This is a genomic window from Aeromonas sp. 61P, assembly GCF_051919545.1.
GTDB lineage: Bacteria > Pseudomonadota > Gammaproteobacteria > Enterobacterales > Aeromonadaceae > Aeromonas > Aeromonas veronii.
This window is the reverse complement of sequence record NZ_JBQBEL010000001.1, coordinates 387,665-440,000: the sequence shown is the minus strand read 5'-3', so window position 1 is coordinate 440,000 and position 52,336 is coordinate 387,665. Positions and strand designations below refer to the sequence as shown.

Here is a 52,336-nt window from a genome sequence, read left to right as displayed (position 1 = left end):
CAAACTCGGAGATAGCTGGTTCTCCCCGAAAGCTATTTAGGTAGCGCCTCGGACGAATACTACTGGGGGTAGAGCACTGTTTGGGCTAGGGGGTCATCCCGACTTACCAACCCCATGCAAACTCCGAATACCAGTAAGTAATATCCGGGAGACACACGGCGGGTGCTAACGTCCGTCGTGAAGAGGGAAACAACCCAGACCGCCGGCTAAGGTCCCAAAGTTCTGGTTAAGTGGGAAACGATGTGGGAAGGCTCAGACAGCTAGGATGTTGGCTTAGAAGCAGCCATCATTTAAAGAAAGCGTAATAGCTCACTAGTCGAGTCGGCCTGCGCGGAAGATGTAACGGGGCTCAAACCAGGCACCGAAGCCGCGGATTCACACTTATGTGTGAGTGGTAGGGGAGCGTTCTGTAAGTCTGCAAAGGTGTATCGAGAGGTATGCTGGAGATATCAGAAGTGCGAATGCTGACGTAAGTAACGATAAAGGGGGTGAAAAGCCTCCTCGCCGGAAGACCAAGGGTTCCTGTCCAACGTTAATCGGGGCAGGGTGAGTCGACCCCTAAGGCGAGGCCGAAAGGCGTAGTCGATGGGAAGCAGGTTAATATTCCTGCACGACTTGTAATTGCGATGGGGGGACGGAGAAGGCTAGGTGGGCCAGGCGACGGTTGTCCTGGTGAAAGTGCGTAGGTGGTGTTTCCAGGCAAATCCGGAGACACAACACTGAGACACGAGACGAACACACTACGGTGTGGAAGCCATTGATGCCCTGCTTCCAGGAAAAGCCTCTAAGCTTCAGATTACAAGTCATCGTACCCCAAACCGACACAGGTGGTCGGGTAGAGAATACCAAGGCGCTTGAGAGAACTCGGGTGAAGGAACTAGGCAAAATAGAACCGTAACTTCGGGAGAAGGTTCGCTCTTGATGGTGAAGTCCCTTGCGGATGGAGCTGTCGGGAGTCGCAGTGACCAGATGGCTGGGACTGTTTATCAAAAACACAGCACTCTGCAAACACGAAAGTGGACGTATAGGGTGTGACACCTGCCCGGTGCCGGAAGGTTAATTGATGGGGTTAGCGCAAGCGAAGCTCTTGATCGAAGCCCCGGTAAACGGCGGCCGTAACTATAACGGTCCTAAGGTAGCGAAATTCCTTGTCGGGTAAGTTCCGACCTGCACGAATGGTGTAACCATGGCCATGCTGTCTCCACCCGAGACTCAGTGAAATCGAATTCGCCGTGAAGATGCGGTGTACCCGCGGCTAGACGGAAAGACCCCGTGAACCTTTACTACAGCTTGGCACTGAACATTGAACCTACATGTGTAGGATAGGTGGGAGGCTTTGAAGGCGTGACGCCAGTTGCGCTGGAGCCGTCCTTGAAATACCACCCTTGTATGTTTGATGTTCTAACGCAGGGCCCTGAATCGGGCTCGCGGACAGTGCCTGGTGGGTAGTTTGACTGGGGCGGTCTCCTCCCAAAGAGTAACGGAGGAGCACGAAGGTTGGCTAATCCTGGTCGGACATCAGGAGGTTAGTGCAATGGCATAAGCCAGCTTAACTGCGAGACGGACAGGTCGAGCAGGTACGAAAGTAGGTCATAGTGATCCGGTGGTTCTGAATGGAAGGGCCATCGCTCAACGGATAAAAGGTACTCCGGGGATAACAGGCTGATACCGCCCAAGAGTTCATATCGACGGCGGTGTTTGGCACCTCGATGTCGGCTCATCACATCCTGGGGCTGAAGTCGGTCCCAAGGGTATGGCTGTTCGCCATTTAAAGTGGTACGCGAGCTGGGTTCAGAACGTCGTGAGACAGTTCGGTCCCTATCTGCCGTGGGCGTTGGATGATTGAAGGGAGTTGCTCCTAGTACGAGAGGACCGGAGTGAACGAACCTCTGGTGTTCGGGTTGTCACGCCAGTGGCACTGCCCGGTAGCTAAGTTCGGAATCGATAACCGCTGAAAGCATCTAAGCGGGAAGCGAGCCCTGAGATGAGTCATCCCTGACCCCTTGAGGGTCCTAAAGGGCCGTTGGAGACCACAACGTTGATAGGTGGGGTGTGTAAGCGCGGCGACGTGTTGAGCTAACCCATACTAATTACCCGTGAGGCTTAACCATACAACACCCAAGAAGTGTTCTAAGGCTTGTAGCAAATACCAAGCGAACTACTTACGTCAGCTTTCTCAGATTGAAGATTTTTGCCTGGCGGCCATAGCGCCGTGGAACCACCTGATCCCATGCCGAACTCAGAAGTGAAACGCGGTAGCGCCGATGGTAGTGTGGCATTCGCCATGCGAGAGTAGGACACTGCCAAGCACCCAATTAAACGGTGATGTGAAGAATCACGTCACTGGCTGCGAGGATGACACCTCATAAGAAGCGGCAAATGATTTAGCGCAAGCTAACCGAATGCGGAGCGGTAGTTCAGTCGGTTAGAATACCGGCCTGTCACGCCGGGGGTCGCGGGTTCGAGTCCCGTCCGCTCCGCCACTAATTTGAAGGCCTTCCCAGATGGGAAGGCCTTTTTGCTATGGGCTGTCCCGTCCTGAATATGGTTTACACCTTTCCCCCCAATAAATGGAGAGCCCGATGGGACAAGGTGTGAAACGGACACAGCGCGATTACTCGCTGACTTTTAAACTGGCGCTGGTCGAGCAGATTGAAAAAGGCGAGCTCACCTACAAACAGGCTCAGGTGCGTTATGGCATTCAGGGCCGCTCCACCGTTCTGGTATGGTTGCGTAAACATGGTCGGCAAGATTGGAGCCAGGGGGCTTCTGTGCGTGCCGGCAGGAGCATCACCATGCCTGACCACGACAATCAGACGCCCGAACAGCGCATCAAGGAACTTGAGCAACAGCTGGCGTTGATGAGTCAGAAGGCCCAGTTCTTTGAGGCCGTCGTCGATGTACTGAAGAATGACTACGGCGTCTCCATCGTAAAAAAGCGACCCGGCAAGTCCTCTCGCAGCGGCAAGTCGAGAGGCTGACCATTGTCAGGGCTTGCCTGTTTCTGGGGATAAGCCGGCAGGCTTACTACAAGCGCAATCGGGTCGCCGACGAGCGCCATGCACAGGGATTGCAAGTGGTGCGTTTTGTGCGTCAGGTTCGACTGCGACAACCGCGGGTGGGCACTCGCAAGCTGCATTATCTGCTGCAGGGTCAGGATGATGGCGGGCTCAAGGTCGGGCGGGACAGGCTGTTTCAGATATTGGCCGAGCACCGCCTGCTGGTGCAGCCCAGGCGGGCGTATCACAAGACCACCCACAGTTTTCACCGTTTCTACCGTCATCCCAACTTGCTCAAGGCGGGGCCAGAGCAGGTCACACCGGTGGCCCCGGAGCAGGTCTGGGTCGCTGATATCACCTATCTGCCAGCCAGAAGCGGGCCGCTGTACCTGAGCCTGGTGACGGATGCCTACTCACGCAAGATAGTGGGCCATCACGTGCACGAAGGGATGCACGCCGAATCGGTGGCGATGGCGTTCAAGAAAGCACTGAAGCAACGACGTGGCGGCGGTGAACTCATCCATCACTCTGACCGCGGCGTGCAGTATTGCTCTGGGCTGTATCAGTCATTACATGAACGGTACGGGGTGAAATGCTCGATGACGGATGGGTATGACTGCTACCAGAATGCGTTGGCGGAGCGGGTGAACGGGATTTTGAAAGGAGAGTTATTGTTGCAAAGCCCGCAGGATTTGACGCAAGCGCGGGAAATGGTGCGTGAAGCAGTGGATATTTACAACGCGGAGCGGCCGCATCATGCGTTGAAATACAGAACCCCCGATGCGGTACATAGGGGGTTCTGAGTGGAGCAAAGCTAGCCGAAAATGTGTAAACCTATTTCAGGACTAGACAGGGCGTTTTTATCAAGTGACCCACAGGTTTGCATACCAGCACAAATACCAAAGCCCGGCTTAATGACCGGGCTTTGGTATTTTTAGCGTGTTAAACAGCCAACGTTTGGTTTTTACCTGCCAAGAGAGGGCCAGATAGCCGGTTATTTCCACCATTTTCTGGCTATATTCGAGCCTTGCTGGCTTCATTTGAAGTCACTTGGACAAGTCTAGAGGCGGCCAAATCAGGCTTCTGCCGCCTGCTGACTACAGGGCAGTTCCATATTGACCACCCTCTCTTCCATTTGCACATCGATCTTGAAGCCCAGCAGCTTGGCTAGGTTGGGAATACCGAGATTGCCGGATTAATCAGGTACCGTTCAAGCAAAGAGGCCTTCCCGACGGGAAGGCCTCTTTGCTTTATCTATCAACTGATTACCATCACTCGGTCGATTTATCAGCGCTTCTCTTTGCTGCCAATGCTCAGGCCGAGCTTGATGGAGAGGGCCGCCAGTAACAGCAGCATCATGATCAGGGAGAAGAAGTTGCTGCCAAGCTCCGGGTATTGCACCTTGAGCAGCGCGGAGTGGCCGAAGACACCGATAAAGAAGCAGAGCAGGGTGCAGATGGGGGTGTTACCCACCATGGGTTCATGACGATAGTGCTGGAACAGCTGATAGGCCGCCAGCCAGAGGGCAATCAGCGGAAAGAAGGAGAAAGGCACGACCGAGTTGGTCAGCACGGCCAGAGAGGCATCGCCACAGATACCAATCAGCATGGCCATGGCGAGCGGTTTTTTCGGGATCATAAGCTGTTCAGGCATGTCGTTCTCCATCCTGTGGTCATGGGTGAGGTTCACGGCGCTTCTGGTTTTGTACCTCGGCGCCCATGGCGATCATCCGCAGTTGGCGAATTGTTCGGTCGGAGAGTGCCCGGCACTCTTCGCTGGTCATGTCGAGCGCATCGGCACCGGCACTGAAGACGATGGTAACCATGGCTTCTGCCTGGATGTAGGCATCTTCCCGTGGTGCTTCGGTGGTGGCTTCCAGATAATCGGTTAGCTCGGCAATGAAGTGCTGGATTTCGCGAGCCACCGCCTGACGAAAGGCGGCCGAGGTGCCGGAGCGTTCCCGTAGCAGCAGCCGAAAGATGTTGGGGTTGTTCTCGACGAACTCCATAAAGGTCTGCACCGAGGTGCTGATGACACTGCCACCACCGGCAATGCGCTGGCGTGCCTGGCGCATCAGTTGGCGCAGGGTGAGACCTCCTTCGTCAACCAGGGTCAGGCCCAGTTCCTCCATATCGCGAAAGTGGCGATAGAAAGAGGTGGGCGCGATACCCGCTTCGCGAGCGACTTCCCGCAGGCTGAGATTGGAGAAACTCCGATTGGCGCACAGTTGGCTGAATGCAGCATCGATCAATGTACGCCGAGTTTTTTCTTTTTGTTGAGCGCGAATACCCACGAAATCAGTCACCTTCAGCTTATTGAGGCCAAATGATAACCCGAAGGCGCCTCAGGATCAGGTTTGTATCCTACTTTTTTACCATTGACCGTGAGGAAATCACCATAGAAAATGGCTAACAGCTGTTCGCTGAAAGGATGCAATGAGATGGCCAGACCCCCCATTATTTTGACTAATACCCTGCTGTTCTCCCTCTCCGGGATAGTGGCGTTGATTGTCGTACCCTGGTACGGCATGAGTCACGGTTACGATCTCTGGCAGTGGGCCAGTTTCCTGTTGTTGTTCTGCCTGAGTGGTCTCTCCATCACCGCAGGTTATCACCGGCTCTGGTCGCACAAGGCCTACAAGGCGCACCCCGCTTTGCAGTGGTTGTTTGCCATCGGCGGTGCGTTGGCGCTGCAGAATTCGGCCCTGCACTGGTCGGCCGATCACCGCCGTCACCATCGTCATGTGGATGACAACGATAAAGACCCCTACAGCGCGGGGCGCGGTTTCTGGTATTCGCACATCGGCTGGATGTTGCGGGAGCATCAGGGAGATCGCTATGGTGATTACAGCAATGTGCGTGATCTGCAGAACAACCGAGTGGTCGCGTTTCAGCACCGTCACTATCTGACGCTGGCACTGGCGGCTAATCTGGGGTTGCCGCTGCTGCTCGGCCTGTGGCATGGGGACTTGCTCGGCATGTTGCTGTTGGCGGGCGTGCTGAGGATGGTGATGACTCACCACACCACCTTCTTCATCAACTCGCTGGCCCACATCTGGGGCAGTCAGCCCTATACCGATCGCAATACCGCTCGCGATAACGGCATCCTGGCTTTTTTCACCTTTGGCGAGGGGTACCACAACTTTCACCACCTGTTCGAGAATGACTACCGCAACGGCATTCACTGGTGGCAGTTCGATCCGACCAAGTGGTTGATCCGGCTCGCCTCCTGGTGCGGTCTGGCGGGAGATCTCAGATCTTCGCCGGAGGAGCGTATCGAGCAGGCCCGGCTGCAGATGCAGCTGAAACGGGCACAAGCCAAGTTGCGCAAGCAGGAAGATCGCGAGCTGTGGCAGGCGCTGCTGCAGGAGGAGTACGACAAGCTGAGTCAGCAGCTACAACACTATTACGCCAGTCGCAAGCGGCTGCTGGAGCTGCGCAAGCGCAAGGCGCTGGCGCGCTATGACCGTCTCAAGCTGCAACTGGAGTACCGGGCCCTGCGGGATGGCTTTATCGCAGGTAAACGCAACTGGAGTCGCCTGCTGGCAGGCATTGCATGATGCCGTCTGGTTATCACAGAGACTAAAAGAGAAGACCGCCTGCTGGCGGTCTTCTCTTTGGTATGCATGTTAGAACGGACTAGTTGGCTTGGCTCTGCTGTTGCTGCAATTGATCCAGTGCCTGTTGCTCCTGCTGGCTAAGACCCAGCTGTTCGCAGGCCTGCTCAAAGCTGATTCCCGGATGACGCATCATGATATCCAATAACGGGAGGGCTTAGTTGGCTTGGCTCTGCTGTTGCTGCAGCTGATCCAATGCCTGTTGCTCCTGCTGGCTGAGACCTAGTTCTTCACAGGCCTGCTCAAAGCTGATCCCCAGATGGCACATCATGATATCGATGGCGGGCAGATAGTTCTTCATAGCTTCTTCCATGGTGATCCTCCAGACCCGTCACTTATGCCCTGAACCACTCGGTGCGGCAATTAGACTTTAGGCTTAGCCTGCCCATTTGATAAGCACCCCTGCCACTGGGGGAGGGAATTTGTTACCCTGCACCATGATAAAAACGGTTGCCGTATGACTGCGAGCAACAGGTGAGGAGCAGGGCATGTTATTGAGTTTCTTGATCATCGCTTCAGGTTGGTGGCACATCCGTGCGGCCTACGGTTCAGACAGCCGCCAGTTCTATATCAGCAAGCCGCTGACCATGCTGCTTATCATTGCGTTGGCGTTCGGCTACCAGAGTTATGACCACGATGGCTCACACGCCTGGATCCTGCTCGGTCTTTGTCTCTCGCTGGCGGGCGATGTGCTGCTGATGTTGCCAAGCGATCGCTTCATTCAGGGGTTGGCGGCATTTCTTGTCGCGCATCTCTGCTATATCGTCGGTTTTGCCCAAGGGCCGTTGTTGCTCAATCTGGTGGATGGTTTGCTGCTGTTGCTGATCGCCGGCATGGTATTTGGCCTGCTGTGGGGCAAGCTGGGGGAGATGCGGATCCCGGTCTTTTGCTACATGCTGGTGATCATCGGCATGGCCTGGGTGGCCGCCGGAGCCTGGCACGCCTCTCTCACTGCCGGTTCTGCCGCCGCTCTGGTGGGGGCGCTGATGTTCCTCTTCTCCGACAGCATGCTGGCGCTCGATCGCTTCCGCCGCCCCTTTCCCCACGCCCGCGCCTGGGTGATGAGTAGCTACTTCGCAGCGCAATTCCTGATTGCAGGGTCGCTGGCGGGATAACGTCTTCTGGTTGAGTGCAGGTAACAGATAACGAAAAACGGGCATTGGCCCGTTTTTCGTTTTATGCCCGGCGTTTTTCACGCTTCTAGCGGTTCGGCATCCGCTGCCCGTGGGGCGGGGGATTTGAGCAACAGCATCAGGCCGCTGGCGATCAGCAAGAAGATCCCCATGATGTAGAACACCTGGTTGTAGGCCATGATGGCCGCCTCCCGGTTGATGGTATTGGCCAGCATGGCCCGTGCTTGCTGCTGGGCAATCTCGGGGCCTGAACCCTGCGCCATCATGCTCTGGGCCAGTTGCAGCAGATAGTTTTGCCCCTCGATACTGCTGGCGGCCAGAGTGCTGCCAATTTGCAGCACATGGGTGCGGGTATCGTTATCGAGCATGGTCGCGATGATGGCGATACCGAACGCACCACCGAGGTTGCGCAGCACGTTGAGCAGGGTCGAGGAGGAGGGGATCTCGTCGTGGCTCAGGCTGGCGGTGGCGACCAGGGAGAGCGGCACCATGATGAAGGGCTGCCCCAGCGCCCGCACGATAAGCGACTGGATCAGCTGCGGCCCGGCGTAGTCTGCACTCATGTTGACGTTCATAAAGCAGCTGACGGCGAAGATAAGGAAGCCGAAGCTCACCAGATAGCGCGGGTCTATCTTGTGGGTCAGCCTGGGTACCAGCGGTAGCACCAGCAGTTGCGGCAGCCCCATCCACATCAGTACCTCGCCGATTTCCAGCGCGTTGTAGTTGTGGATCTGGGTCATGTAGAGCGGCAGCACATAGATGGAGCCCATCAACGCCATGCCGAGGATCAGATAGGCGAAGCAGGCCAGCGCGAAGCGCGGGTTGTGCAGCAGCCGCAGATTGACCAGCGGGTGACGGCGGATCAGCTGGCTGATGACGAAGAACACCAGCGCTACCGCCGAGATGACCGCCAGTCGCACGATGAAGCTTGAGCCGAACCAGTCTTCCCGGTTGCCCTCCTCCAGAACCACCTCCAGCAGGCCGAGGCCAAGTGCCATGGTGACGATGCCGATGAGGTCTACCCGCTTGATCACGGCCCAGTCCACCGGTTTTTTATCCAGCCCGTGGGCCAGCATGGCCATCACCAGCAGTCCTGGCGGCACGTTGAGATAGAAGATGTAGTGCCACGACATCTGCTCGGTGAGCCAGCCGCCGAGGGTCGGACCGATGGCGGGGGCGAAAGTGGCGCAGAGGCCAAACAGCGCCATGCCGGTGGCCCGCTTCTGTAATGGCAACAGGGTGACGATGAGGGAGAAGGCCATCGGGATCAGCGCCCCGCCGGTGAAGCCTTGCAGCGCCCGGAAGACGATCATGCTGGTGAGGTTCCAGCTGAACGAGCAGAGCACGGAGGCGGCGATAAACGCACCGGTGGTCCAGAGCAGGTAGCGGCGCACGCTCAGCCCCCGGCTCAGCCAGCCGCTCAGGGGGATGGCGATCATCTCCGCCACCAGATAGGAGGTGGAGATCCAGGAGCTTTCGCTCAGGGTGGCCGACAGGGCCCCCTGAATATCCTTCAGAGAGGCATTGGTGATCTGGATATCGAGGATGGCCATAAAGGCGCCGATAAGGCCCCCCATGACCGCGATCCAGTTGCGACGTGGAATGGGTTCCATCAGTTGGCAGCCACCACGGGATCAGGAGTGCGGGTATCCACAATCACTTCGGTCGAGAGACCCGGCAGCAGCTTGCCTGCCAGCGGGCCTGGCTCGGGGATGCGGATCTTCACCGGTACCCGCTGCACGATTTTGGTGAAGTTGCCAGTGGCATTCTCCGGTGGCAGCAGGGCGAATTTGGCACCGGTGGCCGGGGCCAGGCTGTCGATGATCCCCTCGACCGGTTGATCCGGGTAGGCATCGAGCACCACTTCGACCTTCTGGCCCGGCTGCATATGGGCGAGCTGGGTCTCCTTGAAGTTGGCCTCGACCCACACCTGCTGTAGCGGCACCAGGCTGGCGACCTGCATACCGGACTGGACGTAGAGCCCTTCCCGCAGACTGCGCTTGCCAATGATGCCGTCAGCAGGCGCCCGCAGTTCGGTGTAGCCGAGCTCCAGCTTGGCCTGCTCCAGTTGCGCTTCGCTCAATGCCAGCTTGGCCAGATTCTGTTTACGTTCGGCATCCAGTACCAGCAGTCGCTCACGGGCCGCCTGCAGGGCGGCTTGGGCCTCCCGGGCTTGCGCCTGATTGACCTGCAGGCCGGCACGCACCTCGTCCAGACTGTCTTGCGAGCTGTAGTGGCGCTGGTTGAGCTGGCTGATCCGGTTGACCTGCTGGCTGGCACGCAGCTGTTCGGCATTGGCGGAGGCGACCTTGGCCTCGGCCTGCTGGATCAGGCTCAGTTGTTGGGTGCGGGTGGCGGCCAGATTTTCGGCCGTCGCCTGATTGAGGCGCAGGTCGGCTTCGGCCTCCGCGACCCTGGTTTTGTATTCGCGATCATCGAGCCGGGCGATCAGTTGGCCCGCTTTGACCGGCTGGTTGTCGGTGACCAGCACTTCGCGGATATAGCCGGGCAGCTTGGAGCTGATCCCGGTCACTTCACTTTGCAGATAGGCGTTGTCGGTGCTTTCAAAATAGCGGCCGTGAAGATACCAGTAACCGGCGAACAGCAGACCGAGCAGCGCCAATATCATGGCTGCCAGCAGGGGAATTTTTTTGTGTTGACTCATTTTTGTGATTCCTGAACTTAAGGGGCGCAGGCTAACACTGGTCAACTGTTTCGATTAGTATTGGTTCACGAGATATACAGTTTCACGTGCAACAATGGATCTCAATGCCGCGTTAATTCTGGTGCGTATCGTCGACAAGGGCTCGTTTACGGGGGCTGCCCGCGAGCTGGGGATGACCAAGGCGATGGTCAGCCGCCGCATCGCCGAACTGGAACAGCGGCTCGGAGTGCGTCTGCTCTATCGCTCCACCCGTCAGCTCACGTTGACCGAGGAGGGGGAGAAGTACTACCTGCACTGCAGCAAGGCGGTCGATGCTCTGACCGAAGCCGAGCTGATGCTGAGCGCCAGCCAGCAGGAGGTAACCGGCACCCTCAAACTGGCGGTGCCTATCGAGACAGGGCAACTGGTGGTTGGGCGCTTGGTCGCCAAGTTTTTGCAGGCCTATCCCGCCCTGCAGGTGGAGCTGGAACTGACCAACCGGGTGGTGGATCCCATCAGTGAAGGGTTGGATGCGGTGGTGCGGATTGGCGACATGAGCGACTCCAATCTGGCTGCACGCCGACTCTGGAGCACCGGGCGGCTGCTCTGTGCCAGCCCGGACTATCTGGCCCGCAGCCCGGTCATCGAGCGGCCGGAGGATCTGGCCAACCACGAGCGGGTGACGGTGAGCAGCGGGTTTCTCGCCTCTCACTGGTGCTTCGAGCTGGATGGCAGAGAGGTGCTGGTTGACCCCCCATCCCGTTTTCGGGTCAATAATATTACCTGTGCCCGGGAGGCGGCAAAGGCGGGGCTGGGGTTGGCCTCGTTACCCGCTATGCTCTGTCAGGATGAGCTGGCCAGCGGCGAGCTGGTGATCCTGCTGCCAGAGTGGCAGCAACCCAGGGTGCCGATTTATTTGCTGTTTCCGGAGCGGCAACTGATGCCGCGCAAGTTGCGGGCATTCATCGATTTCATGATTGAGAACGGCGCCGAGTTTGGCATCGACAAGTTGTTGTAAGGGGGAGCTATGGATAACTGGATCAATCTCTATCGCGCCTCACACACCCTGGAGGCGCACGCGTTGAAAGGGGCGCTGGAGGCGGAAGGGGTGCTGGTGCGCCTCAATGGCGAGGGGCTGTCGGGCGCCCTTGGCGAACTGCCGGTCGACATGTTGCAGGTGACCCTGATGGTGCGGGCCGAGGATCGCAGCAAGGCGGGACGGGTCATCGAGCGTTACCAGCAGCGTCAGGGTAACGGCTGGCTGTGCGGCCAGTGCGGGGAGGAGAACGGCGCCAACTTCGACGTCTGCTGGCGCTGTCATCACGATCCCCACGACAGCTGATCTCTCTTCCGCTAGCGCGGCGGGAACTCGATATCTTCTCCTGCGCTGGCATCGTGATAGGTCGCCAGATCCAGCTCGTTTTCGCTGCGGGCGATCAGCACCGACACCAGAATATCCCCCGATACGTTGACCGTGGTGCGCGCCATGTCGAGGATCCGGTCAATGCCTGCAATCAGTGCCACCCCTTCCAGCGGCAAGCCCACCGCCGTCAGGGTCAGGGTCAGCAGCATCAACCCGGTGCCTGGGGTGCCAGCGGTGCCGATACTGGCCAAGGTAGCGATGCTGATGATGGTCAGGTAATCGACCATGTGCAGATCCACCCCGAATGCCTGAGCCACGAACAGCGCAGTCACTCCCTGATAGAGGGCGGTGCCATCCATGTTGATGGTGGCGCCGATGGGCAGCACCTTGGCGGTGATGGCGGGGGAGACTCCCAGCCGCTTCTCGGCGCAGGCCAGACTGATGGGCAGGGTGGAGTTGCTGGAGCTGCTGGTGAAGGCCACCGCCTGTGCATCAACGATGCTCTTGAAGTAGTGCAGCGGATTGAGCCGTGCCAGCAGAAGCAGCAGGGTGCTGTAGACCCCGAGCACGTGCAGCAGGCAGCCGAGGTAGACGGCGCCGATCACCTTGAGCAGCGGTAGCAGCAGGTCGAGGCCGTACTTGCCGGTCATCCAGGCCATCAGGGCGCAGACACCGTAGGGGGCGAGCGCCATCACCATCTGGGTCAGCTTGAACATCCCCTCGGCCAGCGAGGTGAAGAAGAGGATGGCGGGGCGGCCACGGCGACCGCTGGCATTGAGGGCGACCGCCAGCGCCACCGCAAAGACAATTACTTGCAGGATCTTGCCATCCACCATCGCCTGTACCGGATTGCTCGGTACCAGATGGCTCAGCACGCTGGCCAGGGTGGGTGGCTCCGACATGCCGATCCGCTCATAGGGGCCCATGTCGGCGCCCATGCCGGGCTCCAGCAGCCAGCCCATCATCAGGCCGATGCAGATGGCGATGGCGGTGGAGCAGAAGTAGAGACAAATCGCCTTGCTGCCGATGCGATCGAGGGCCTTGCCCTTGAGCAGCGAGGTGAGACCGGCGATGACCGAGCAGAAAATGAGGGGCACCATCAGCATCTGGATGGTGTTGACGAACAGGACGCCAAGGGGCTTGAGCAGCAGGGCTTGCTCTTCAAAGCCGACGCCCAGACCCACCCCTGTCAGCATGCCGATCAGGGTCTTGAGCCAGAGTGGTCGGCGGGTCCAGATCTGCCAGGGCTTGAGAGCCTCTCCATGGAACAGCATGACGCCAATATCCTTATACATTGTCTGCGATGGCCAAAAAGGGGCGCCAGTGTAGCGATCCCTGACGCGGGTTGCCACATTATCGACAAAGCGGTGGCGGTGACCACTCCCCTGACCAGGAAATGCGCAATTTATTGGCCTATATCAAGATCCCTCCGGGCGTGGAGATATTTAATTGGCATTAAATATGTTCATTATTGAGGTGAGAGATGTCGCAATCGGTTCATGGTCACGAAGTGATGGAGATGATGCTGGCACAAGGGGGGCAATTTACCCGTGCCAGCCTGAAACAGGCGATAGCCGAGCGGTTCGGTGCCGAGGCACGTTTTCATACCTGCAGCGCCAGCGAGATGGATGCGGAAGCGCTGATCGACTTTCTGGCCGCCCGCGGCAAATTCATCGACTCGGCTGAGGGTTTCCAGACCCGCGCCGACAAGATCTGCAACCACGGTTAATCCCGCTGCGAGCGCATCATGGCGCTCGCTCAATTCTTCGCCCTTTGCTATATTTCGCCCCCTCTCTTTTCCCTATTCAGGGCGTAGCCCGGGCGTTGTATGGATACTTTCTCTGCCGCAGTCATGCTGTTTTTGATCATGGACCCGCTGGGCAACCTGCCGGTCTTCCTCTCTATCCTGCGTCATATCGATCCCAAGCGACGTCGCAAGGTGATGGTGCGCGAGCTGCTCTTCTCGCTGGCCATCATGATGCTGTTCCTGTTCGTCGGTCAGCAGATCCTCGGCTTCCTCAACCTGCGGCAGGAGGCGGTCAGCATTGCGGGGGGTATCATCCTGTTCCTGATCGCCATCAAGATGATCTTCCCGAGTGAAGGGGGCGTGACCGGGCTGGCGGCGGGCGAGGAGCCCTTCCTGGTGCCGATGGCGATCCCGATGATCGCCGGTCCCTCGATCCTCGCCTCCTTGATGCTGCTGGCCAATCAGGAGCCCAGCCGGATGGTGGACTGGTCGCTGGCGCTCTTTATGGCCTGGGCCGCCAGCGCGGTGATTCTGATGTTCTACGAGGTATTCAACAAGCTGCTGGGTGAGCGGGGACTCACTGCGGTGGAGCGGCTGATGGGCATGCTGCTGGTGATGATCTCGGTCCAGATGTTGCTGGACGGGGTTCATCACTATCTGGCGGTGACCGGTCAGGGCTGAGCGGTTTACATCTTGAAGTGAATGAAACGGGGCTACGCAGAGCCCCGTTTTTTGTGCCGCCGAGAAGGGGGGCGGTCACCCGTGAGTGGTCGCAGCAGGTTCCAGTTTGCTCATGATGAGGGAGAGCAGCAATTCCCGCAGCCAGCGGTGGCCCGGGTCCTCGCTGTGACGCTGATGCCAGATGAGCAGATGGGAGATGCTGTCCAACCCGATGGGCAGCGGCAGCTGTAACAGCGGATAGACCTGGGTGGCGTGGCGGGCGTAGAGCCGGGATAGCGTCACTATCATGTCGGAGTGCATCCCCATCCGCAGCGCCGCCTCGAAGGAGGGCACGGTTGCCTCGATACGTCGGTAGAGATCCTGCTCTGCCAGCTTGTGATCCAGCATCCAGCGGTCCCGCCCCTCGCAGTAAGTCTGCACATGGGGATAGCTGAGGTAGTGCTCCAGATTCCAGTTGGGCTCCCGCAGCGCGGGGTGGTGCTGCTGCACCAGACAGGTGAGATCATCGACCGCCAGCACTCGCTGACAGATGCTGTCGGGCAGGGTATCGAGCCGATAATCGGAGCTGATGCAGTTCTCTCGCACCGCGAAGGCGATGTCCACCTGTCCCTGACTCATCTCGGTCAGGCTGTTCTCGGTCCACTCCTCGTAGCGCAAGCGGATCCGTGGTGCCTGCCGCTTCAGCTCGCTCAGGTAGAGCGGGGCAAACAGGGTGAAGGCGCTGTCCATGCTGGCGATGACGAACTCTCGCTCCGAGTTGGCGGGGTCGAACTCGGGCGGCTGGATCAGGTTGTCCAGCGACAGCAGGATGGGTTGCACTGTTGTTGCAGCGCAAGGGCGCGGCCGGTGGGTTCCAGCCCGTAGGCAGAGCGGATGAAGAGGGGATCATTGAAGGTATCGCGCAGACGGCCGAGGGCTTTACTGACCGCGGACTGGCTCAGATGAAGGCGGCGTGCCGCCTTGCTGCCGTTGCGCTCTTCCAGCAGTACCTGCAGGATAATCAGCAAATTGAGGTCGATGCGACCCAGTTGTTCCAGCAGCATGATATGAATCCTCTTCAATTCTAAGATGAATTTATACCATTTGTTTTCATATCTTGGCGATCTTATCCTCGAATGGTCTCAGGTTCGCATGAACCACTGGTACAGGATGTAGCGGTTGAGGGGACATGTAGCACAATCAATATGGCGACCTCAGGGTCGCCCTATTTTTTGGCTATGATTTATTTGCTCACTTGCACCTGCCTTGATTTTGCCCAACAATCCCTGCGCTCTATTTTGATACAAGTAACAGATATCTCTTTGTGAGGGAGTATCCCTATGGGACTCGGTGGAATTCATATCTGGCATATGCTGATCCTCTTGCTGGTCGTTGTGCTGGTCTTCGGCAGCAAGCGTCTTGCCAGTGCAGGTGAGGATCTGGGTACCGCCATCAAAGATTTTCGCAAGGCGATGCGTGACGACGCAAATCATCCGAAATAAGCAGTAGGAGTAGAAAATGTCTGTAGACGAGAAAGTTGAACTGAACGAAACCTGTGACAGCTGTGGCTGTTTTGCCGAGATCGGCACCATCATCGGCGAAGGCGACGATGTGATGGATCTGGTGATTGAAGCCGCTGCCGAGGCGGATGCCCGCGCCAAGTTGGCTGCCTATGAAGCACTGGCCAAACAGGTCACTGCCGAAGCTCAAGTGAGCAGCGCACTGACCCAGGGCGCCAACGGCGTGATCCTGAAAGCCCGCCTGCAATTCACCTGCACCGCCGAAAAACTGATTTTCGAAATGCGGGCCCGCTCTATCTGAGTTGTCTGATAACGCGGCAGGTTTGCCTGCCGTGTTGACCCTTCTGCTGTGGGTCGGCGTTCTATAGTTATTCTATCCCACAGACGTTTTTGCCCGGCGCGAGTCGGCCAACAGAAGGCGCAAACATCATGACGCAGCGATGGATCTCTGCCCCCAATCCCACCCTCTATCGTGATCCGTGCTGCCAACAGGCAGCAGGTGTGACGTCAGCACAGGGGCAGCCATCGTGATGCGACGCTGGATCTGGGCTCTGCTGGCCCTCTGCTGTTTTCCCCTGCTCGCGGCTGAACTCAAGCCACAGCGTCTGCCCAAACCCGGGGACCTCGAAAGCATTCTGCAAAAGCGCGAACTCAGGGCACTGGTGGTCTATGAGCGCGGCTTCTACTTTCTCGATCGCGGCGCCCAGTACGGCATTCTGGTCAATCAGCTGCAAGGGTTCGAACGCTGGCTGAACAAGACCTATCTCGCCAAAGAGAAGGTCAAACTCAAGGTGGTCTACATCCCGGTGCGGCAGGAAAGCTGCTGGACTATCTGACCGAGGGGCGTGGCGATCTGGTGGCGGCGACCATGACGGTGACCCCGACCCGGCGTGAACAGGTGGCCTTCTCCCGGCCGCTCATTTCATCCATCGAGGAGTGGGTGGTGAGCCAGCAGAGCCTGCCTGCCTTCAGCCGCATTACCCAGCTCTCCGGCAGACGGGTCTGGGTGCGCGCCAGCTCCAGCTACTACGAGAGTTTGCGCCAGCTCAACTGGCTGTTTCGCGAGCTGGGGTTGCCCCCCGTCTATATCGAGACGGTGCCCGAATACCTGCAGGATGGCGATCTGCTGGAGATGGTGGCCGCTGGCATTATTCCCCTGACGGTGACCGACAGCTACAAGGGGCGGATCTGGCTGGGTGGCATGATCTCCGGCCTCAAGGCTCACAAGTTGATCCCCCTGCGCAGCAATGGCACCAGCGCCTGGGCGCTGCGCAAGAACAGCCCCGAGCTGCTCAAGGCGGTCAATGGCTATCTGGCGAGTGTCAGCCGCAACAGCCTTTACAGTGACATGACCCTGCGCCGGTTGCTGGTTCGCAGCGATCAGATGAGCAATATCCTGGCGCCGGATCCCATGGGGCGCCTCGCGACCATTCGCAAAGTGCTGGAGAAGTACGCCAATAAATACGATCTCGACTGGCTGATGCTGGCGGCGCTTGGCTACAAGGAGTCCGGCCTCAATCCCAAGGCGCGCTCGCCCAAGGGGGCCGTGGGCCTCATGCAGCTGCTGCCCAGTACGGGGCGGGAAGTCGGCATCAACGGCGCCAGACTCACCACGCTGGAGGGAAATGTGGAGGCCGCCTGCCGCTACATGCGGTTGATCCTCGATACCTACTTCAATGATCCCAAGCTGGATCGGCTCAACCGCCACCTGTTTGCCCTCGCCGCCTACAACGCCGGGCCGAACCGGGTGCAGGCGCTGCGAGGCAAGGCGGAGAAACTGGGGCTCGATCCCAACGTCTGGTTCGGCAACGTGGATCAGCTGGTGGCCAACGAAGTCGGACAGGGGCCGATCAACTATGTCGGCACCATCTACAAGTACTACGTGGCCTATCGTTTCAGCCTGCCCCAGATCGAGGGCAAGGCTGCCGCTATCGAAGCGGCTCAGCCCTGAGCCGGTTGACCGGCAGGGTGGCCTGTACGGTCGGCAATTGCCAGCCACCGTCCCTGTGTTGCAAAAACCAGTGGGCGGGGCCGGTGGCCGGGATGAGATCTGGCTGGCTGAGCTGGCCCAGATAGCGCAACATCGGGGTATCATGCAGTTCCATCAGCAACTCCTTTTGAGTATGTGAGAGGCTCGCCAGCGTTATGACACCCGGCCATGACAGCAGGATGACACCATGATCCCCGGATCCTTTGCCCTGATCGATGATCCCCTGCTGGCGCTCAAGGTGCGCTGCCACTGGATCCGCTATGCCCGCGAGCGGATCCAGGCGCAGTACTACAGTTGGGAGGAGGACAGCAGCGGCAAGCTGCTGCTGAGCGAGCTGCTTCACGCCGCTCGGCGCGGCGTCAAGGTACAACTGCTGGTGGATGATCTCTATGCCGGTGACAACCGCTTTCTGGAGATGGTGGCTCACTACCCCGGGATCGAGGTGCGGCTGTTCAACCCTTTCTGGCTGCGGGGCTGGCGCCCGCTGGCACTGCTGCTGGAGGGGCTGCTCAGCTTTCGCCGCATCAACCACCGGATGCACAACAAGCTGCTGCTGGTGGATGGCAAGCTGGCGCTGATCGGCGGGCGCAACATCGGCGATCGCTACTTCGGTCTGGATCCGCAGGCTCCCTTCGTGGATCTCGATCTCGCCTGTCAGGGGGGGCTGTGCCAGCAGATGGCGCAGGGGTTCGAGCAGTTCTGGCACAGCCGCTGGAGTCACCCCATCCGCCATCTGCTGCGCCGCGAGCTGCTGCCCGCTGAAATAGCTGTGGTCAACGACTTCCTGTTCACCATGACGGATCCGGCGGTAGCGACGGTCTACGATCTACCCGCAGCGCTGTTTGACGAGCGCGATTTGCCGCTGCAGTGGCATGAAGGGCGAGCCGAGGTGTGGTTCGACCATCCCGGCAAGGGGCTTATCTCCCGTCCCACCACTGCCCGTCAGCTCTGGCGCCAGCTGGCTGACAATCCTGGCTCGCTGGGGTTGGTGACCCCTTACCTCATCCTTACTCGCGGGTTTCGGCACCGTCTGGCGCGGCTGCGCCAGCAGGGGGTCGCCATCGACATTCTCACCAACTCGCTAGCCAGCACCGATGTGCCACTGGTCTATGGCGCCTATCAGCGTTATCTCGGCTGGTTGCTGCGGCGCGGCATCCGGGTCGCCGAGTTTGACCATGGCCACGGCAGCCTGCACGCCAAGCTGATCCTGCTGGGGGAGGAGCGAGCGCTGTTTGGCAGCCTCAACCTCGATCCCCGCTCGCTGTTTCTCAATACCGAGCTGATGCTGCATCTGCACTGCCCGCCGATCTGCGAGGCGCTGCGAATGTGGCTGGCTCGCTGGCAGGAGCAGGCGGGTGGATTGCCGCGCAAACCCGAAGGGTGGTCAAGGCGACTGATAGCCCGCCTGAGTGACTGGTTGCCCCTGCGCCGTTGGCTGTGAGGCGGCCATTTTTTGTGCGAGATCTCGCAAAGCCTTGTAAGCCATTGCTGATGTCCTTTGCGGGTGAATAACCATGCATGAATCTATCTTGCTGTTTTATAACAATTTAGCGGTGATGATAAGGCTGTTTTTTGTACTCTGATGTGAATGGAATTAGCATAAAAACGTTTTTTATTTTGTTTTTATGCGTAATATTTCAGTTGCAAGGACAAACACGGCGGCTTGTCTGCCGTGTGGACGAAGGTTGTAACGGGTAGCTGGCCAGTTGCATCGCTGCAATTGGCGCGCACTTCAGATGGGTCGCGAACTATCGGAAAGTGAAACAGAGACCTGGCGTGGCCGGACTCCAATATGGAACATGCTATTTGCGAGGGGGTGACATGGACATGTCACCCCACTTTTTTGGCCGCTCGCCACCGTTTACCTTTTCCATGACTGTTGCTCATCGCAAGAGCCGCAGAGGGCAAGGCAATAAAGAGAGGGCCGCAATAGCGGCCCTCGGTCTCATCTGCCTGGCGGATTAACCAGCCTTGACGCTGCGGCGACGCTGCAGCCAGACGATCGCCCCGAACAGCAGGAAGCCCGGGATCCACATCCACTCCTTGGTCCAGCGCTCGGTCGGCGCCTTGACGGTGAGGATCTCCTGATCGAACTCCAGCCCCATGGTGGCGGCCGGGCTGCCAAAGGCGACGTTGTCGATCAGCGTCTTGCCATCCTGCTCATAGAGGCTCAGCCCCAGATTGGCCAGCCGCTCTTCGCCATTTGCCCCATCCGGTACGGCGACCAGCAGGGTAAACTTGCGTGGCTTGCCTACGGCATCTTCACCGAGGATCCGCAGCCGCAGGGTGCTCTCCGCCTCCACTTCACCCATGGTTTGGGCCAGCTGGGCAGGCGGGGTCTCGCGATAGGGGTCGTGCACCATGTCCATCCAGAAACCCGGGCGGAACAGGGTAAAGGCGACCAGCAACAGCAGCACGCTCTCGTACCAGCGGCTCTTCACCAGGAACCAGCCCTGAGTGGCGGCGGCGAAGATCAGCATGGCGATGGTCGCCACGATGAAGATCAGCACACCGTGGGCGAAGTCCACGTCGATCAGCAGCAGATCGGTGTTGAAGATAAACAGGAACGGCAGCGCTGCGGTACGCAGGCTGTAGTAAAACGCCGTGATCCCGGTCTTGATGGGATCGCCCTTGGAGACGGCGGCTGCCGCGAAGGAAGCCAGTCCCACCGGCGGCGTCACATCCGCCATGATGCCGAAGTAGAAGACGAACAGGTGCACTGCGATCAGCGGCACGATCAGCCCGTTTTGCTGCCCCAGCGTCACTACCACTGGTGCCAGCAGGCTGGAGACGACGATGTAGTTGGCTGTGGTCGGCAGCCCCATGCCGAGGATCAGGCTCAGCAGGGCGGTCAGCAGCAGCATCAGCAGCAGGTTACCCATGGAGAGGAACTCCACCAGATCCGCCAGCACCAGACCGACCCCGGTCTGGGAGACCGCACCCACGATAATCCCCGCGGTGGCGGTGGCAATGCCGATACCGATCATGTTGCGGGCACCTGCGACCAGCCCTTCCCGCAGATCCACCACGCCGTCAGCGACGGTGCCGTAGTCGTGCTTGCCGTCCTTGCGCAGCCAGTTGAGCAGCGGGCGCTGGGTTAGCAGGATGATCACCAGCATCACGGTACCCCAGAAGGCCGACAGCCCCGGCGAGAGGCGTTCCACCATCAGGCACCATACCAGTACTACTACCGGCAGCAGGAAGTGCAGGCCGGAGAGCAGCACGGTGCGGGTGTTGGGCAACTCGGTGAGCGGCTTGTCGGGATCTTCGGCAGGCAGCGGTTCATTGCTGGCGGCGATCTTCAACAGAGCCACATAGGTGGCAGCCAGCAGTACCGAGATCCCCGGCAGTGCGTAGTCACCCAGCGCAGGTTTGAGCCAGCCGAGGCCATAGTAGACCGCCAGTGACAGGCCGCTGATGAGGGCCGCGCCAAAGGCAAAGCCGGTCAGGCGGCGCAGCCAGGGTTTGGGCTGATGGTTGCCGATGGGCTGCATGCCCAGTTTCAGCGCCTCCAGATGGACGATGTAGAGCAGCGCTATGTAGGAGATGGCGGCAGGCAGGAAGGCGTGCTTGATGATCTCCACATAGGGGATGCCCACGTATTCGACCATCAGGAAAGCCGCAGCCCCCATCACCGGCGGCATGATCTGGCCGTTGACCGAGGAGGCTACTTCCACCGCCCCCGCTTTCTCTGAACTGAAGCCCACCTTCTTCATCATCGGGATGGTGAAGGTGCCGGTGGTCACCACGTTGGCAATCGACGAGCCGGAAATCAGACCGGTCAGGCCGGAGGCGACCACTGCTGCCTTGGCCGGGCCGCCGCGCAGGTGACCGAGCAGGCTGAAGGCGAGCTGGATAAAGTAGTGACCGGCACCGGCCCGCTCCAGCAGGGCACCGAACAGCACGAACAGAAACACGAAGCTGGTGGAGACGCCAAGGGCGATGCCGAACACCCCTTCGGTGGTGATCCACTGGTGGTTGGCCAGCGCGGTAAAGCCTACCCCGCGATGTGCCAGCAGTCCCGGCATCCAGGGGCCCGCCAGGCTGTAGATCAGAAAGACGATGGCGATGACCGCCAGTGCCGGCCCCAGGGCGCGGCGCGCCGCTTCCAGCAGCAGCGGAATGCCGATGCAGGCGGTCACCAGATCGGCGGTGGTGAGGGTGCCGGGACGCAGCGCGAGTGCTTCATACATCACAAACAGGTAAGAGGCGGCGCCAGCAGCGATCAGACCGAGGGCGATATCGCCGAGGGGAACCCGATCCCGCGGCGAGGAGCGAAATGCCGGGAACACCAGAAAAGCGAGCAACAGGGCAAAGGTGAGGTGAATGGAGCGGGTTTCGGTGTCATTGAGTACGCCAAACCCCACCATGAAGGGGAGTGGCGAGGCGATCCAGAGCTGGAACAGGGACCAGGCCAGCGCCAGTGCTGTGATGAGCCAGCCCATGATGCCCAGCGGCAGGCGAGCGCCCACATCCTGGGCGATCAGTTCCTCGGTAGAGAGTTGTTTATCTTGCATAGGGTTAACTTGTGCCAACGAGTACAACAAGAGCGACACCCGCCCCCGCAATCAGGCGGCAGACGGGTGTCGAAGAGAGTGACAAAGGCCCCGGGGCCTTCAATCAGAGCCAGCCGCGCTCTTTGTAGTAGCGGGCAGCCCCTTCATGCAGCGGTGCAGAGAGACCCACCTTGATCATGTCGGCCTCTTTCAGGTCGGCAAAGGCAGGGTGCAGGCGCTTGAAGCGATCCAGGTTGTCGAACACCGACTTGACCAGCTGATAGACCACTTCCGGATCGGTTTTGGCGCTGGTGGAGAGCACCGCTTTGCCACCGATGGAGGGGGTCGGCTCGTCGCTGCCCTTGTAGATGCCGCCCGGGATCTCGGCCTTGCTGTAGTAGCTCTTCTCGGCCAGCAGTTTGTCGATGTCGGCGCCGGTCACAGGTACCAGTACTGCATCTGTGGTGGTGGAGGCTTCCTGAATGGCGCCGTTCGGGTGACCGACGAAGTAGCTCATGGCATCGATGTTGTTGTCACCGAGGGCGGAGGCCTGTTCGGCCGGTTTCAGCTCGGAGACCAGACCGAAGTCACCTTTCTTCCAGCCTTTGACCGCCATGATCTCTTCCATGGTGTCACGCTGGCCGGAGCCCGGGTTGCCGATGTTGACGCGCTTGCCTTTCAGGTCGTCGAAGCTGGCGATCTTGGCATCGCGGCGAGCCAGGATGGTGAACACCTCGCTTTGCAGGGAGAAGACGGCGCGCATGTCGTCCATAGCCCCTTCGGCCTGGAACGGCGGCAGCCCCTTCATCGCCTTGAACTGGTGGTCGGATTGCATGATGCCGAAGTTGAATTCACCGCTGCGGATGCCGTTGACGTTGGCAACACCACCGCCACTGGCCGGGGCGTTGCACTTGATCTGGTGATCGGCGGCGCCGCGATTGAGGAAGCGGCAGATGGACTGGCCAGCGACATAGTAGACGCCGGTCTGACCGCCGGTGCCTATGGTCACGAAGCGCTCCTGCGCTTGTACCGGACCACCGAATGAGACCCCGACCAGAGCCGCCGACAGGGCGCATGCCAAAGTTAATCCTTTCATTTTTTCTCCCTTTTCTTTGATTTTGTTTATCCGATCCCCGGATAAATTGATGGCAATCCCGTTCTGCGCCGGGCTTGCCCGCTCTTCTCGTTGCGCGAAAGCAGGGGAGTTGATCATCCCCCTTTCCGGCAGTCACCCTCATCCTGTGGTGAGGCTACCGACCTCCTGTCGGTCGAAGATAAATTGGCCCCTGAGGGGCCAAATAAAAAGTTGCAAGCACTCCGATTAAGCACATCACCCAACATAAATCAAACGAAATGGCAAAATAGCGGAGTTAAATCTTGAGAAACATGACCTCGATCATTCATTTTCTTGCCGAAGATTAATTTGATATGGAGGGAAATGGAAGAGGGAAAAACTACGAGAGGATTCTTATGCGGCCCTTGAATGACAAGGGCCGGAGTCATGAGAGATCAGTTGGCCGGGGTGGCCAGATCCAGGAGAAAGGCGTATTCCAGCGCGATATCCTCGTAGGCTTTGAAGCGGCCCGACTTGCCGCCGTGGCCGGCGTCCATGTCGGTGTTCAGTAACAACTTGTTATCATCCGTTTTCAGATCGCGCAGCTTGGCGACCCACTTGGCGGGCTCCCAATACTGCACTTGCGAGTCGTGCAGCCCGGTGGTGACCAGCAGGTTGGGGTAGGCTTGCGCCTTCACCTGATCGTAGGGGCTGTAGCTCTTCATGTAGTCGTAGTAGCGCTTCTGGTTCGGGTTGCCCCACTCGTCATACTCCCCGGTGGTGAGGGGGATCGACTCGTCCAGCATGGTGGTGACCACATCGACGAACGGCACCTGCGCCACCACGCCGCGATAGAGTTCGGGCGCCTGATTGATGACTGCCCCCATCAGCAGGCCGCCGGCGCTGCCGCCCATGGCGTAGACCTGATCCCTGGCACCGTAGCCTTGCTCCACCAACGCCTTGGTGACATCGATGAAGTCATTGAAGGTGTTCTGCTTTTTCAGCAGTTTGCCATCTTCGTACCAGTGACGGCCCAGCTCTTCACCACCCCGGATATGGGCGATGGCGTAGACGAAGCCGCGATCGAGCAGGCTCAGGCGCGAGCTGCTGAAGTCGGGATCCATGCTGGCGCCGTAGGAGCCGTAGCCATAGACCAGCAACGGATTCTTGGGCGCATCGGCCTGCTCTTTCTTGAACTTGTCCTTGCGATAGACCAGCGACACCGGCACCGATACGCCGTCGCGGGCGGTCACCCAGAGCCGCTCGCTGGCGTACTGGTCGGCCTTGAAGCCTGCCACCGGCTGCTGCTTGAGCAGGGTGCGCTTGCCGCTCGCCATATCCAGCTCATAGGTGGAGGCGGGGGTAGTCATGGAGGAGTAGCCATAGCGCAGGGCGCTGGTATCCGGCTCCGGGTTGTAGGCGAGCCAAGTGACATAGGCGGGATCGTCGAAGGCGATCTCCTTCTCGTCACCGCTCTGCCAGTTGATCTGGCGCAGTCGGGTCAGCCCCTTGTTGCGCTCCTCCAGTACCAGCCAATCCTTGAACAGGGCGTAGCTCTCCAGCAGCACGTCCGGATTGGGGGCGATCACCGCCTTCCAGCGATCGACCGGGCTCTCCTTGGTCTCGTAGAGGCCGAAGTTCTTGCCATCCTTGTTGGATCGCACATAGAAGCGGCCGCGGTAGTGATCCAGGCTGTATTCGTGATCCACCTGACGGGGCAGGAACAGGCGGGGGGCGTGCTCCGGCTGGTTGGCATCGATCAGCCGCGCTTCGCCGGTGGTGGTGCTGGAGAGGGCGATGACGATGAAATCTTCCGAGGTGGTGGCGTAGAGGCTGATGTAGAAGGAGTCATCCTTCTCTTCATAGACCAGCTTGTCCGTGGCCGGATCCGTCCCGAGCGTGTGGCGATAGACCTGATAGGGCAGTAGGGTCTGCGGGTGCTTGCGCACATAGAAGACGGTCTTGTTGTCGTTGGCCCACACCAGATTGCCGGAGGTATTTTCCAGTTTGTCGATGGCCCACTGGCCGCTCTCCAGGTCGAGGAACTGGATCTGGTACTGACGACGAGAGAGGAAATCTTCCGCCACCGCCAGCCAGCGGTTGTTGCGGCTCACTTCAAGGGCGCCGAGGGCATAGAACTCGTGCCCTTCAGCCCGCAGGTTGCTGTCGAGCAGCAGACTCGCCTGCTCTTCACCGAGCTTGGTGCGCGAATAGATCCCGTACTCCTTGCCCGGCTCATAGCGGGTCTGGTAGCGGTAGCCATTCTTCACATAGGGCACCGATTCATCCTGCTGGGGGATGCGGGCGACCATCTCTTTGTAAAGCTGTTCGCGCAGGGGTTGGGTCGGCTTGAGCATGGCCTCGGTATAGGCATTCTCGGCCTTGAGATAGTCCAACACCTCGGGCTTCTGCCGCTCGTCGTCACGCAGCCAGTAGTAGTTGTCGATGCGGGTATCCCCGTGTTTTTTCAGGGTGCGGGGATGTTTGGCGGCCACGGGCGGCTGGATTGGATGTTCGCTTGTCAGCATGGCGGGCTCTTCATTGGCATAAGTGGGGGGGAGAACTGTCAGAAAGGCTAGCAGCAGAACTCCTCGGGAAAAGGTAAACATGTCGCATCCTTGGCGCTGGAAAGGGTTGGTAGACCTGAGCATCGGCTCCATGAATTGGCGTTAAATCTGCCCCTTGTTGCCGGTGGTTGCAAGCAATCCCTTGTTATTGCAGGAAATGTAATCAAAAAAAGCCGCTATCTCGCGATAGCGGCCCTCTTTCTGGCCATGAGCGGCAAGAGTCCGCTCAGGTGTGCCTCACATGATATGGGAGTGCCCTCTCATGGCCAGTTTTCGTCAGCCTGGGTAGCTCGACCAGCGGTTGGTCGCGCCCTCGTTGCTGATACTCAGTACCTCATAGGGATGGCCCGGAATATCCATGCCCGGCGCACTCTGGGGCATGCCCGGAATAGTCAGGCCACGGATCGCCGGTTTTTCCCTGAGCAGCTTTTGTACATCGGCGGCCGGTATATGCCCCTCGATCACATAGCCATTTACGATACCGGTATGGCAAGAAGCCAGTTCCGGCGCGATACCGTATTGCTGCTTCACTGCGCCGAGCTGCTCGGTTTCGATAACTTCCAGTTCGAAGCCATTCTGCTCCATATGCTCGTTCCAGCTTTGGCAGCAGCCACAATATTTGGATTTGTAGACGGTCATCTTCTCGGCCGCGAGGGCCGAAAAGCTGACGGTACCGGCCAGCATGGCCAGTAACAGGGGTTTGTACATCACTCACCTCAGATTGAAAGAAAAGATGCCCGATACGGGATGCGTTTCAGGTCTGGGTGCGTGGGGGACGTTCGAGCCGCTCGCGCGGAGCGTCCGGCATAAAGAGAGAGGGGGAGGCGAAGTCGGGGGTATCCGGTTCCAGCACGGCGACCGTCAGGCAGTCGCTGCCTACCAGCGTCATCGAGAGGGCGGTGGTAAAGCTGCCGCAGGGCATCGCTTTTTCCAGGGTGCGCTCGCTCTGGCTGCAGTGGGTGGTCAGGGTACAGAGGTCGGTTGCGGCCCGGCTGCCAAACGACATCAACACCAGCACCAGACTCCACAAGGGGAGCCAGCGACGGGCGTGAGCGAGTTGGCGACGGGTGAGAACCATGGAATGACTCGAAAATAACAAGGGGCACATGGTAACCCTGTGCCCCGGGGGAGGGTCAAGCCCTCCCCATGGTGTCAGTCCGCCCGGATTAAGGTTGCTGACGGGTCGCCGCCAGCACGATCTCGCGCACGCAAACGTTGGCAGGCTGGTTCCAGGCGTAGAGCACGGCATCGGCGATCACTTCCGGCGCAATGACGCCACCCATCTGATCTTTCCAGTCGTGGTAACCGGCCTTGATGCTCTCGTCAGTGGTGTGGCTGAGCAGCTCGGTCTCGACCGCACCCGGGGCAATGGTCACCATCCGCACGCCCACATCGGCCATCTCTTCCCGGATGTTCTCGGTCAGGGCGTGCACGGCGAACTTGGTGGCGCAGTAGGCAGCATGGTTCGGGAAGGTCTTGCGACCGGCGATGGAGCTGATGTTGATGATGGTACCGCTGCGGCGCTCCTTCATGCCTGCCAGCACTGCGTGGACGCCGTTCAGCACCCCCATCACGTTGATGTTGAGCATCTGCTGCCACTCGGCGGGATCCTGCACATCGGCCTGACCCAGCAGCATGACACCGGCGTTGTTGACCATGCAGCCGACCGGGCCGAATTGGGCTTCTGCCTGCTGGACGGCGGCTTTCATGGCGGCGGTGTCGGTCACATCGACCCCGATGCAGAGGGTATCGGGCAGGTTCAGCGCCTGCATCGGCTCGACCCGGCGGGCCAGCAGTAGCAGCGGATGACCGGCGGCAGAGAAGGCACGGGCGATGGCGGCACCGATCCCGGCGGAGGCACCGGTGATCACGACGAGAGATTTGGACATGGGTCTTTCCTTCTGATTCAAGAGTCGGTTTGAGCAAACAGGTGGCTGGCCAGCACGGAACCCAATCACTATAGTCACTGCATCTATAAGTGATAAATATTGTTTTCCGCTGGTTATCATCTGAAAAAACTATGGTTGGTTTATGCTGGACTTGAGATTGCTGCGTTTCTTCATCGCCATCTATGAAGAGAAGAACATCACGGCGGCGGCCGAGCGCTGCCACGTCAGCCAGCCCTCCCTCTCGGCGGGACTGCGCCAGCTGGAAGAGGCGCTCGGTGACAGCCTGTTTGTCCGGGGCAAGAAGGGGGTGGTGGCGAAAGATCCGGCCCACTATCTCTATCCTCACGCGGTCAAGCTGGTGGAGGGGGCGCGCCGTCTGCCGGAGCTGTTTCGCCAGAAAGCGACGCGTGCGAGGCTCAATATCGCCATCATGCCGGACTTGAGTCGCCGTCGGGTGGCCGGGCTGTTGCAGCAAGTACAGCGCGTGTTGCCGCAGCTGGATCTCACCCTCTCCGACTACACTACGCCCGCCGACTGCCGCTTGACGCTGGATGCCTTGCGTCGGGAGGACGAGATCTTCCTGCCGCTGTGGGAGGAGGATTACGTGCTCTGCGTGCCGGTCGATCACCCCCTGGCCAGTCGCGAAAGGATCGAGCTGGCCGAGCTGCAACATTATGATTTTATTGAGTGCCCGCCCTGCGAAGCCCATCAGCAGACTATCGGCCTGCTGGCCTGTGACCGGCTTACCCTCAATCTGGTGGCCAAGGCCGAGAGCAAGGGGTTGGTGATGGCGCTGGTGCTGGCGGGGGTTGGCATCAGTTTTCTGCCGGACGGGCTGGTGGAGGATGAGGCGGGGCTCTGTACCCTTCCCGTGAGCGGGCCGCGGATGTTTCGCCGGATTGGGCTCTGCTATCCCGCCCACCAGACCCTCAATCCGGCGCTGCGGGAGCTGATCCCCGAGTTGGCAGGCTATGGCGCTTCCTGATAAGGTCGCTCTCCTGTGCACCTTTACGATGCAGCTCCCCAGACTCCCCTTTTCTGTTTACCTCGCCTTGCTCCGCAAGGCTTTGTTCGGGTGATGTGGTCATGAAACGCATTCTGGTTATTTTTTCCCATCCCGCGCTGCAGAGCTCGCGGGCCAACAAGCAGCTGTTGCAGGCGATTGAGGGGCTAGAGGGGGTCACGGTTCACGACCTCTATCAGCACTATCCCGACATGTTTATCGATGTGAAGCGGGAGCAGGCGCTGCTCTGTGAGCATGACATCATTGTCTTTCAGCACCCGTTTTACTGGTACTCCTGCCCGGCCATCATGAAGGAGTGGATGGATCTGGTGCTGGAGTATGGCTACGCCTACGGCCCCGAAGCCCACGCCCTCAAGGGCAAGCAGTGGCTGAGCGCCATCACCACCGGCGGGGCGCCGGAGTCCTACTGCAGCGAGGGTTACAACAGCCGACCGCTGCTCGATTTTCTGCTGCCATTTCAGCAGGCTGCCACCTTGTGCGGCATGAACTGGCTGCCGCCTTTTGTGCTGCACTCCTTTCACAAGATCAAGGATCCCGCCGCCCTGCGCCGCTGTGGGCAGGACTACCGTCAGCTGCTTTGCGCCTTGCGTGACGATCAGCTGACCCCGGAGCAGCTGGCCGGGCGTCCTTATCTGCGCGACTTGCTGGAGGTGCTCTGATGACACATGGGCAGTTTGTTGGCCGAGCTCATGAGCCGGACCTGATGTTCACACGGAGGGCTGACTGATGGGCCACGGGATCCTGTTTGATGCCTTTATCTACCTCTCCGCCGCCGTCATCGCGGTGCCGCTGGCCAAGCGCTGGGGGCTCGGTTCGGTGCTCGGCTATCTGCTGGCGGGGATCATCATAGGCCCCTTTCTGCTGGGGCTGGTGGGGGAGCAGAAGGATGTGATGCACTTCGCCGAGTTTGGCGTGGTGCTGATGCTGTTTCTGGTCGGTCTTGAATTGCGTCCGGCCCTCTTGTGGCAGCTGAAGGGGCCGATCCTCGGCACCGGCGGCCTGCAGGTGCTGCTCACCACGGCGGCACTGACCGGCGTGGCGCACCTGATCGGTCTGCCGCTGCAACAGGGGCTGGCCATCGGCCTGATTCTGGCGCTCTCCTCGACCGCCATCGTGTTGCAGAGCCTGCAGGAGCGCAAGCTGATGCAGAGCGAGAGCGGTCGCTCCGCCTTTGCGGTGCTGCTGTTTCAGGATATTGCGGTCATTCCGATCCTGGCGCTGTTGCCACTGCTGGCCATGGCGCCGGTCGCCAGCAATGGTGGCTCCGAGCTGGCGGGGTGGCAGCACGGCCTGCTGGTAGTCGCGGCCATCTCAGGCATCGTGCTGGGTGGCCACTACCTGATGCGGCCGGTGTTTCGTGCCATCGCCCAGTCCCACATGCGGGAGATCTTCGTCGCCGCCGCCCTGCTGCTGGTGATCGCTATCGCCGTGTTGATGGAGTCGGTGGGGCTTTCGCCCGCTCTCGGCTCTTTCCTCGCCGGTGTGGTGCTGGCCGACAGCGAATATCGCCATGAGCTGGAGGCCGACATAGAGCCGTTCAAGGGCTTGCTGCTCGGCCTGTTCTTTATGTCGGTGGGGGCGGGGATCGACTTCGGGCTGTTTGCCGAACACCCTTTCCTCATCCCGACGCTGGTGGTTGGCCTGATGGTGCTTAAATGGCTGGTACTGATGGCGCTCGGCTTCATCATCCGCATTTCGCCGAGCCAGCGCTGGACCTTCGCGCTGGCGTTGGCGCAGGGGGGCGAGTTTGCCTTCGTGCTCTTTTCGTTTGCCGCCCAGAACCGGGTGCTGCCCGGTGAGACCATCTCGCTGCTGACGCTGGTGGTGGCGCTCTCCATGGCGCTCACCCCGCTGCTGCTGATCCTCAATGATCGGGTGATCCAGCCCTGGTTCGATTACCGTAACCAGAGCGACGCGCCGCAGCATGAGCAGCCGGAGCTGGTGGAGCATCCGGTGATCATCGCGGGCTTCGGCCGCTTCGGTCAGATCGTGGGGCGTCTGCTGCATGGTCACGGCATCGGTACCACCATCCTCGAGCAGGATGCCAGCCAGATAGAGACCCTGCGCAAGTACGGCTATCAGGTCTTCTATGGCGATGCCAGCCGGATCGACCTGCTCCATGCCGCAGGGGCGCACAAGGCGAAGCTGCTGGTGCTCTCCATCAACGATCCGGCTACCTCGCTGGCGGTGATCGAGATGGTGCAGAAGCACTTCCCGCACCTGAAGATCCTGGCGCGAGCGCTGGATCGACCCCATGCCCACGAGATCCTGCGCCACGGGGTCGAGAGCGTACACCGGGAAACCCTGGGCTCTGCGGTCGATCTGGGGGTGGAAGCCCTGACCCAGCTTGGGTTTAGGGCCAACCAGGCCTGGCGGGCGGGGCAGACCTTCAAGCAGCACGATAACTGGCTGTTGCGCGAGCAGGTCAACTATCTGGATGACGAACACACTTATATCAACAAGAGCCTGCAATACCGGGAGATACTCTCCGATCTGTTGCAAGACGACGAGGAGGGGCAGGAGCGTATCCATGCCCACAACTGGAACAGCGGGCTACCCGACGACGACAAGGAAGCAAAATGATTGCCTATTACCCCATGTTCAAACACCTGCATATGACGCTGGCGCTGGTCAGTCTGCTGCTCTTTATCTATCGCTGGAGTCTGGCGCTGGTCGGCAGCGATCGGTTGCAGCAGAAGTGGCTGAAGATCCTGCCGCATATCAACGATACCTTCCTGCTGCTGTTTGGTGTGTTGCTGGCGGTGGCCTTGCAGTTGAGCCCGGGTCAACAACCCTGGCTGATGGCCAAGCTGATGGCACTGGTACTCTATATCGGTCTGGGTGTCATGGCGCTCAAGCGCCCGGCCCGCGGTCAGAAGCTGGTGGCCGGTGTGGCAGCGCTGGCGGTATTTGGCTACATGGTCGGTGCGGCCATCACCAAGTCAGCCTGGTCGTGGCTGATGTGAGCAAAAGGGGAGAGTCATGCTCTCCCCTGAAATCATATTCTGTGATGAATTAATTAATCGGAGTTTTATGCTAACAATAAATCGCAAGATAGAACTTTCATTTGAGGGATTTTTGGCTAATTTTAGCCTCTAGCGGCTCCTTTTTTGAGTGCATTGTCTTTATAAATCAATTGTTTAGTGTGTTTTGTATGAAAATGGCGACAGTTGTCGCAGCAAAACTTGCGACATAGACTGTCGCAAGTCACGACTAGCATACAGTCAACGCTAAACCAGTGAAGGCAAGCACCATGAGCAAGAAGCTGTTACGACAACTGACCTTGGCGCGTTGCATCCCGCACCGCCCTTACAAGCTGACCGCCAGCCAACTCCAGGTAAAACTGGAAGAGGAAGGTATCCACGTCAGTCTGCGTACCGTGCAACGGGACCTGGAGGAGATGTCCGGCATGGGACTGTTCGACCTCACCTCGGACGAGCGCAGCAAACCCCATGGCTGGTGCTTCGAGCGCCACGGCCTCAACGACTTTGCCAATATCATGCCGCTCTCGCTGGCGGTGGCCCTGAAAACCTGGAGTGATCAGGCGAGCCAACTGTTGCCGGCGAGTGTACTGACTGAATTGAACCCGCTGGTCGACAAGGCGAGCCAGGTGATCCGCGACAGCCAGAGTGAACTGGCCGAACGCTGGCTGGAGAGTGTCCACCAGTCACCGCGTCCGTTTGCCGGCAACCCGGAGATCCGCCGCAGCACCCTGATCCGCGATGCGCTCTGGCGTGGTCGCAAGTTCAGTGCCGAGATCCAGCGCGTGATCAAAGAGCGCACCGTATGGCTCTGCTACGACCGTATCAACCCGCTCGGCATTCTCAATCAGCCGGACGGTCCGATCCTGCTCTGCACTCTGTCCGAGCTGGATCCCAAGGTCTACGGCATCCCGTTTGACCATATCAAGAACGTGGAGCTGACCAACTTCAGCGCCACCCAGCCGAAGGATTTCAACATCCAGAAGCTGATCCGCGATCAGGGCTATCAGGATGTGAGCGGCCCGATCCGCTTCGTCGGCCGGATCGATGCTAACAGCCAGTCGCTGGTGGATAACCAGATCCCCGGCAACAATCCGCGCATGACCCGCTATGACAAGCGTAGCGTGGTGGTGGAGACAGAGGTGCAGGACACCCCGGAGTTTCGCAGCTGGTTGAACAACATCGGCGGTGAACTGGAGGTGCTGGCACCGGAATCGCTGCGCAAGGCCTATCTCAATCCGGCCAACCGCTTGAGCTGATTAAAAAATTGGAATGTTGAAGAGTCGAGCCTGGCCTCGGCTCTTTTTTTTGCGGTTTTTTTAAGCATATTTATTCAACTAATTTTTAAGTCTTAACGTCAGGATTGAACCGTTTTCCTGCCCCGTTTTTGGGGGCGAAATCCGTGTAAGAGATCTGCCATAGCGACTGTAAGAGGCTGGCGCTTTGAGCCGTACGCGAAGCCATGCCAGAATGATCGAGCTTTCCCGTGAAACTAAATAACTAACTGATATTAAAGGGTTAGTTTTTAAGTTCGTTTTTTGAGATGGGAGCCGCATCGGATCTTTATCATCGGATGGCCCTTGTTCGGGGTGCGCATTTCCTTAGTATGGGTCTCACAAGGACGGAGCTGGTCCGGCAGGATGCAGGACAGCGCATAAAGATGGAATAGTCCGCAGGATGTGGACAAGGGACTCCTCAGGATGAGCTCGATAATCAGGATGATTATCGTCACGGATGAATAAAGGAACACCGCGGGATGCGGCAGGACACTCTCGGGATGGGAGCAGAACGAACGGAACCTCGTTCTTCAGGATGAACAGGACCTCGCCGGATGCGAGAGGAATACTTCAGGATGAAGTGAGATAACCCGGATGGTTATCTGTCAGGAAGACGCAAGGAACCCCACAGGACGTGGTAATGGACACCTCCAGGATGGAGACAGTGAAGCAGTTCAGGATGAATTGCCAGGCCAGGAACGCCGCAGGACACGCCAACGGATTGGAAAGGGGATATTCCAAAGGATTAGGATAACGTCAGGGATTGCAGGGAGCATTGCAGTTCTACGGACAGGACGACACGACTCTAGGGGACGGCTACCGCCGTCCCCTTTTCTTTTATGGTTTGCCCGAGAGATTGCCGCGCTGGGCGGCGTTGACGATCTCTTGCAGGCGCTGACGAATGTCGACCATGCCAAACACACCAAAGATCAGCACAGTGACAAATTCGGCCTTGGTGACCGCGAAGTAGCGTTTGCAAGCTGCCTTGATCATGCTGGCCTGCAGCCAATGTAGCAGGGCGACGATCACGCCGCAGACCGGCAGAAAGCCGTTGAGTTTGCCGGGCAGCGGGGCGATCAGGCTTATCAGCACGCCAAACCAGAAGAACAATATCAGCCCCATCGCCAACAGATTAAAGACTCGCTTCATTGTTTACCTCCCTTAGATAGAGTTGATAGCAGACCTGACCGGCTTGTTTGTCCTTGAGTAGTTGCCAGCTGGCGGGTAGCGCCAGATCGGCCATTTCCTTTTCCCGCTCCAGATAGATGAGGGCGTCCGGCGCCAGCCAGCCGCGCTGCTCCAGCAGTTCGCACACTTGCGGCAGCAGCTCGCGGCGAAACGGCGGATCGAGGAACACCAGATCAAACGGCGTGGCCGGGCCTTGCAGCCAGCTCACTGCATCTGACTGGATCACCTGACCCTGGCTGCTGCCGAGGGCGGTCAGGTTCTTCTTGATCTGGTCAGCGGCCCCTTTGTCCATCTCGATCAGGGTCACCTGCTCGGCATAGCGCGATAGCGCCTCCAGTCCGAGTCCGCCGCTACCGGCAAACAGATCCAAGCAGCGGGTGCCACGAATGTGGGGGGCCAGCCAGTTGAAGATGGTCTCCTTGACGCGATCCGTGGTGGGTCTGAGCCCCTCCACATCCTTGACCGGCAATTTGCGGCCTCGCCACTGGCCGCTGATGATTCTTACAAAGCCCGATTTTCCTTGCGGGGCGGGACTCTTGCTCGGGTTGCTACGGCTGGATTTCACTCTGGGCATCGCGTTTCATCGTCAGAAAATAAAGTGGTAGTATAAGGCGGTTCATTTTTATGCCGACCCGCCAAGGGACGGCTATCTTAGCAGTCAGCCTTTGATGTGAGTATTTTTAGATGGCAAAAGGTTTGTTTTCCTGGCTGGGTTTCGGCCGCAAGAAAGAAGAGGCTGAGGCTGTCCAACCACAGACACCCCAAGCCACCCCCGTTACCGTTGAGCCCGAGGTCACTGCTACCCCCGCTCCCGTTTCCGATACCACTGTTTCCGATAGTACGCCGGCTGTTGCCCCCGAAGTGCCTGCCAGCGCACAGAATTCCGTTTTGCAAGATGATTGCTGCCTGCCGACCGAGCTGGACGATCACGGTCCGCTAGTGGTGGAGGAGTGCGCCTCCGATCTGGAGCCGGTGATCGTCAACGAAACGCTGATCGCCGAAGAGGAGCGTGCCGCTGACGCCGCTCGCACTGCCGCAGAGGCGCAAGCCGCTGAGGTCAAGGCAGCCGAAGAGGCTCGTATTGCTGCCGAAGCCCGCGCTGCGGAAGAGGCTCGCATTGCTGCCGAAGCCCGCGCTGCGGAAGATGCTCGTATCGCCGCCGAGGCTCGCGCTGCAGAGGAGGCTCGTATTGCTGCCGAGGCTCGCGCCGCGGAAGAGGCTCGCATTGCCGCCGAAGCTCGCGCTGCGGAAGAGGCACGTATCGCTGCCGAAGCCCGCGCCGCGGAAGAGGCTCGTATTGCAGCCGAAGCCCGTGCTGCGGAAGAGGCTCGCATTGCCGCCGAAGCCCGCGCTGCGGAAGAGGCTCGTATCGCTGCCGAAGTCCGCGCCGCGGAAGAGGCCCGTATTGCTGCCGAGGCTCGCGCTGCGGAAGAAGCTCGTATTGCCGCTGAAGCTCAGGCTGCGGAAGAAGCCCGTATCGCCAAAGAGGCCCAGCGAGCGGAAGATATGCGCCTGGTCGCCGCGATGGAGGCTGAGGCCGCCGCACTGGCTGCCCTGCCGCTGGCCGCCAAGGTGGACGACGACACCCAGGACAAACCGCAGCGGGAGGGCTTCTTTGCTCGCCTCAAGCGCAGTCTGGTGCGCACCAAGGAGAATATCGGTTCCGGTTTCTTCGGCCTGTTTCGTGGCAAGAAGATCGACGATGAGCTGTTTGAAGAGCTGGAAACCCAGCTGCTGACCGCCGATCTCGGTGTGGATACCACCACTCGCATCATCGAAGGGCTGGTACAGCACGCGGATCGCAAGCAGCTCAAGGATGCCGAAGCGCTCTACGGTCTGCTCAAGCAGGACATGGGCGAGATGCTGGCCAAGGTGGAGCAGCCGCTGGTGATCGACACCAGCAAGAAGCCTTATGTGATCCTGATGGTCGGTGTAAACGGCGTCGGCAAGACCACCACCATCGGCAAGCTGGCCAAGCAGTTCCAAGCCGAGGGCAAGAGCGTGATGCTGGCGGCGGGTGACACCTTCCGTGCCGCAGCGGTCGAACAGCTGCAGGTTTGGGGTCAGCGCAACAACATTCCGGTGATTGCCCAGCACACCGGCGCCGACTCCGCTTCCGTCATTTATGACGCTATCGAGGCCGCCCGCTCCCGCGGGGCTGACGTGCTGATCGCCGACACCGCCGGTCGCCTGCAGAACAAGAGCAACCTGATGGAGGAGCTCAAGAAGGTGGTGCGGGTGATGAAGAAGCTGGATGAAGAGGCGCCCCACGAGATCATGCTGACGCTGGATGCCGGCACCGGCCAGAACGCCCTGAGCCAGGCCAAGCTGTTCAGCGAGGCAGTGGGCCTGACCGGTATCACCCTCACCAAGCTGGATGGCACTGCCAAGGGCGGCGTCATCTTTGCGGTGGCCGACAAGTTCCAGATCCCGATCCGCTATATCGGGGTGGGCGAGGGGATCGACGATCTGCGTCCCTTCGTTGCCAACGACTTCATCGAGGCGCTCTTCAGCCGCGATGAATAAGTCCGGCCGCGATGAGTCAGCTCAGCCGTGATGAGTAAGTGTTCCATACCCCGACTCCGGTCGGGGTTTGTCAATTTCAGGGAACCGTTATGATTCGTTTTGACAAGGTCAGCAAGGTATACAGCGGTGGCCATCAGGCGTTGCAGAAGGTCAGCTTTCACCTGCGCAAGGGGGAGATGGCTTTTCTGACCGGGCACTCGGGGGCGGGCAAGAGTACCCTCCTCAAACTGATCAGCGTGATGGAGCGTCCGACCGATGGTCGCGTCTTCTTTCATGGCGATGATGTCAGCCATATCCAGCGCAGCCAGATCCCCTATGTTCGCCGCCAGATCGGGATGATCTTTCAGGATCACCGGCTGTTGATGGACAGAACCGTGTTTGACAACGTGGCGCTGCCGCTGGTGATCGATGGCTACAGCCACGCCGATATCAACAAGCGCGTGGCGGCGGCGCTGGACAAGGTGGGGCTGCTCGGCAAGGAGCGTTACCAGCCGCGTATGCTCTCCGGTGGTGAACAGCAGCGGGTCGGCATCGCCCGTGCCATCGTCAACAAGCCGCCGCTGCTGCTGGCGGATGAACCGACCGGCAACCTGGATCCCCAGCTCTCCATGGATATCATGCGGCTATTTCAGGAGTTCAATAATTTTGGGGTCTCGGTACTGATTGCCACCCACGATCTGGGGCTGATCGCCCGCATGCGCTATCGCACTCTGACCCTCAAGGCGGGTCGCATGTACTCGGCCGGGGAGGAGCTCTGATGGCTATCGTTCGTCATAAACAACCGCCGCTGCGCCGTCTGATGATGTACGGGGTTGATCATGTGCGGCAGGCGTTTGCCAGTCTCGGGGAGTTGTGGCGCAATCCGCTCGCCTCTCTGATGACGCTGGCGGTGCTCGGCGTCAGTCTGGCGTTGCCCTCCTGCTTCCACGTGCTGCTGAAAAACGCCGAGGTGGTGGAAAGGAGCTGGCAGACCAGTTCCCAGATCTCCCTTTACCTGCGCAAGGATCTGCCGGAGCAGAGCATTCTCGATCTGCAGCACCGGATCCTGCTCTATCCCGAGGTAGATTCGGTCACCTACCTGAGCCGTGACGACGCGTTGCGGGAGTTTCGCGAGATCTCCGGCTTCGGCGATGCCCTCGATTATCTGGACAGCAACCCGCTACCGCCGGTGCTGAGCGTGATCCCGGATCCGCGCTGGCAGAACCCGGAAGGGGCCGCCGAGCTGCTCAGCAAGCTCAACAACGAGGTGGGGGTCGAGCAGGGCAAGCTGGATCTGCAGTGGCTGACCCGGCTGCAGGGGATCATGAACCTGCTGCGCCACACCATTACCGGTATCGCGGTGCTGCTGCTCTCCGCCGTGTTGCTGATTGTCGGCAATACCCTGCGTCTCAACATCCTCAACCAGCGTTCCGAGATTGAAGTGCTCAAGCTGGTGGGGGCGACCGACTCCTTCATTCATCGCCCTTTCCTCTATACCGGCATCTGGTTCGGGGTCATCGGCGGCATGCTGGCCTGGTGGCTGACCGAAGTGATGGTGATCTGGAGCGAAGGGGTGGTGAAGGAGCTGGCGGGCTTGTATAACAGTAACTTCCGGTTGGTTGGCATGGGGGCGGTAGACGGGATCAATCTGATCTTGCTGGGCGCCCTGCTGGGGCTGATTGCCTCCTGGTTCTCGGTCCATCGCCACATTCGCGACATCGAACCATCCTGATTATTTTGTCATCAAAGTAAATCGCTGGATTTTGAGAGGCGGATCAAGTAAAAGAGGGGCCGTTTCTGGCTTGGCACCCATAGTCAGAGTATTCTGAATAACAATGATCTTCCGGATCTTCGCTAGATCCAGTGAACCTTCTGATTTATAAGCAGTCTATTAAAGCTGAAGCATTTATACGGGTGTGGCCCCTCTGCCTTGCTCGTCAGACTTGGCAAGCATGTGAAGGTTGCGAGCTCCGCAACAATGGACTTAGCATGCTACTTTTCGGGGGTCCTTCATTGTGACCCCCTTTTTTTGACTGTTCATTCATGATTCATCCTGCAGGCTTAAGATAAGCCGGTCTAAAACTGGGCATGTTCTTTGATACACGCCGCAGAATGGCATCCGGTCAGTAGACAGACCCTCTCAGGGTGTTAGACTGATTCGATTGAAAAGTAAGAGGTAACAGATGGGAACTTCATTGCAGCGCACTATGGCTCTGATTCCGCAAGGTAGTCTGGAAGGCTATATCCAGGCAGTAAACTCTATTCCTGTGCTGAGCGCAGAGGAAGAGCGTGAACTGGCTGAGCGTTTGCAGCAGGATGGCGATCTCGAGGCTGCCCGTCAGCTGGTTATGTCGCATCTGCGCTTTGTCGTTCATGTCGCCAAGAGTTATGCCGGTTACGGCTTGCCCCAGGCTGATCTGGTTCAGGAAGGCAATATCGGCCTGATGAAGGCGGTCAAGCGCTTCGACCCGACGGTCGGCGTGCGTCTGGTCTCCTTTGCCGTGCACTGGATCAAGGCCGAAATCCACGAATATGTCCTGCGCAACTGGCGCATGGTCAAGGTGGCGACCACCAAGGCCCAGCGCAAGCTCTTCTTCAACCTGCGCAAATCCAAAAAGCGTCTGGGCTGGCTGAACCACGAAGAGGTTCAGGCCGTGGCGGCCGATCTCGGCGTTTCTGCCGCTGACGTGACCGAAATGGAAGCGCGGATGGCCAACTACGATCAGGCGTTCGATCTGGTGGGTGACGATGAGGAAGAGGGCGGTTTCGCTCCGGTTCACTATCTGGAGGACAAATCCTCCGATCTGGCCGCGACCATCGAGAACGACAACTGGGACGATCATGCGACCCGTCGTCTGAGCTCGGCCCTCGCCACTCTGGATGAGCGCAGTCAGCACATCATCCGCGCCCGCTGGCTCGATGATGACAGCAAGACCACTCTGCAGGAGCTGGCCGATACCTACGGCGTCTCTGCCGAGCGTGTGCGTCAGCTTGAGAAAAACGCACTCAAGAAGCTGAAAGATGCCATGGAAGCCTGATGCTTCCTCTCATAAAAACAGGGCCTGATGGCCCTGTTTTTGTTTCGCAGGGATCTGGTCGGCCTTGCTTTGGTTACCCTTGAGTGTGTTATGTTGCCGCCACTGCCACATTAGGGAGAGCAGAAGTGAAACTGTTGAACGACCTGTTTACCAACAACCGTGAGTGGGCCGAACGGATCAAAGCCGAAGATCCCGCTTTCTTTGCCACTCTTTCTGCCCAGCAGGCCCCCGAATACCTCTGGATCGGTTGTTCCGACAGCCGGGTCCCCGCCAACCAGCTGATGGGCTTGCTGCCGGGGGATGTCTGTCCACCGCAACGTCGCCAATCTGGTGGTACATACCGATTTCAACTGCCTCTCCGTGCTGCAATACGCGGTGGAAGTACTCAAGGTGAAGCACATCATTGTCTGCGGTCACTACGGTTGCGGCGGCGTCAAAGCCGCGATGCAGAACCAGGAGCTGGGTCTCATCGACAACTGGCTGCGCAACATCAAGGATGTCTACTTCAAATATGGTGAAGAGCTCGAGGCCATCGAGGATGAGCACGAGCGCTTCGACTATCTGTGCGAGCTGAATGTGGCCGAGCAGGTTGCCAACGTCTGCCACACCACCATCATCCAGAACGCCTGGCGCAAGGGGCAGGAGCTGGCCGTCCACGGCTGGATCTACGGGATCAAGGATGGCTTGCTGCATGATCTCGATCTCTGCATCAGCGGCCCGGATCAGATCCCCGATGTCTACCGTGCCTGGCCGGACATGCGTCCGCCCCACCGTCGGCGCTAGGGAGCTTCATGGTGGCGCCAGCCTCTATCTGCAGATCAAACAGCATATTCTGGACGGGATCCGCGAACGCCACTATCAGGCGGGGGACAGGATCCCGACCGAGGCGGCCCTGTGCGAGCAGTTCACCGTGAGCCGGATGACGGTCAACCGGGCGCTGCGGGAGCTGGTGGCGGAAGGGTGGCTGGTGCGTACCGCCGGTTCCGGCAGCTTCGTGGCGGACCGGCGTACCGAGTCGCCGTTGCTGGCTATTCGCAACATTGCCGACGAGATCGCCGAGCGTGGCAGCGAGTACAGCGCCCGGGTGATCCGGCTACAGCGACTGGCCGCCGACGAGAAGGTGGCGGTACAACTGGGGCTGCGGGTTGGCGCCCCCATCTTTCACAGCCTGATCGTCCATCAGGCCGATGGGGAGCCGTTGCAATTGGAGGAGCGCTTCGTCGATGCCGGGCGCTTGCCTGGCTATGGCGAGCAGGATTTTACCCAACAGACCCCCAACCGCTATCTGATGGATGTCTGCCCCCTCTCCGAGATGGAGCACGTGGTGGAAGCCGTGTTGCCCAGCGCCGGTGAGGCGGGATTGTTGCAAATCCGCGTAGATTCTCCCTGCCTGTTGTTGCACCGGCGTACCTGGTCGGAGGGGCATCTCGTCTCCTACGCCCGTTTGCTCTCCCCCGGTTCCCGCTACAAGCTCAGCTCCAAGACTCAGCTGGAGTAAATGTCTATACAACTCGATTTTGCAAAGCCCACCTCCTGGTGGGCTTTTTTGTGCTTAAACTCTAAGTTTGATGCTGTTATCAGGATGTGAATTTCGCTCTTCCTTTCGTCATAGAGATCGACTATAAGAATATGTATATACATTTGAGGTCGCTATGAACAAGGAACTGTTGAACTGCGAGCGGGTCTGGCTCAACGTGACGCCCGCTACCCTGAATGATGAGCTGGCCGACTACGGCCTGCTGCCGCTCCATGCCATCGGCGTGCAGGATGGCAAGATCCACGCGCTGGTGCCGATGGCCGAACTGAAGGGGCCGTATCCTGCTCACTGGCAGGATATGTGGGGCAAGCTGGTCACCCCCGGCCTTATCGATTGTCACACCCATCTGGTCTTCGCCGGCAGCCGTGCCGAGGAGTTCGAGCTGCGCCAACAGGGAGTGCCCTATGCCGAGATCGCCCGTCGGGGCGGTGGCATCATCAGCACGGTGCGTGCCACCCGTGCCGCCAGCGAAGAGCAGCTCTTTAAGCTGGCGTTGCCGAGGGTGAAATCCCTGATCCGCGAAGGGGTCACCACGGTGGAGATCAAGTCCGGCTATGGCCTGACGCTGGATGACGAACTCAAGATGCTGCGGGTGGCCCGCCGACTGGGAGAGGCGTTGCCGATCCGGGTCAAGACCACTCTGCTGGCGGCCCATGCGGTGCCGCCGGAATATCGCGACGATCCTGACAGCTGGGTCGAGACCATCTGTCAGGAGATCATCCCGGCCGCCGCCGAGGCGAGCCTGGCCGATGCGGTGGATGTTTTCTGCGAGCATATCGGTTTCTCGCTGGCCCAGACCGAGCAGGTCTATCTGGCGGCGGATCAATACGGCCTACCGGTGAAGGGGCATATGGATCAGCTCTCCAACCTCGGTGGCAGCACCCTCGCCGCCAACTTCGGCGCCCTTTCGGTGGATCATCTGGAGTATCTGGATCCGCAGGGGATCCTGGCGCTGGCCCAGCGCGGCGTAGTCGCTACCCTGCTGCCCACCGCCTTCTATTTTCTCAAAGAGACCAAGCTGCCGCCGGTTGCCGCCCTGCGCAAGGCGGGGGTGGCGATGGCGGTCTCCTCCGACATCAACCCGGGCACGGCCCCCATCGTCTCGCTGCGGATGGCGATGAACATGGCCTGTACCCTGTTTGGCCTGACCCCGCTGGAGGCCATGGTCGGGGTGACCCGCCACGCCGCCAAAGCGCTTGGCGAGCAGGAGCGCCTTGGCCAGCTCAGGGTGGGGATGGCGGCCGATTTCCTGATCTGGCACTGCGCCCATCCGGCCGAGCTGAGCTACATGGTCGGCGTCGATCAGCTGGCTGGCCGCATCTTCAACGGCGAGGAGACCCTCCATGGATAAATTCAACCCGGTCGACATGTCGCTCTGGCAGGGACGACAGGATCCGGAAGATGGTGAACAGGCCCTGCGCTGGCATGACAAGGTGCAGCCCTGGGCTGCCGAGGCACAAGAGGCAGCTGGTGTAGTGCTGCTCGGTTTTGCCTGCGATGAAGGAGTGCGCCGCAACAAGGGGCGTGTCGGCGCCGCCGGGGCGCCGCTGGCGGTGCGCAAGCTGCTGGCAAATACCGCTTGGCACCTGAATCGACCCGTCTACGATGGCGGGGATGTGAGCTGTTCCGATGGGGATCTCGATGCTGCCCACGGCCGTCTGGCCGAGCGGGTCGCCGCTGCGCTTGATCTGGGCCACTTCCCGCTGGTGCTGGGGGGCGGCCACGAGGTGGCGTTCGGCAGCTGGAGCGGCCTTAACCGTTATCTGGGTGGTAGTGGCAAGGTTGGCATCATCAATTTCGACGCCCATTTCGACCTGCGGATGAAACAGGATCTGGCCAGCTCCGGCACCCCCTTCTTCCAGATTGCCGAGCAGTGTGCCGCTCAGGGCACACCGTTTCGCTACGCCTGCCTCGGGGTGGCCGAGACCGCCAATACCCAGGCGCTGTTTGCACGGGCCGACGAGTTGGGGGTCTGGTATGTGAAAGATGAAGCCATGAGCGAGCGTGCTCTGCCCACCTTGCTAAGCGGGCTGGACGCCTTTATCGCCGATTTCGGTCACCTCTATCTGACCATCGACCTTGATGTGCTGCCCGGCAACCTGATGCCGGGAGTGAGTGCCCCCGCCGCTCGCGGCGTGGAGCTGGCGGTGATCGAACCGCTGATCGCCCATATCCGGGCCAGCGGCAAGCTCAGGCTTGCCGATCTGGCCGAGTACAACCCGACGCTGGATCAGGACAACCGCAGTGCCCGCGTGGCCGCGCGACTGGTTCATCTGTTGACCCGTTAACCCTTTTGGCCGCCCGTCGCCGAAGGCACCCTATTGATACAACAAGGAGTGTGTATGTCTGTGCAACAGCAGGATCCCCGTCATGATCCTAACCGCGTGATCCGTGCCCCGCGCGGCACCGAACTGACCGCCAAGAGCTGGCTCACCGAAGCGCCGCTGCGGATGCTGATGAACAACCTGGACCCCGAGGTGGCCGAGCATCCCCAGTCGCTGGTGGTCTATGGCGGCATCGGTCGCGCCGCCCGCAACTGGGCCTGCTTTGACAAGATCGTCGAGGTGCTGACCCGGCTCGAGGAGGATCAGACCCTGCTGGTGCAATCCGGTAAGCCGGTCGGGGTGTTCCAGACCCACAAGGATGCGCCGCGGGTGCTGATTGCCAACTCCAATCTGGTGCCGCATTGGGCCAACTGGGAGCACTTCAACGAGCTCGATAAGAAGGGCCTGATGATGTACGGCCAAATGACCGCCGGCTCCTGGATCTACATAGGCACTCAGGGGATCGTGCAGGGCACCTACGAAACCTTCTTCGCGGTGGCCAACCAGCACTTCAACGGCGAGCCCAAGGGACGCTGGATCCTGACCGGTGGTCTCGGCGGTATGGGCGGTGCCCAGCCGCTGGCTGCCACCATGGCCGGTTTCTCGATGATCGCGGTGGAGTGCGACGAGACCCGCATCGATTTTCGTCTGCGCACCCGCTATGTGGACAAGAAGGCTCACAGTCTGGATGAGGCGCTGGCCATGGTCGAAGAGGCCAAACAGAGCGGCACCGCCATCTCCATCGGCCTGGTCGGCAACGCCGCCGACGTGTTCGCCGAGCTGGTGGTCCGGGGCATCACACCGGATGTGGTGACCGACCAGACCTCCGCCCACGACCCGGTGCACGGCTACCTGCCGCAGGGCTGGAGCGTGGCCAAGTGGCGCGAGCTGCAGCAGAGTGCCCCGCAGGAGGTGAATCTGGCCGCCCGTCGCTCCATGGCGCGTCAGGTGGAGGCGATGCTGACCCTGCAAGAGCGCGGAGCGGCGACTCTGGATTACGGCAACAACATTCGCCAGATGGCGCTGGAGGAGGGGGTGGCGAACGCCTTCGACTTCCCCGGCTTCGTCCCCGCCTACATTCGCCCGCTGTTTTGCGAGGGGATAGGCCCGTTCCGCTGGGTGGCCCTCTCCGGCGATCCGGAAGATATCTACAAGACAGATCAGAAGGTGAAAGAGCTGATCCCCGACGATCCTCACCTGCACAACTGGCTCGACATGGCCCGCGAGCGCATCGCGTTTCAGGGGCTGCCAGCGCGGATCTGCTGGGTCGGGGTCAAGGATCGGGTGCGGCTCGGTCTGGCCTTCAACGAGATGGTGAAAAACGGCGAGCTGAAAGCCCCCATCGTCATCGGCCGCGACCATCTGGATTCCGGCTCGGTGGCGAGCCCGAACCGCGAGACCGAGTCGATGATGGATGGCTCCGATGCCGTCTCCGACTGGCCGCTGCTCAACGCCCTGCTCAACACCGCTGGTGGTGCGACCTGGGTCTCCCTGCACCACGGCGGCGGGGTCGGCATGGGCTTCTCCCAGCACTCCGGCGTGGTGATCGTCTGTGACGGCTCCGATGATGCGGCTCGCCGCGTGGGTCGGGTGCTGCGTAACGATCCGGCCACCGGGGTGATGCGCCACGCGGATGCGGGTTACGAGATTGCCATCAACTGTGCCGTTGATGCGAAACTGGATCTGCCGATGATTGACGGCGCCAACGGTGTCAAAGGAAAGGTGTAACACCATGTTTGAATTGACTATTACTCCGGGCGAGCTGGATCTTGCCACCCTGCGCCGTGTCAGCCGCGAGCCGGTACATGTTTCACTGGATTCGGCCGCGCTGCCGGGGATCCACGCCTCAGCTGCGGTGGTTACCAAGGTGATCGAGCAGAACCGGGTGGTGTATGGCATCAACACCGGTTTTGGCCTGTTGGCCAACACCCGCATTCCGGTGGAGCAGCTGGACGAGCTGCAGCGCTCCATCGTGCTTTCCCACGCGGCAGGGATTGGCGAGTACATGGATGACGCCACCGTGCGGCTGATGATGGTGCTCAAGCTCAACTCGTTGGCGCGGGGCTTCTCCGGCATCCGGCTGACGGTGCTTGAGGCCCTGATGACCCTCATCAACGCCGAAGTCTATCCGGTGGTGCCGAAGAAGGGGTCCGTCGGTGCCTCCGGCGATCTGGCGCCGCTGGCCCATATGAGCTGCCTGCTGATCGGGGAGGGCAAGGCTCGCCACAAGGGCGAGCTGATCAACGCCGCCACGGCGCTGAAAATTGCCGGGCTCGAGCCTATCGCGCTGGCACCCAAAGAAGGATTGGCGCTGCTCAACGGCACCCAGGCGAGCACCGCCTTCGCGCTGGAAGGGCTGTTCCACGCCGAGGATCTCTACGCCGGTGCCATCACCATCGGTGCCATGAGCGTGGAGGCTGCGCTCGGCAGTCGCCGGCCGTTCGATGCCCGCATCCACGAGGTGCGCGGTCAGCGTGGCCAGATCGATGCAGCTGCCTGCTACCGTCACATGCTGGTTGATGGCAGCGAGATCGGCATGTCCCACCACAACTGCGAGAAGGTGCAGGATCCCTACTCATTGCGCTGCCAGCCGCAGGTGATGGGTGCCTGCCTGACCCAGATCCGCCACGCCGCCGAGGTGCTGGTGTGCGAGGCCAACGCGGTCTCCGACAACCCGCTGGTGTTTGCCGATGACGAGGAGATCCTCTCCGGCGGCAACTTCCACGCCGAGCCGGTGGCCTTCGCTGCCGACAATCTGGCGCTGGCCATCGCCGAAATCGGCTCGCTCTCCGAGCGGCGGATGGCACTGCTGATCGACTCTCGGATGTCCGGTCTGCCGGCGTTTCTGGTCAATAATGGCGGGGTCAACTCCGGCTTTATGATCGCTCAGGTCACCTCGGCGGCGCTTGCCTCCGAGAACAAGACCCTGGCCCATCCCGCCTCGGTGGATAGTTTGCCCACTTCCGCCAATCAGGAGGATCACGTCTCCATGGCGACCTTCGCTGGCCGCCGGCTTGCCGATATGGCCGAGAACACCCGTGGCATTCTGGCGGTCGAACTGCTGGCTGCGGCACAGGGGCTGGATTTTCGCGCGCCGCTGCGCAGTACCGAGCTGATCGAGCTGGCCAAGGGACGACTGCGGGCAGAGGTGAGCTTCTACGACAAGGACAGGTACTTCGCGCCGGACATCGAAGCGGCCGCCGCCCTGCTGGGCCGTGCCAGCTACAACGACCTGATCCCGGCCGGGGTGCTGCCCAGCCTGTAAGCCTTGATCCCCCTTCTCTCCTGGCGGGAGAAGGGTTGGGGATGAGGGGGAAGCAGCTTCACAGGCGCCGGTGACAGCCGAGAGCAGATAACAAAAGACCGCCCAATCGGGCGGTCTTTGCGTTTCTGACGTTGGTTGAACGCGGTTATTCGTGTTCGAACATCAGGAACAGATAGACCACGAACAACACCAGATGGGTCGCTCCATGGAGCACATTGGTGCGGCCGCTGCTGAAGGTCACTTTACAGACCATCAGGGTCGTGACCAGCAGCACCATATCGGCGGGGGAGAGGCCGAGGCGTACCTCCTGATCCAGCATGGAGCCGATAAAGAGCACGGCAGGCACGGTGAGAGCGATGGTGGCCAGCACAGAGCCGAAGTAGAGGTTCATTGCTCGCTGCAGCTGGTTGTTGAAGGCGGCCTTGATGGCACCGACTGCTTCGGGGGCCAGCACTATGCAGGCCACGATAAAGCCGCCCAGTGCGGCGGGTGCTTCCATCACATGCACCCCGTAGTTGATGGGGATGGCCAGGGTCTTGGCCAGCAGGATTACCACCAGCAGGTAGGCGAGCAGCAGGATGGTGTGATAGACGTTGCTCTGCAGCGGGCCGTGGTGCTCCTCGTAATCCTCGTGATCGCTGTCGACGAAGAAGTGGCTGTGGCTGCGGGTCTGGATCAGCAGAAAGACCCCGTAGAGCAGGATCGAGATGATGATCAGCATCCACGACATGGCGCGCGACATACTGCCGATTGCACCACCCTCGGTGAAGTTGGGCAGCACCAGACAGAGCAGGGCCAGCGGGATGATGGCCACCAGATAGGATTTGACCCCGTCCAGATTGAAGCTCTGGGTGTGGTAGCGCCAGCCGCCAAACAGCAGGGTGAAGCCCACCAGACCGGTACTCACCAGCATCACTACCGCAAACATGGTATCGCGGGCCATGGTGGGGTTGGGCTCGCCGGTCAGCATCACCGAGGAGATCATCACCACCTCCAGCGAGATGACCGAGAGGGTGAGGATCAGGGTGCCGAAGGGCTCGCCCAGCTTGATGGCGAGGGCATCGGAGTGGCGCACCACCGAGAAGATGGCCCAGGTGACGATGGCCAGTAGTGCCGCCGAAACCGGAAGATAGATCCCGAGCGGAGTTGTCTCTGTCAGCAGGTCACTGCCCAGGGTCTTGAAAAAGAGCAGGGTCAGTAGGCCAACGGGCAGGGCAATCTCTTGCCGGATAACTGTCTTCATAGGCAATGGTTCTCTATTGGGGGTCTTGACGACCGGATGACATAAACAGGCTGCACGGTTATCGGTTGCGCAATAACCGGCTCCTTATGATAAAGGTTGTTATCCCCGTCAGGGCAGATCATTTTGTTGCTGAATGTAAATAAGGGGTGGCAGGAGACGGTTTGATTTCACCATGGAGCCGGGTCAGGGCCTGCAGGAGGCTTTATCCGCCTGATAGCCGGGCTGGGTTACGGAGCTACCGCCAGCATCAACCTGATGATGTCGAGCCGCTGGCCAAACCGTTTCACGGCCAGATCCTGCCATCTCTGCGTTAGCTGGCCTTCTGGTGTTGCGACTGCCACTCCCGTTGCCAATGGGTCAGTATCTTCAGCGGCATGGGTTTGCCGAAGAAGTAGCCCTGGATCAGATAGACGCCGTGCTGGCTCAGATAGTCGACCTGCAACTGGCTCTCGACCCCTTCGGCGATCATCTCCATGCCCGATTCCCGACCGAAGACGATGATGGCGTCCAGCACGCTGCGCTTGAGGTCGTTGGTGCCTATGGTATCGACGAACATCTTGTCGATCTTGATCTGGCGGATCCCCAAGCTCTGCAGGTAGGCAAAGCCGCCGTAGCCGGTACCAAAATCATCCAGCTTGAAGTGATACCCCATCTGTTGCAGCAGGGTGATCTCCTCGGTGGCCGCCTTGATGTCGAGGATCGGCTTGCGCTCCGTCAGCTCGAAGGTGAGCCGGGTGGGTGAGGGGTTTTGGCTGTGAGCGAGCAAGGTGCGCAGCAGGGGCTGCTCGATATGGGCCGCCACCAGATTGACGCTGACCCACTGCTCCGGTGCCAGCTGCGGCAGGTCAGTGATCACCTGCTCCAGCAACTGTTCGGTCATCGGCAGGATCAGCCCCTGCTCCTCTGCATATTCGATAAAGGTGCCCGGAGGGATCAGCTCGTTTCCCCGCTGCCAGCGCAGCAGCGCCTCGAATCCCACCACTTGGTGGGTACGGGCATCCACTATCGGTTGGTAGAGGGGAATAAATTCCTTGCGTATCAATCCTGTTTGCAGCAGTCCCTTGAGGGAGCGCCGATAGCTGCGCAGCAGCCAGTATGTGACGCTTAACAGGGCGCCGAGCGCGATACCGAACCAGAGACCGTAGTGATTGAGTTGGTCATGGGCATATTGCTCCAGCGCTTTTCCCGCCCAGACCGTCTGTTTGGTGAGTTCATTGGGATCGAAGAAACTGAGGCTGATATTGCTCTCTTCCTGTTTGATCTCTTTGTCGCCACGGGGAAAGTGGACTGTGCTTGCATCGGTATCCTGTCGGCTGAACTCCAGATAGAAGCAGTGGCTGCAGGGGTGTTGCAGCAGGTCGTGGCTCCAGCTGTTATCCAGCACCCAGTAGGCGAGGTTGCCGCCGGATCGGTAAAAGGCCACCAGCTCCTGCTCGGTATTGTATTTGGCCACTGTGGCGGTGATCCCCAGCTTGCCAAACTTCTGCCCGCTGTTCTGGAGCTCTTTGATCAGCGGGATCTCCACCCCCAGGCTGGAACAGCTGTTGCCGGAGGCGAGCTCCAGCCCTTGCAGGCGGATATGAGCGCTGTAGAAGCGCGGATCGCGCAGCAGCTCCATGTCTTTGGCGCCGCAGTTGAACTCAAATTGTGCCAGTTGTTTGTTGATGGCGGCATCCAGCTCCCGGTGGCGTACTGCCATGGCTCCCTTGAGCTCGGCAACCTTCTCTTCCAGCATATGAAAGGCCATCGGCTTGGCAAACCACAGGCCGAGAAACTGGCTGCCCACGACAGGCAGGACGAACAGCAACAGAGCGATCCAGACGGGTGATTTACGCAAAGGAAGTACCTGCCAGTTTCATGAGACACAAATGGACTTTGCCATCATAGAGCATTAGTGCAATCAATTTGAGTCCGAGTTGTCACACTTGTTGATTGATTTTTTAACTGCATGATTTTAAATGTGTTTATTATTAACTTTGGCTAGATTCAATCGCTGACCTGTCATAAATGACAATTGCTCAGCTTATCCGAACTGCATTAGAGTAGCCCTGCGGTTTGACTCACCGTGTGTTCAATACTCCTGTATCTGTTTTTTGTCAGTAGCACAGAGTGTTAGTTTTGATATGAGTGTTCCTTTTGGTCCCCTTTGAGGGACCATTTTTCTGTCTGTCATCCCGCCCTTTCCCGCATTTGTAGCCCGTCATCCTTGGTATTCTCCCTCTGCTTTGGGTTATGCTTGCCCGCTTAAATTGCAGAAGCGGGATCTTCATCCATAGCTGTGGCCCGATCGCCGCTGCTACCATGAGGCGACATGGATGATGCTGGGCATACGGAAAGGCGCATGAAACTCACTACACAGCTTGTCTCATTTATCACCCTTTGCGTGATCGCAGCCATGGCGACCGTGCTGATTGGCGGGGTGTTCAGCTTTCGCGAGCTGGGCATGGAGTTGCAGCAAAAGAAGGTCGATGCGCTGGTCGAAGTGATCGACAAGCAGCTCGATGTTGCTCACGACATGGAGGATATGAGCCACTGGTTGCCCACTCTGCTGCGGGCCGCCCATGTGGTCGAGCTGGAGGTGCGCCAGAATAACCAGCGGGTCTACTGGTTCCGCGATGTGCGCAATCCGGTCGACGAACAGCTGCTGGTGCCATACAGCCACCCGCTTCCCCATCAGGCCGGCATGCAGGCTAACTTCAAACTGGAGCGCCCCTTCAAGGAGGCGGAATACTCCATCAAGGCGATGTCCGGCATCTCGCTGGGCATCTTTATCGTGGTGTTCGGTCTCTGGTACTCCATCCGCTGGCTGCGCCAGCAGTTGCGCGGGGCCGAGCTGCTGGGCATTCGTGCCCAGCTAATCCTCGATGACAAACTCTCCAAACTGAGTCATGACCCCGCCGAAGAGTGGCCGGTGGCCGCCAGTCAGGCCCTCGATCATCTGCTCGCCGAGCTGGCGGATGCCCGCAAGGAGCGCAGCCGCTTCGACAACTTCATTCGCAGCAACGCCTTCGTCGACAAGATGACCGGCATCGGCAACCGGCTGTTTTTCGACAACCGGCTGGAGAGCGCCATCATGGAGGCGAGCGTGATGAGCGGCGGCGTGCTGCTGATCGATCTCGCCTGTCTGGAGGAGCTGGAGGCCGATCAGTTCGAGTTGCTGGGGCACGATTTGATGATGGAGGCGAGCGCCACCATCGGTGCCTTCGTGCGCAAACACAACGGTGCCCTGCAGGCTCGCTATGCCGGTCAGGTCTTTGCGGTGCTGCTGCCCAATATGTCCGAGAGCGAGATGGTGGATAGCGCCAGCCAACTGCTCAAGAGCCTGCAACGGCTGCATTGGCCGCAGGAGGTCAATCCGGAGACTGCGGTCTATCTCGGCGCCGTCTGTTATCAGGCAGAAGACAGCCTGCTCAAGGTGCAGGAGGAGGCGGAGCTGGCCCTCAAGAGCGCCCGGCTACAGGGCCACAACGGCTGGTTCCTCTACGAGAAGCAGTTGGATGAGGAGCAGAGCAGCAAGGGCACGGTACGCTGGCGCACCCTGATCAGCCGCCGTCTCGAAGAGCACGGTATCGAATTTTATACCCAGCCGATCCAGCAGGATCGGGGGCAGGTGGTGTTGCAGCAGGAGCTGCTCACCTATCTGCACGATGAGCAGGGGCGTGCCCTGCAGGCGGGGATCTTCATGCCGATGGCGGAGAAGGTGGGCTTGTTGCTGCAACTGGATCGGCTGGTGGCGGAGCGCACTCTCGCCCTGCTGCGCCAACGATCCGAGCAGAGCTGCCCCATCAGCCTGACCCTCAGTGCCCAGAGCCTGCTCAACCGCGAGTTCCAGCGCTGGCTCTTCTTCGCCCTGTTCCAGCTGCCACGCAGCACCAACGAGCGGCTGATCCTGCAACTCTCCGAATCCCAGGTGACCCGTCACTTCGAGGCGCTCAAGCGGCCACTGCGCTCCTTGCGGATGCTGGGTTGCCAGCTGGCCATCGATCATGCCGGTCAGGATGTGGTGAGCACCCAGTACATCAAGGAGTTCGAGATCAACTTCCTCAAGCTGCACCCCAGCCTGGTACGGGAGATCCATGCCCGTCAGGTCAACCAGATGGCGGTGCGCAGTCTGGTAGGCGGCTGCGCCAATACCCGCACCCGGGTGCTGGCAGTGGGGGTGGAGAGTGGCGATGAGTGGAAGATGCTGCGCCACCTCGGGGTGCATGCCGGGCAGGGGCCCTGGTTTGCCGAGCCCCAGCGTCTGGTGCTGGAACCGGCTGGTGATTGAGATAAA

Annotated in this window: 42 protein-coding genes, 1 tRNA gene, 2 rRNA genes and 3 pseudogenes (1 of these 48 only partly in view); 30 read left to right on the top strand and 18 right to left on the bottom strand. The window is 59.6% G+C overall.

Features of this window, described 5'->3' with window-relative positions:
• The 4 genes from ACTG2O_RS02130 to ACTG2O_RS02115 all read left to right on the top strand — a co-directional run.
• Positions 1-2,111 (top strand): 23S ribosomal RNA (locus ACTG2O_RS02130) (it extends 779 nt beyond the left edge of the window).
• A gap of 83 nt (positions 2,112-2,194) precedes the next feature.
• Positions 2,195-2,309: ribosomal RNA gene (gene rrf / locus ACTG2O_RS02125) — 5S ribosomal RNA — on the top strand.
• Positions 2,310-2,406: 97 nt separating this feature from the next.
• A tRNA-Asp gene (locus ACTG2O_RS02120) sits at positions 2,407-2,483 on the top strand.
• 99 nt (positions 2,484-2,582) lie between these two features.
• Positions 2,583-3,802 (top strand): IS3 family transposase gene (locus ACTG2O_RS02115; RefSeq protein ID WP_439975195.1). Its coding sequence is split into 2 segments (ribosomal slippage): positions 2,583-2,931 and positions 2,931-3,802, totalling 1,221 coding nucleotides; the frame shifts between segments, so codons are not numbered across the junction.
• A gap of 484 nt (positions 3,803-4,286) precedes the next feature.
• Here ACTG2O_RS02115 and ACTG2O_RS02110 read toward each other — a convergent pair.
• Positions 4,287-4,652: a YijD family membrane protein gene (locus ACTG2O_RS02110; protein ID WP_123173950.1), complete on the bottom strand. Its 366-nt coding sequence runs from the start codon at positions 4,650-4,652 to the stop codon at positions 4,287-4,289.
• A gap of 19 nt (positions 4,653-4,671) precedes the next feature.
• The gene (gene fabR / locus ACTG2O_RS02105) at positions 4,672-5,292 is read right to left on the bottom strand and encodes an HTH-type transcriptional repressor FabR (protein WP_005339921.1); all 621 of its coding nucleotides are present in this window, start codon (positions 5,290-5,292) and stop codon (positions 4,672-4,674) included.
• 147 nt (positions 5,293-5,439) lie between these two features.
• Here fabR and ACTG2O_RS02100 point away from each other — a divergent pair, with 147 nt between their 5' ends.
• On the top strand, positions 5,440-6,558 hold the full coding sequence (locus tag ACTG2O_RS02100) for a fatty acid desaturase (protein WP_107682257.1): 1,119 nt from the start codon (positions 5,440-5,442) through the stop codon (positions 6,556-6,558).
• 214 nt (positions 6,559-6,772) lie between these two features.
• Here the strand turns inward: ACTG2O_RS02100 and ACTG2O_RS02095 are convergent, their stop codons facing one another.
• Entirely contained in the window at positions 6,773-6,928 is a 156-nt protein-coding gene (locus tag ACTG2O_RS02095; RefSeq protein ID WP_129504880.1) for a hypothetical protein, read from the bottom strand.
• 175 nt (positions 6,929-7,103) lie between these two features.
• Here ACTG2O_RS02095 and ACTG2O_RS02090 point away from each other — a divergent pair, with 175 nt between their 5' ends.
• On the top strand, positions 7,104-7,730 hold the full coding sequence (locus ACTG2O_RS02090) for a lysoplasmalogenase (RefSeq protein WP_005348507.1): 627 nt from the start codon (positions 7,104-7,106) through the stop codon (positions 7,728-7,730).
• 77 nt (positions 7,731-7,807) lie between these two features.
• On the opposite strand, the gene ACTG2O_RS02085 is transcribed toward ACTG2O_RS02090, so the two are convergent.
• Together ACTG2O_RS02085 and ACTG2O_RS02080 are read right to left on the bottom strand one after the other, a co-directional pair.
• Positions 7,808-9,361: a DHA2 family efflux MFS transporter permease subunit gene (locus tag ACTG2O_RS02085; protein WP_439975286.1), complete on the bottom strand. Its 1,554-nt coding sequence runs from the start codon at positions 9,359-9,361 to the stop codon at positions 7,808-7,810.
• Positions 9,361-10,413: an HlyD family secretion protein gene (locus ACTG2O_RS02080; protein ID WP_005348510.1), complete on the bottom strand. Its 1,053-nt coding sequence runs from the start codon at positions 10,411-10,413 to the stop codon at positions 9,361-9,363. The genes ACTG2O_RS02085 and ACTG2O_RS02080 overlap by 1 nt, the downstream gene beginning before the upstream one ends.
• Positions 10,414-10,507: 94 nt before the next feature.
• On the opposite strand from ACTG2O_RS02080, the gene ACTG2O_RS02075 reads away from it, so the two are divergent.
• Complete coding sequence (locus ACTG2O_RS02075) at positions 10,508-11,410, top strand: LysR family transcriptional regulator (RefSeq protein WP_019444678.1); 903 nt, start codon at positions 10,508-10,510, stop codon at positions 11,408-11,410.
• 9 nt (positions 11,411-11,419) lie between these two features.
• Positions 11,420-11,734 (top strand): putative signal transducing protein, encoded by a 315-nt coding sequence (locus ACTG2O_RS02070; RefSeq protein WP_005339933.1) that lies wholly within the window; start codon positions 11,420-11,422, stop codon positions 11,732-11,734.
• 11 nt (positions 11,735-11,745) lie between these two features.
• On the opposite strand, the gene ACTG2O_RS02065 is transcribed toward ACTG2O_RS02070, so the two are convergent.
• Complete coding sequence (locus ACTG2O_RS02065; protein WP_040069539.1) at positions 11,746-13,029, bottom strand: dicarboxylate/amino acid:cation symporter; 1,284 nt, start codon at positions 13,027-13,029, stop codon at positions 11,746-11,748.
• 209 nt (positions 13,030-13,238) lie between these two features.
• Here ACTG2O_RS02065 and ACTG2O_RS02060 point away from each other — a divergent pair, with 209 nt between their 5' ends.
• Positions 13,239-13,484: a YecH family metal-binding protein gene (locus tag ACTG2O_RS02060; RefSeq protein ID WP_323930638.1), complete on the top strand. Its 246-nt coding sequence runs from the start codon at positions 13,239-13,241 to the stop codon at positions 13,482-13,484.
• Between the two features lie 99 nt (positions 13,485-13,583).
• Positions 13,584-14,183, top strand: a complete 600-nt coding sequence (locus ACTG2O_RS02055) for a YhgN family NAAT transporter (RefSeq protein WP_040069536.1) — start codon at positions 13,584-13,586, stop codon at positions 14,181-14,183.
• A 75-nt stretch (positions 14,184-14,258) separates the two neighbouring features.
• Here ACTG2O_RS02055 and ACTG2O_RS02050 read toward each other — a convergent pair.
• Positions 14,259-15,226 (bottom strand): annotated as a pseudogene (locus tag ACTG2O_RS02050) (LysR family transcriptional regulator).
• 276 nt (positions 15,227-15,502) lie between these two features.
• On the opposite strand from ACTG2O_RS02050, the gene tatA reads away from it, so the two are divergent.
• The 3 genes and pseudogenes from tatA (at position 15,503) to ACTG2O_RS02035 (ending at position 17,633) form a co-directional block, all read left to right on the top strand.
• Positions 15,503-15,664, top strand: a complete 162-nt coding sequence (tatA, locus tag ACTG2O_RS02045) for a twin-arginine translocase TatA/TatE family subunit (protein ID WP_005339944.1) — start codon at positions 15,503-15,505, stop codon at positions 15,662-15,664.
• Positions 15,665-15,680: 16 nt separating this feature from the next.
• Positions 15,681-15,983 (top strand): YfcZ/YiiS family protein, encoded by a 303-nt coding sequence (locus ACTG2O_RS02040; protein WP_019444681.1) that lies wholly within the window; start codon positions 15,681-15,683, stop codon positions 15,981-15,983.
• A gap of 229 nt (positions 15,984-16,212) precedes the next feature.
• Positions 16,213-17,633 (top strand): annotated as a pseudogene (locus ACTG2O_RS02035) (transglycosylase SLT domain-containing protein).
• Here ACTG2O_RS02035 and ACTG2O_RS02030 read toward each other — a convergent pair.
• Positions 17,611-17,787, bottom strand: a complete 177-nt coding sequence (locus tag ACTG2O_RS02030) for a hypothetical protein (RefSeq protein WP_005339947.1) — start codon at positions 17,785-17,787, stop codon at positions 17,611-17,613. The pseudogene ACTG2O_RS02035 and the gene ACTG2O_RS02030 overlap by 23 nt on opposite strands.
• A 72-nt stretch (positions 17,788-17,859) precedes the next feature.
• Here ACTG2O_RS02030 and ACTG2O_RS02025 point away from each other — a divergent pair, with 72 nt between their 5' ends.
• Positions 17,860-19,113: a phospholipase D-like domain-containing protein gene (locus tag ACTG2O_RS02025; protein ID WP_439975285.1), complete on the top strand. Its 1,254-nt coding sequence runs from the start codon at positions 17,860-17,862 to the stop codon at positions 19,111-19,113.
• A gap of 520 nt (positions 19,114-19,633) precedes the next feature.
• Here ACTG2O_RS02025 and ACTG2O_RS02020 read toward each other — a convergent pair.
• The 6 genes from ACTG2O_RS02020 to ACTG2O_RS01995 form a co-directional block, all read right to left on the bottom strand.
• Positions 19,634-22,189: a TRAP transporter permease gene (locus ACTG2O_RS02020; RefSeq protein ID WP_439975284.1), complete on the bottom strand. Its 2,556-nt coding sequence runs from the start codon at positions 22,187-22,189 to the stop codon at positions 19,634-19,636.
• Positions 22,190-22,292: 103 nt separating this feature from the next.
• The gene (locus tag ACTG2O_RS02015) at positions 22,293-23,264 is read right to left on the bottom strand and encodes a TAXI family TRAP transporter solute-binding subunit (protein WP_439975283.1); all 972 of its coding nucleotides are present in this window, start codon (positions 23,262-23,264) and stop codon (positions 22,293-22,295) included.
• Between the two features lie 413 nt (positions 23,265-23,677).
• The gene (locus ACTG2O_RS02010) at positions 23,678-25,831 is read right to left on the bottom strand and encodes a S9 family peptidase (RefSeq protein WP_019444686.1); all 2,154 of its coding nucleotides are present in this window, start codon (positions 25,829-25,831) and stop codon (positions 23,678-23,680) included.
• Positions 25,832-26,065: 234 nt separating this feature from the next.
• Positions 26,066-26,497 (bottom strand): DUF411 domain-containing protein, encoded by a 432-nt coding sequence (locus ACTG2O_RS02005; RefSeq protein ID WP_019444687.1) that lies wholly within the window; start codon positions 26,495-26,497, stop codon positions 26,066-26,068.
• Between the two features lie 46 nt (positions 26,498-26,543).
• On the bottom strand, positions 26,544-26,867 hold the full coding sequence (locus tag ACTG2O_RS02000; protein ID WP_019444688.1) for a hypothetical protein: 324 nt from the start codon (positions 26,865-26,867) through the stop codon (positions 26,544-26,546).
• A gap of 88 nt (positions 26,868-26,955) precedes the next feature.
• Positions 26,956-27,678, bottom strand: coding sequence for an SDR family oxidoreductase (locus ACTG2O_RS01995; RefSeq protein ID WP_439975282.1), 723 nt, complete (start codon positions 27,676-27,678; stop codon positions 26,956-26,958).
• A gap of 142 nt (positions 27,679-27,820) precedes the next feature.
• On the opposite strand from ACTG2O_RS01995, the gene ACTG2O_RS01990 reads away from it, so the two are divergent.
• The 5 genes from ACTG2O_RS01990 to ACTG2O_RS01970 all read left to right on the top strand — a co-directional run bounded on the left by ACTG2O_RS01990 (position 27,821) and on the right by ACTG2O_RS01970 (position 32,942).
• Positions 27,821-28,663 (top strand): LysR family transcriptional regulator, encoded by an 843-nt coding sequence (locus ACTG2O_RS01990; protein WP_439975281.1) that lies wholly within the window; start codon positions 27,821-27,823, stop codon positions 28,661-28,663.
• Positions 28,664-28,764: 101 nt separating this feature from the next.
• Positions 28,765-29,361: a glutathione-regulated potassium-efflux system oxidoreductase KefF gene (gene kefF, locus ACTG2O_RS01985; RefSeq protein WP_005339958.1), complete on the top strand. Its 597-nt coding sequence runs from the start codon at positions 28,765-28,767 to the stop codon at positions 29,359-29,361.
• 67 nt (positions 29,362-29,428) lie between these two features.
• Positions 29,429-31,285 carry a monovalent cation:proton antiporter-2 (CPA2) family protein gene (locus tag ACTG2O_RS01980; protein WP_005357666.1) on the top strand — a complete coding sequence of 619 codons (1,857 nt, stop codon included), beginning with the start codon at positions 29,429-29,431 and terminating at the stop codon, positions 31,283-31,285.
• The gene (locus ACTG2O_RS01975; RefSeq protein ID WP_019444691.1) at positions 31,282-31,668 is read left to right on the top strand and encodes a SirB2 family protein; all 387 of its coding nucleotides are present in this window, start codon (positions 31,282-31,284) and stop codon (positions 31,666-31,668) included. Before ACTG2O_RS01980 ends, ACTG2O_RS01975 begins: the two co-directional genes overlap by 4 nt.
• A 287-nt stretch (positions 31,669-31,955) precedes the next feature.
• The gene (locus ACTG2O_RS01970) at positions 31,956-32,942 is read left to right on the top strand and encodes a helix-turn-helix transcriptional regulator (protein WP_005339987.1); all 987 of its coding nucleotides are present in this window, start codon (positions 31,956-31,958) and stop codon (positions 32,940-32,942) included.
• An 855-nt stretch (positions 32,943-33,797) separates the two neighbouring features.
• On the opposite strand, the gene ACTG2O_RS01965 is transcribed toward ACTG2O_RS01970, so the two are convergent.
• A complete protein-coding gene (locus ACTG2O_RS01965; protein WP_019444692.1) occupies positions 33,798-34,109 on the bottom strand; it encodes a DUF1145 domain-containing protein in 312 nt (103 codons plus the stop codon).
• A complete protein-coding gene (rsmD, locus tag ACTG2O_RS01960; protein ID WP_005339991.1) occupies positions 34,093-34,722 on the bottom strand; it encodes a 16S rRNA (guanine(966)-N(2))-methyltransferase RsmD in 630 nt (209 codons plus the stop codon). Before rsmD ends, ACTG2O_RS01965 begins: the two co-directional genes overlap by 17 nt.
• Before the next feature lie 110 nt (positions 34,723-34,832).
• On the opposite strand from rsmD, the gene ftsY reads away from it, so the two are divergent.
• From ftsY to hutH, 10 genes and pseudogenes are all read left to right on the top strand, one after another.
• Positions 34,833-36,674: a signal recognition particle-docking protein FtsY gene (gene ftsY / locus ACTG2O_RS01955; protein ID WP_213387923.1), complete on the top strand. Its 1,842-nt coding sequence runs from the start codon at positions 34,833-34,835 to the stop codon at positions 36,672-36,674.
• An 89-nt stretch (positions 36,675-36,763) separates the two neighbouring features.
• Positions 36,764-37,432: a cell division ATP-binding protein FtsE gene (gene ftsE, locus ACTG2O_RS01950; protein WP_005339995.1), complete on the top strand. Its 669-nt coding sequence runs from the start codon at positions 36,764-36,766 to the stop codon at positions 37,430-37,432.
• Positions 37,432-38,385: a permease-like cell division protein FtsX gene (gene ftsX, locus ACTG2O_RS01945; protein ID WP_019446559.1), complete on the top strand. Its 954-nt coding sequence runs from the start codon at positions 37,432-37,434 to the stop codon at positions 38,383-38,385. The genes ftsE and ftsX overlap by 1 nt, the downstream gene beginning before the upstream one ends.
• Positions 38,386-38,836: 451 nt before the next feature.
• A complete protein-coding gene (gene rpoH / locus ACTG2O_RS01940; RefSeq protein WP_005339997.1) occupies positions 38,837-39,691 on the top strand; it encodes an RNA polymerase sigma factor RpoH in 855 nt (284 codons plus the stop codon).
• Between the two features lie 125 nt (positions 39,692-39,816).
• Positions 39,817-40,474, top strand: a pseudogene (can, locus tag ACTG2O_RS01935) (carbonate dehydratase).
• On the top strand, positions 40,425-41,189 hold the full coding sequence (gene hutC, locus ACTG2O_RS01930) for a histidine utilization repressor (protein WP_439975280.1): 765 nt from the start codon (positions 40,425-40,427) through the stop codon (positions 41,187-41,189). Before can ends, hutC begins: the two are co-directional and overlap by 50 nt.
• Before the next feature lie 154 nt (positions 41,190-41,343).
• Positions 41,344-42,579, top strand: a complete 1,236-nt coding sequence (gene hutI, locus ACTG2O_RS01925) for an imidazolonepropionase (RefSeq protein ID WP_019446557.1) — start codon at positions 41,344-41,346, stop codon at positions 42,577-42,579.
• Entirely contained in the window at positions 42,572-43,516 is a 945-nt protein-coding gene (hutG, locus tag ACTG2O_RS01920; protein ID WP_019446556.1) for a formimidoylglutamase, read from the top strand. Before hutI ends, hutG begins: the two co-directional genes overlap by 8 nt.
• 54 nt (positions 43,517-43,570) lie before the next feature.
• On the top strand, positions 43,571-45,280 hold the full coding sequence (hutU, locus tag ACTG2O_RS01915; protein ID WP_019446555.1) for a urocanate hydratase: 1,710 nt from the start codon (positions 43,571-43,573) through the stop codon (positions 45,278-45,280).
• Between the two features lie 4 nt (positions 45,281-45,284).
• Entirely contained in the window at positions 45,285-46,817 is a 1,533-nt protein-coding gene (hutH, locus tag ACTG2O_RS01910; RefSeq protein WP_439975279.1) for a histidine ammonia-lyase, read from the top strand.
• 145 nt (positions 46,818-46,962) lie between these two features.
• Here the strand turns inward: hutH and ACTG2O_RS01905 are convergent, their stop codons facing one another.
• Both ACTG2O_RS01905 and ACTG2O_RS01900 read right to left on the bottom strand, forming a co-directional pair.
• Positions 46,963-48,060, bottom strand: a complete 1,098-nt coding sequence (locus tag ACTG2O_RS01905) for a calcium:proton antiporter (protein ID WP_005348596.1) — start codon at positions 48,058-48,060, stop codon at positions 46,963-46,965.
• A 310-nt stretch (positions 48,061-48,370) separates the two neighbouring features.
• Positions 48,371-49,897, bottom strand: coding sequence for an EAL domain-containing protein (locus ACTG2O_RS01900; protein ID WP_439975278.1), 1,527 nt, complete (start codon positions 49,895-49,897; stop codon positions 48,371-48,373).
• Positions 49,898-50,401: 504 nt separating this feature from the next.
• Here ACTG2O_RS01900 and ACTG2O_RS01895 point away from each other — a divergent pair.
• The gene (locus ACTG2O_RS01895; protein ID WP_005357697.1) at positions 50,402-52,330 is read left to right on the top strand and encodes an EAL domain-containing protein; all 1,929 of its coding nucleotides are present in this window, start codon (positions 50,402-50,404) and stop codon (positions 52,328-52,330) included.
• The last annotated feature ends 6 nt before the right edge of the window (positions 52,331-52,336 follow it).

Excerpts from the sequence above, each read along its gene's own strand:
- ACTG2O_RS02110 (WP_123173950.1), bottom strand. The coding sequence starts at position 4,652 with ATGCCTGAACAGCTTATGATCCCGAAAAAACCGCTCGCCATGGCCATG.
- ACTG2O_RS02100 (WP_107682257.1), top strand. The coding sequence starts at position 5,440 with ATGGCCAGACCCCCCATTATTTTGACTAATACCCTGCTGTTCTCCCTC.
- ACTG2O_RS02095 (WP_129504880.1), bottom strand. The coding sequence starts at position 6,928 with ATGGAAGAAGCTATGAAGAACTATCTGCCCGCCATCGATATCATGATG.
- ACTG2O_RS02090 (WP_005348507.1), top strand. The coding sequence starts at position 7,104 with ATGTTATTGAGTTTCTTGATCATCGCTTCAGGTTGGTGGCACATCCGT.
- ACTG2O_RS02085 (WP_439975286.1), bottom strand. The coding sequence starts at position 9,361 with ATGGAACCCATTCCACGTCGCAACTGGATCGCGGTCATGGGGGGCCTT.
- ACTG2O_RS02080 (WP_005348510.1), bottom strand. The coding sequence starts at position 10,413 with ATGAGTCAACACAAAAAAATTCCCCTGCTGGCAGCCATGATATTGGCG.
- ACTG2O_RS02075 (WP_019444678.1), top strand. The coding sequence starts at position 10,508 with ATGGATCTCAATGCCGCGTTAATTCTGGTGCGTATCGTCGACAAGGGC.
- ACTG2O_RS02070 (WP_005339933.1), top strand. The coding sequence starts at position 11,420 with ATGGATAACTGGATCAATCTCTATCGCGCCTCACACACCCTGGAGGCG.
- ACTG2O_RS02065 (WP_040069539.1), bottom strand. The coding sequence starts at position 13,029 with ATGCTGTTCCATGGAGAGGCTCTCAAGCCCTGGCAGATCTGGACCCGC.
- ACTG2O_RS02060 (WP_323930638.1), top strand. The coding sequence starts at position 13,239 with ATGTCGCAATCGGTTCATGGTCACGAAGTGATGGAGATGATGCTGGCA.
- ACTG2O_RS02055 (WP_040069536.1), top strand. The coding sequence starts at position 13,584 with ATGGATACTTTCTCTGCCGCAGTCATGCTGTTTTTGATCATGGACCCG.
- tatA (WP_005339944.1), top strand. The coding sequence starts at position 15,503 with ATGGGACTCGGTGGAATTCATATCTGGCATATGCTGATCCTCTTGCTG.
- ACTG2O_RS02040 (WP_019444681.1), top strand. The coding sequence starts at position 15,681 with ATGTCTGTAGACGAGAAAGTTGAACTGAACGAAACCTGTGACAGCTGT.
- ACTG2O_RS02030 (WP_005339947.1), bottom strand. The coding sequence starts at position 17,787 with ATGGAACTGCATGATACCCCGATGTTGCGCTATCTGGGCCAGCTCAGC.
- ACTG2O_RS02025 (WP_439975285.1), top strand. The coding sequence starts at position 17,860 with ATGATCCCCGGATCCTTTGCCCTGATCGATGATCCCCTGCTGGCGCTC.
- ACTG2O_RS02020 (WP_439975284.1), bottom strand. The coding sequence starts at position 22,189 with ATGCAAGATAAACAACTCTCTACCGAGGAACTGATCGCCCAGGATGTG.
- ACTG2O_RS02015 (WP_439975283.1), bottom strand. The coding sequence starts at position 23,264 with ATGAAAGGATTAACTTTGGCATGCGCCCTGTCGGCGGCTCTGGTCGGG.
- ACTG2O_RS02010 (WP_019444686.1), bottom strand. The coding sequence starts at position 25,831 with ATGTTTACCTTTTCCCGAGGAGTTCTGCTGCTAGCCTTTCTGACAGTT.
- ACTG2O_RS02005 (WP_019444687.1), bottom strand. The coding sequence starts at position 26,497 with ATGTACAAACCCCTGTTACTGGCCATGCTGGCCGGTACCGTCAGCTTT.
- ACTG2O_RS02000 (WP_019444688.1), bottom strand. The coding sequence starts at position 26,867 with ATGGTTCTCACCCGTCGCCAACTCGCTCACGCCCGTCGCTGGCTCCCC.
- ACTG2O_RS01995 (WP_439975282.1), bottom strand. The coding sequence starts at position 27,678 with ATGTCCAAATCTCTCGTCGTGATCACCGGTGCCTCCGCCGGGATCGGT.
- ACTG2O_RS01990 (WP_439975281.1), top strand. The coding sequence starts at position 27,821 with ATGCTGGACTTGAGATTGCTGCGTTTCTTCATCGCCATCTATGAAGAG.
- kefF (WP_005339958.1), top strand. The coding sequence starts at position 28,765 with ATGAAACGCATTCTGGTTATTTTTTCCCATCCCGCGCTGCAGAGCTCG.
- ACTG2O_RS01980 (WP_005357666.1), top strand. The coding sequence starts at position 29,429 with ATGGGCCACGGGATCCTGTTTGATGCCTTTATCTACCTCTCCGCCGCC.
- ACTG2O_RS01975 (WP_019444691.1), top strand. The coding sequence starts at position 31,282 with ATGATTGCCTATTACCCCATGTTCAAACACCTGCATATGACGCTGGCG.
- ACTG2O_RS01970 (WP_005339987.1), top strand. The coding sequence starts at position 31,956 with ATGAGCAAGAAGCTGTTACGACAACTGACCTTGGCGCGTTGCATCCCG.
- ACTG2O_RS01965 (WP_019444692.1), bottom strand. The coding sequence starts at position 34,109 with ATGAAGCGAGTCTTTAATCTGTTGGCGATGGGGCTGATATTGTTCTTC.
- rsmD (WP_005339991.1), bottom strand. The coding sequence starts at position 34,722 with ATGCCCAGAGTGAAATCCAGCCGTAGCAACCCGAGCAAGAGTCCCGCC.
- ftsY (WP_213387923.1), top strand. The coding sequence starts at position 34,833 with ATGGCAAAAGGTTTGTTTTCCTGGCTGGGTTTCGGCCGCAAGAAAGAA.
- ftsE (WP_005339995.1), top strand. The coding sequence starts at position 36,764 with ATGATTCGTTTTGACAAGGTCAGCAAGGTATACAGCGGTGGCCATCAG.
- ftsX (WP_019446559.1), top strand. The coding sequence starts at position 37,432 with ATGGCTATCGTTCGTCATAAACAACCGCCGCTGCGCCGTCTGATGATG.
- rpoH (WP_005339997.1), top strand. The coding sequence starts at position 38,837 with ATGGGAACTTCATTGCAGCGCACTATGGCTCTGATTCCGCAAGGTAGT.
- hutC (WP_439975280.1), top strand. The coding sequence starts at position 40,425 with ATGTCTACCGTGCCTGGCCGGACATGCGTCCGCCCCACCGTCGGCGCT.
- hutI (WP_019446557.1), top strand. The coding sequence starts at position 41,344 with ATGAACAAGGAACTGTTGAACTGCGAGCGGGTCTGGCTCAACGTGACG.
- hutG (WP_019446556.1), top strand. The coding sequence starts at position 42,572 with ATGGATAAATTCAACCCGGTCGACATGTCGCTCTGGCAGGGACGACAG.
- hutU (WP_019446555.1), top strand. The coding sequence starts at position 43,571 with ATGTCTGTGCAACAGCAGGATCCCCGTCATGATCCTAACCGCGTGATC.
- hutH (WP_439975279.1), top strand. The coding sequence starts at position 45,285 with ATGTTTGAATTGACTATTACTCCGGGCGAGCTGGATCTTGCCACCCTG.
- ACTG2O_RS01905 (WP_005348596.1), bottom strand. The coding sequence starts at position 48,060 with ATGAAGACAGTTATCCGGCAAGAGATTGCCCTGCCCGTTGGCCTACTG.
- ACTG2O_RS01895 (WP_005357697.1), top strand. The coding sequence starts at position 50,402 with ATGAAACTCACTACACAGCTTGTCTCATTTATCACCCTTTGCGTGATC.